This window comes from Marivita lacus (assembly GCF_014637725.1).
In the GTDB taxonomy this organism is placed as follows: Bacteria; Pseudomonadota; Alphaproteobacteria; order Rhodobacterales; family Rhodobacteraceae; genus Marivita; species Marivita lacus.
On sequence record NZ_BMFC01000005.1, the window covers coordinates 1 to 54,306 of the forward strand.

The window sequence follows — 54,306 nt, forward strand, 5'->3', positions numbered from 1 at the left end:
ATCGAGCGCGTTTTCGCGCTGGAACGGGTCGATTCCCTTGAGGCGCAGCAAGTAGACCGCTTCGTAATCGGTGTTCGGATCAAGCCCGTGCTTCTGGGCGATGCGGCGCGCCATGCGCAGCTGACGAGCGGTCAGCCCTTCTTCGCGGATCGCCATCAGCGCCTGTTCCACACCACCATCAGCCGGGCGTGGAATGCGCGGCTGCGGGGCGGGAGCGGCGGGGGCAGAGGATATGGGCGCAGGATGCCCGGCAGCCGCCATCTGGGCGGTGCCGGGACCCGAATCACTGCGGCGGATGCGAAAGCGCTTAGCTGTGGGTTTCGTAGTCATAGAGCTGTTTCGCTTCTTCCAGGCTGTCGAACATGTGCAACTGGCCGTCCCGCAGGACGGCGGCCTTGCTGACAAATCGCGCCAGCGTTTCGGGTTGGTGGGACACGATGACCATCGTGGTGGTGCGCAGCCGCTCGGCCAGGATGTCGCCCGCCTTGCGGTTGAACTCGACATCGGTCGAGGCCGGCATCCCCTCGTCCACGAGATAGATGTCGAAATCCAGCGCCAGCATCAGCGCAAAGGTGAAGCGCGCGCGCATCCCCGAGGAGTAGGTGCCCAGGGGCTGGTCGAAATATTCGCCCAGATCACAAAGCCAGCGGCAATAGGCCTCCACGTAATCGGGGTCGATCCCGTAAAGCCGCGCGATGAAGCGCGAGTTCTCCATCGCGGTGTGGCGGGTGACGACCCCACCCATGAAGCCCAGCGGAAAGGACACCCGGCTGGTCTTGCGGACCTCACCCTCGTCGGGCTTTTCCAGCCCCGCCATCATCTTGACCAGCGTCGTCTTGCCGGTGCCGTTGGGCGCCAGAATCCCCAGCGACTGACCCAGTTCGACACGGAACGACGCCCGGTCCAGGATCACCTTGCGGTGCGATCCCGTCCAGAACGATTTGCTCACGTTGTCGAATTCAAGCATCGAAACCCCAAGTCATCTCCGTACAGGCATTGCACGGGCTGGTTTCCAAAGGGTGTAGATGCCGAGTTTGACTGGATTGTGGCCAATCCACAGCAAAAACCGGGTATTGTTCTCGGAAGCAGGTCTGTCATTCGACACCGGATCCCCACGCGGGTGGGCGAGGCTGATCGTCGACCCACGCATACCGGACCGCAGCCGCAGGTTGTTCAGCGGATCGCCGCCGCCTGCAATTCAATCCGGGAGATACAATCGATGCATAAAGCGTCGCGAATCGCCATCCGCAGATCAAAAGACTCTGGCTTGGTTGAAGTCTCGAATGTGTGTTTCGCATGGAATGGAGCAGACTTGATCAAAACAGTCATAGGCAATCTGCCTGAGTTTCTTTGTTGCGCAGGCGTTTTTCCCGGCTACGCTCTAGTAAACTGCTCAAATGTCCCGCAAACGTCGATACGGGCGCGAAACTTGGGTGACGATGTTGCAATGCGGCACGCAACGCGATTTATTTGATGCAGACAAGCGGAAGAAATCCGCGGAAATAACAGGGAGTTCGTTTTTGCCCGACTCGTCGCATACGGACGCGTTCGTCGAATTTGAGCGAGTGCAAAAGAGCTACGACGGCGTACAGCTTGTCGTGAAAGACCTTAACCTGAGCATGCCGAAGGGCGAGTTTCTCACGATGCTCGGCCCGTCGGGTTCAGGTAAGACCACATGCCTGATGATGCTGGCCGGTTTCGAAACCGCGACCCATGGCGACATCAGGCTTGATGGCAAGCCGATCAACAACATCCCGCCGCACAAGCGCGGGATCGGCATGGTGTTCCAGAACTATGCGTTGTTTCCCCATATGACCGTGGCCGAAAATCTGAGCTTTCCGCTCGAGGTGCGCAAGATCGGCAAGTCCGATCGCGAGGCCAAGGTCAAGCGCGCCCTCGACATGGTGCAGATGGGCAATTTCGGGGGCCGCCGCCCGGCTCAGCTTTCAGGTGGGCAGCAGCAGCGGATCGCACTGGCGCGGGCGCTTGTGTTCGAACCGGAGCTGGTCCTCATGGACGAACCGCTGGGCGCGCTGGACAAACAGCTGCGCGAAACGCTGCAGTTCGAGATCACCAAGCTGGCGCACCGCCTTGGCATCACCGTGGTCTACGTGACCCATGACCAGACCGAGGCGTTGACGATGTCTGACCGGGTTGCGGTGTTCGACAATGGCAAGATCCAGCAGTTGGCCAAGCCGGATGAGCTTTATGAAAAGCCGCAAAACAGCTTCGTGGCGCAGTTCATCGGCGAGAACAACACGCTGGAAGGCACGGTCCGGGAGATCAAGGGTGACACGTGTGTTGTCCAGCTCGATGATGGCGGGCTGATCGACGCGGTCCCTGTGAACGTCACAAAGGTCGGCGAACGCACACGCGTGTCGATCCGGCCGGAACGGGTCGAGATCAACAAGGACCGTTTGCAGGAAGGCGCACATATGCTCAAGGCGGAAGTGCTCGAGTTCGTCTACATGGGCGACATCTTCCGCACGCGGCTCAAGGTTGCGGGCAATGACGAGTTCGTCATCAAGACACGGAACGCACCCGACCAGGTGCGGCTCGAGCCGGGCACGCAGATCGATATCGGGTGGTTGCCCGATGACTGCCGCGCCCTGGATGCGCCCAGCAAGTAAGAATTGCCGCGGGAACGGAAGCACGTTCCCGTGTCACCACAGGCATTGGTTGGTCGGTCCGACAACCATTGCCATATGTCATAACCGGGCCGAAACGGGAGAATATGAATGAAACTGTCTAAAACACTTCTGGCGACCAGCGCATTGACCGTTGCTGCTGCTGCAGGTGCTTATGCGGCCGGTCACGGCATGGCGGACAGCATGACACTTGTCAGCTGGGGCGGTGCCTACCAAGACAGCCAGCACAAGGCTTATGTTGAACCCTATCTCGCCATGAACGAAGGCCTGACCGCGTCTTGGGACGAAAGCTCGAACGAAGCGGTGGCAAAGCTGCGCGCGATGAACGAAGCGGGCAACATCACCTGGGACCTTGTCGACGTGGTTGCCGCTGACGCGATCCGCCTGTGCGATGAAGGTCTGGCGATGGAAATCGACCATGACGAACTGCTTGCTCCGGCACCCGATGGAACTCCGGCCTCCGAGGATTTCGGCGACCTGATCGTGTCCGATTGCTACATCCCGCAGATCGTTTACTCGACGACATTCGGCTATCGCACGGACATGGTGCCGGAAGGCGTGGAAGCGCCGAACGACATCTGCGACGTGTTCGACTTGGAAACCTATCCGGGCAAGCGGTCGCTCGAGCAGCGTCCGATCAACAACATGGAATGGGCCCTGCTGTGTGACGGCGTGGCGAAAGACGAAGTCTACGACGTTCTGGAAACACCCGAAGGTCAGGACCAGGCGCTTGCAAAGCTCGACACGATCAAGGACGAGGTGATCTGGTGGTCTGCCGGTGCTGACACGCCGCAGCTTCTGGCGGATGGCGAGATCTTCATGGGCTCGACCTATAACGGCCGTCTGTTCAGCGTGATCGAAGAGCAGGATCAACCGGTTGCCATGATGTGGGACGCTCAGGTGTTCGACCTTGACGGTTGGATCATTCCGACCGGTCTGCCCGAGGACCGTCTGGCCCGCGTGAAGGACTTTGTCCGTTTCGCGACAGACACGCAGCGTCTTGCGGATCAGGCCGCCTACATCTCGTACGGCCCGGCACGTGAATCGTCTGCCCCGCTGGTATCGACACATGCGGAGCTTGGCATCGAGATGGCACCGCACATGCCGACCGATCCGAACAATGCGGCGAACACTTTCCTCTACAACTACGAGTTCTGGGCTGACTATCGCGACGATATCGACGCGAAGTTCCAGGCGTGGCTGGCGCGCAACTGATACGCCGCTTGTTGTAGGCGTATGAGATTTGCGATGGGCGGATCCCGCCCGTCGCACAGGGATCGAGGTGGGCATGCGTGCCCACCTCAGCAGGAAGGACTGGACCATGCTCAAAGGCTACATCATCGGCCATATCACGGTGAATGACCCCGAAGCCTACAAGGAATACATCGAGCGCGACACGCCGATCCTCGAAAGCTTTGGCGCCAAGTTCATTGTCCGCGGCGGACAGTCCGAAACGATGGAAGGCGCAACCCAGAACCGCCATGTCGTCATCGAATGCGAAGATAACGAAACCGCGAAGCGCGCGTATCACGACCCCGCCTATCAGGAGGTCGCTGAAATCCGTCGCCGCACCGCGACAAGCACAATCATTTTGGTCGAGGGCACCTGAGCCATGACGGACGCAGCTACCGAACCCGACAAGATCACAGGTCCGACACCGGACAACGCGCTGCGCGCTGCCGACAAGGCGGATTCGGGGCCTGTCCTGGCGGCGGATGGTCGACCGCTCAAACAATCGTTGAACCGGGCGCTGCGGGCACAGAAGATCCGGGCGCTGGCGCTGATCGCGCCGCTTCTGCTGTTCGTGCTGGTCAGCTTCATCGCGCCGATCGGGGACATGCTGTTCCGCTCGGTTGAAAACCAGATCGTCGAAGACACGATGCCGCGTACCGTTCAGGTCATCTCGCGCTGGGATCCCGCCACGGACGAAACGCCGGACGAGATGGTCTACCAAGCTGCCTATTTCGACCTGTTCTTTTCCGCCGAGGCCCGTCGCCACACGCGGCTTGGTCAGCGGCTGAACTACGAATCCACCGGCATGTCGTCGATGTTCCGCAGCATTGGCCGTGACCTCGACGAGTTCGGCGAACCCTACCAGGATGCAATCGAGGCTTCCGATCCGCGCTGGGAAGAGGCGGGCTTCTGGTACGACCTGATGTCGGGCGAAGGGGCGAACGACCTGCTCGAAAGTCGCCGCGACTCTTATATGCGCCTCATGGGGCAGAGCCAACGGACGGTATTCGGCGATGTCACGTGCGGCATCGGGAGCGTGTTCGGCAATCCATGTGACATCGCGCTAGAAGACGTGCCGCTTGAATTCTCGCTGTCCAATGACATCACCGAGTTCCTGCCGCTGACCGCCGAAGCGTATTCCGATTTCACCGTGTTCACGGTTCTGGACGAGGGCGATGTCGTTGCCGAGGAAGAGCCGTGGGAAGCGGTCTATACTGCTCTGGGCATCGACCTGAAGGCCAAGTCGCAAGCCGAGATCCAAGCCTACAACGGCACGGGCGCGGATGCCTTGCAGGCCGCATATACCGCCTTGGCCGAGGTCGAGGACATCTCGTTCCGCGACCAGTTCATCGATGCGGATCCGGATTGGGGAATCCAACAACCCTGGCAGGTTCTCCAGACCTATTCGGCTGCCTACACACCGGGATATTTCCTGAACGCCGTGGATATGCAGAAATCACCCCAAGGCTGGGAATTGCGCCCGGAAAACCAGCGCATCTACGGGTTGCTGTTCCAGCGGACGCTGTTCATGAGCCTTGTCATCACGTTCAGCTGCATCCTGCTGGGCTATCCGATTGCCTACCTGCTGTCGAACCTGCCGGCGCGCAAGGCGAACCTGCTGATGATCCTCGTGCTCTTGCCGTTCTGGACATCGCTGCTGGTGCGCACCTCGGCGTGGAAGGTGATGCTGCAGCAACAGGGCGTGATCAACGACGTGCTTGTCTGGCTGGGCTTGGTGGTTGATGACGGGCGGTTGGTGATGATCAACAACCAGTTCGGCACGATCGTCGCCATGACGCATATCCTGCTGCCCTTCATGATCCTGCCCATGTATTCGGTGATGTCGACGATCCCGCAATCCTATGTGCGCGCGGCGAAATCGCTGGGGGCGACCAACTGGACGACCTTCTGGCGGGTCTATTTCCCGCAATCGGTGCCGGGCATCGGTGCGGGTTCGATCCTCGTGTTCATCCTGTCGATCGGCTATTATATCACGCCGGAAATCGTGGGCGGCACATCGGGTATCTTTATCTCGAACCGGATCGCCTATCACATTTCCAGCTCGCTCAACTGGGGCCTTGCCGCCGCATTGGGGACAATCCTGCTGATCGTGGTCCTGGCGCTTTACTGGGCCTACGACCGGATCGTCGGCATCGACAACGTGAAACTGGGGGGCTGAGAAATGTCGGAAGCCATTCTCACACCGATTGAAAAAAAGCCCATCGGGTTCACCATGGGTGTTCTGGCCGCGGCTGGAGCCGTGGTCGGGCTGTTCCTCGGCACTTCGCAAGGCTCGGTGTTGATGGGCATCGTCATTGCAGCCGCGCTGATGGCGGGACTCGCGTTCGTCGCCATGCAGGTGCTCGACGAGCCGATGGAGAAACCGGTGCGCTGGGGACTGATCGGCGTCGGCCTTGTCGCCGGCTTCCTGTTCAATGACGTGCCCGGGCTGGTCATGGGTGGATTGTTCGGCTGGTTCTTCGGCTGGTTCATCTACTGGGTCGGAATGGGCCGCTACAGGGCACATCTGGTGCCGTACCTGACAGGCGGTCAGGTGCTGTGGCACTATTCATTCCGCGTGATCTGCGGGGCAATCTTCATCTTCCTGATCACGCCGATCATCGTGGTGATGCCGCTGTCGTTCAACGCCGAGAACTTCTTTACCTTCACGCCGGGTATGTTGCGATTTGATCCCGAGGCGTATTCGCTGAAGCACTACCGTGACTTCCTGACCAACCCGGAATGGACCAGCGCGGTGAAGAATTCGCTGATGATCGCGCCCGTTGCGACCTTCATCTCGGTTTCCCTTGGCACATTGGCCGCCATCGGCCTGAGCCAGAGCCACGTGCCCGGCAAACGCGCGATCATGGCAATCCTGATTTCGCCGATGATCGTGCCGCTCATCATCTCGGCCACGGGGATGTATTTCTTCTACTCCAAGATTGGCCTGGTCGGCACCTATTGGGGCATCGTTCTGGCGCACGCGGTTCTGGGCATTCCCTTTGTCATCATCACCGTCACGGCGACGCTTGTGGGCTTTGACCGGTCCCTGACGCGGGCGGCGGCGAACATGGGTGCCAACCCGGTGACCACCTTCTTCAAGGTGCAGATGCCGCTGATCCTGCCGGGGGTGATCTCGGGTGGTCTTTTCGCCTTCATCACGTCGTTTGACGAAGTGGTTGTGGTTCTTTTCATCGGTTCAGCCGAATTGCAGACCCTCCCGTGGCAGATGTTCACCGGTCTGCGCGAGCAGATTTCGCCGACGATCCTTGCCGCGGCGACGATCCTTGTGGCGATCTCGATCTGCCTGTTGACGGCGGTGGAAATCCTGCGCCGCCGGTCCGAAAAGCTCCGCGGCATGTCACCGGGATAAGGGTACAAAGCCGCGGCGACGCGGCTTGGGTCCCAACAAAAAAGGCCCTGCACAATGGTGCAGGGCCTTCTCATTTAAAATGGGGCTGGATCAGCTGCGCACGAGTGTTTCGTAGCTTTGCGCGATATCGCGGGTCAGCGCGCCGACTTCGAAATTGTAGTCACCGATCTGGCCAACAGGCGTCACTTCGGCTGCCGTGCCGGTCAGCCAGCACTGCTCGAAGCCTTCAAGCTCTTCCGGCATGATGTGCCGCTCGTGCACCGTGACCCCACGATCCCTGAGCATCCCGATCACGGTCTGACGGGTGAGACCGTTGAGGAAGCAGTCGGGTGTCGGCGTGTGCACTTCGCCGTCCTTGACGAAGAAGATGTTGGCCCCGGTCGCTTCGGCCACGTAGCCGCGATAGTCGAACATCATCGCATCCGAACAGCCCTTGGCCTCGGCCGCGTGTTTGGACATTGTGCAGATCATGTAGAGACCGGCCGCCTTGGCGTGGCACGGGATGGTTTCGGGCGACGGGCGCTTCCACTTGGAGATGTCGAGCTTGGCGCCTTTCATCTTGGCGTCACCGTAATAGGCGCCCCATTCCCAGCTTGCGATCGCCATGCGGACCGGGTTGCGGGCGGATGCGACACCCATATCCTCACCCACGCCGCGCCATGCGATCGCGCGCACATAGGCGTCGGACTTGCCGTTTGCTTCAAGCACGGCTTTCTTGGCCGCTTCAATCTCGTCAACCGTGTAGGGAATTTCGAAGTCGATCATTTCGGCAGACCGCTTGAGCCGTTCCGAATGCTCGCGCGATTTGAAGATCTTGCCATTATACGCGCGCTCGCCTTCGAAGACCGAGCTTGCATAATGCATCGCATGGGTCAGAATGTGGACATTCGCATCGCGCCAGTCGATGAGCTGGCCATCCATCCAGATCTTTCCGTCGCGGTCATCATAACTTCCGGCCATGTCAATTCTCCTCGCCCGGCTTTTCATTAATTGCGCAAATTAGGTCCGATCCGGACATGATATTGCGTCGAAACTGAGATTCGCTACCATTTGAGCCTTGGAATGTCAACAAGACTGACGTATTTTCAAATGCAACAAAAAGACGGATTGGACGGCAGATCATGGCGGAAGGACACTCGCAAAACATATCGAGCGGACAGGCTTTGCTGTACCTCACGGATGAGCAGCTTCGGCAGGGCATAGAGGCGATGTTCTTTGCCTATCGCGGCTTCACCGCCGACCCTGACCGTATCCTCGAAGGGCTGTCTTACGGGCGGGCGCATCACCGGGCGATCCATTTCATTCATTGTGCGCCGGGAACAACGGTCAACAATCTTCTTGCGATCCTCGGGGTCACAAAGCAATCTCTGAACCGTGTGTTGCGGACCCTGATCGAAGATGGTCTGGTCAAAAGCCATGTGGGACGCATCGACAAAAGAGAGCGGCACTTGACCCTGACCGAGGCTGGAGAGGCTCTTGAACAGCAATTGTCCGACGCGCAGCGCGCGCGGATGCGCGATGCCTACCGCAAGGCCGGGCCCGAGGCTGTTGCCGGATTCAAGACCGTATTGGAAGCGATGATGGATGACGAGATGAAACGCGCCTATGTCGCGCTCAGGGACGGGCGCTGACATGGCCGAGCCTGACGCCCACCTTCTGATTGTCGATGATGACGAACGCATCCGCGGGCTGTTGCAGAAGTTCCTGGTCCGCAACGGGTTCCTCGTCAGCGCCGCGCGCGATGCCGCCCATGCGCGGCGTATCCTGTCGGGGCTGGATTTCGACCTGATCGTGCTTGATGTGATGATGCCGGGCGAGGATGGAATCAGCCTCACGCGGGGCATTCGGGAACGGTCCTCGACGCCGATCCTGCTCTTGACCGCGCGGGCCGAAACCGAGGACCGCATCGCCGGTCTGGAGGCAGGCGCGGATGATTACCTCGCCAAGCCGTTCGAGCCGAAAGAGCTGCTCTTGCGGATCAACGCGATCCTGCGCCGGATGCCGGAACAGACCGTCAGTGGCAGCGCGCCGAAATATCTCAACCTCGGACCGATCCGCTATGACACCGAGCGGGCCGAGCTTTGGCGGGGCGAAGACCTTGTGCGCCTGACATCGACCGAGATCCAGTTGATGAAGATCTTTTCGGCCAAGCCGGGTCTGGCGCTGAGTCGCACGCAGCTTGTCGAGGAACTGGGCCGCGACCGGGGCCAGAGCCAGGAGCGTGCCGTGGACGTTCAGATCACCCGTCTGCGCCGCAAGCTCGAGGACAATCCGAAACAGCCGCGCTACCTGCAAACGGTGCGGGGCGCAGGGTATATGCTTGCACCCGATTGACGGGTTTGGTTTTTGCATATTTGAAAAAAGAAGAAGCAAGGGAGCGCGCCCATGGCGACGGCATTGATCACGCATGCGGATTGTCTGGAACATGTGACCCCGGAGGGGCATCCCGAACGTGTGGCGCGGCTGGAACATGTGTTGCACGCGTTGCAGGGTCTGGACCTGCGGCGCGAAAGCGCGCCTTTGGCGGAGATGGCACATCTCGCCTACGTGCATCCACAGGCGCATATCGACGCGATCCTCGCCGCCGAGCCTGCCGAGGGGGTGATCCAGCTTGATGCCGATACGTGGATGTCGCCTGGCAGCGTGAACGCGGCGCTGCGGGCGGCGGGTGCCGTGGTCAAGGCCGTGGACATGGTGCTGGACGACGAGGTCGGCAACGCGTTTTGTGCGATACGTCCGCCCGGGCATCATGCCGAAACCGCGACCCCGATGGGGTTCTGCCTGTTCGGCAATGCCGCCATTGGAGCGAAACATGCGCTCGAAGCGCATGGCTTGAGCCGTGTCGCGGTGGTGGATTTCGACGTGCATCACGGCAATGGCACGCAGGACCTGCTGTGGAACGAGGCGCGCGCGCTGACCATAACCAGCCAGCAGATGCCGCTTTGGCCGGGCACGGGAGAGCAAACGGAACGCGGCGCGCATGACAATGTGCTGAACATCCCGCTTGCGCCGCGCACCGGTGGTGCCGAAATGCGCGCCGCTTACGGGTCCAAGGTCTTCCCGCGCCTGCGAGATTTCAAGCCGGAGTTGATCATCATCTCCGCCGGGTTCGACGCTCATCAGGATGATCCGTTGGCCGAATTGCAGTGGTCGACCGAGGATTTCCGCTGGCTGACGCGCGAGCTGTGCGCTCTTGCGGCAGAGCTGTGCGAGGGGCGGGTCGTCTCGACTCTGGAAGGCGGGTATGATTTGTCTGCCCTCGCAGAGAGTGCGCGCGCGCATGTGGACATATTGATGGAGGCCGCGGCATGAGCCAGACACCCGTGGAAGAGATGAGTTTCGAGGCGGCGATGGCCGAGCTCGAAAAGGTGGTGGGCCAGCTTGAGCGTGGCGACGTGGCGCTGGACGAATCCATCTCGCTTTACGAACGCGGGGCGGCGCTCAAGAAACGCTGCGAGGCCAAGCTGAACGAGGCGCAGGAAAAGGTGGCGGCGATCACGCTGGATGCTGACGGCAAGCCCACGGGCACAGCGCCGTTCGATCCCGAGTAACCCTGCGCGATGTTCTCGGATGCGCTGCGCCGCGATGCTGCCCGGATCGGCGCGCATCTGGACAAGATTCTGTCGGGCGGTCCTGACCTGCCGGTGACCCAGGGCATGCGCTATGCCGTGGCCGGGGGCAAACGCCTGCGCGGGTTTCTTGTTCTGGAAAGCGCGCGGCTGCACGGTGTCGATGAGGCACAGGCGATCTGGCCGGCGGCGGCAATCGAGGCGATCCATGCCTACAGCCTTGTGCATGACGATCTGCCCTGCATGGATGACGACGACCTGCGCCGTGGCCTGCCGACCGTACATCGCAAATGGGATGACGGCACTGCGGTTCTGGTGGGTGACGCGCTCCAGGCACTGGGGTTCGAACTGGTGCTGGACCCGGGGTGTCATTCCGATGCGGCAGTGCGGGCGGATCTGGCGTTGAGCCTTGCGCGCGCCTCGGGGCGGGGTGGAATGGTTCTGGGGCAAGCGCTTGATATGGCGGCGGAAACAGCGGATGTGCCCCTGAGTTTGGACCAGATCACCGAGTTGCAGGCGGGCAAGACCGGCGCGCTGATCATGTGGTCGGCAGAGGCGGGGGCGCGGCTGGGACAGGCCGACCCCAAGCCGCTCACCGATTACGCAATGGCCCTTGGCCTCGCGTTCCAGATCGCGGACGATATTCTGGACGTCGAGGGAGATGAGACTACTGTTGGCAAGGCGGTTGGCAAGGATGCGGACCGGGGCAAGGCCACGTTCGTGTCCCTGTTGGGGCTTGATGGCGCAAAGCGACGGGCGTCCGAGCTTGTTGCGGCCGCCTGTGATGCCTTGTCGCCCTACGGGGCACAGGCGCAAACCTTGAATGAAGCGGCGCAGTTCGTTATCTCGCGCGACACCTGATGCGACCCGGAGGCGCGGCACATGTCCTTTTCCACAGAGACCCCGCTTTTGGACAGCGTATCGTCCCCGGCTGATCTCAAACGATTTTCCGATGCGCAGCTTGAACAGCTGGCCGATGAATTGCGCCGCGACACGATTGCGGCGGTGTCCCGCACCGGCGGGCATCTGGGCGCAGGGCTGGGCGTGATCGAACTGACCGTGGCGTTGCACGCGATTTTCGACGCACCTCGCGACAAGATCATCTGGGACGTGTCGCACCAGTGCTACCCGCACAAGATCCTGACCGGGCGGCGCGACCGCATGGGCACGCTGCGGCAGGAAAACGGGCTTTCGGGTTTCACCAAGCGGTCGGAATCCCCATATGATCCCTTCGGGGCCGCGCACAGTTCGACGTCGATCTCCGCTGCATTGGGCTTTGCAGTGGCACGCGATCTGGGCGGCAATTGCGACACCGGGCATGGCGATGCGATTGCGGTGATCGGCGATGGCGCGATGAGCGCGGGCATGGCCTACGAGGCGATGAACAACGCGGGCCATCTGAAAAAGCGCCTGATCGTCATCCTGAATGACAACGAGATGAGCATTGCACCGCCCGTGGGGGCGATGTCGTCCTACCTTTCGCGGCTTTACGCGGGTGCGCCGTTCCACGACCTCAAGGAGGTCGCCAAGGGCGCGGTGAGCTTCCTGCCGGAACCGTTCCGCGAAGGGGCCAAGCGTGCCAAGGACTTGCTCAAGGGCATGGCGGTTGGCGGCACCCTGTTCGAGGCGTTGGGGTTCTCCTATCTCGGCCCGATCGACGGGCATGACCTTGACCAGCTTTTGCCGGTATTGCGGACAGTCAAGGACCGCGCCGATGGCCCCATCCTGATCCATGTGCTGACCAAGAAGGGCAAGGGCTACGGCCCGGCCGAGGAGTCCGCCGATCGCGGGCACGCGAGGGCCAAGTTCGACGTGATCACCGGTGTTCAGAAGAAATCGCCGTCAAACGCGCCCTCCTATACCAAGGTCTTTGCAGAGGCGCTGATGCAGGAAGCGGCGGATGATCCGATGATCTGTGCCGTGACCGCCGCGATGCCCGATGGCACGGGGCTGGACCTCTTTGCGGAACGCTACCCGTCGCGGACATTCGACGTGGGCATCGCCGAACAGCATGGCGTGACCTTTTGCGCGGGGCTGGCAGCAGGTGGTCTCAAGCCGTTCTGCGCGATGTATTCGACATTCTTGCAACGCGGCTATGATCAGGTGGTGCATGATGTGGCGATCCAGCGCCTTCCGGTGCGTTTTGCCATCGACCGCGCGGGGCTGGTTGGTGCGGATGGTGCGACCCATGCGGGCAGCTATGACGTTGCCTATCTTGCCAACCTGCCGGGCTTTGTCGTGATGGCGGCAGCGGATGAGGCGGAGTTGAAGCACATGGTGGCAACCGCCGCGGCGCATAATGACGGACCCATCGCGTTTCGCTATCCGCGTGGCGAAGGGCGTGGCGTCGAGATGCCCGAGCGCGGCGAGATTCTGCCAATCGGGAAAGGGCGGATGATCCGCGAGGGCAGCAAGGTTGCGATCCTGTCCTTTGGCACAAGGCTTGGCACGGTGTTGACCGCCTGCGAGGCGCTCGAGGCCAAGGGGATCACGCCCACCGTGGCCGACGCCCGGTTTGCCAAGCCGCTTGACCGCGACCTGATCCTGAAACTGGCGGCGGATCACGAGGCGCTGATCACCATCGAGGAAGGTGCGATCGGCGGGTTCGGCAGCCATGTGGCGCAATTGCTCGCCGAAGAAGAGGTGTTCGACCACGGGCTGAAATTCCGCTCCATGGTGCTGCCCGACATCTTCATCGATCAGGCCAGCCCAGAGGCGATGTATGACGTGGCGGGTCTGACTGCAGAGCATATCGAGAAGAAGGTGCTGGATGTTCTGGGCGTCGCCGCCATCGGCAAGCGGGCCTAGAAAATCCCGCTGATCAGGGCGAACACCACCGACAGCGACAGCCCGAGCACCGCGTATCCCGCGATCAGGACATAGCCGTCCCGCACCATGAGGGAAAAGGCGACCAATGCAACGCCCCCCGCGCTGACCGATGTGAACATCGGCAGCAGTTCGAGGAACGGCCAGGTTACCGCGACCATCATCACGGCGAGCACCGCGAGGCGGTCCATCGGCGGGGCCGACAGAAAGCGCAGCCGGTCCCGGCTGTTCCTGTCGAGCCACGCGGCCGGTCCGCGCAGATAGGCGACCGCGCGCTTCAACTGCGCCTCGTTGAGCCGCCGTGTGGCAAGGAACCTGGGCAACCAGAGATGGTCGCGACCAAAAAACGCCTGTGCCGAGATCGTCAGAATGATCAGCCCGCCGATTGTCGGCATCAGGGGGATGATCGACAGGGGTGACACGAGGATCAGCGACGGCACCAACAGGGCCGCCCCGAAGGACCGCGCGCCGACGCGGTCGAGCATGGCCTGAATGGTCAGGCCGTCATGCGCATCCCTGTTGCCGTTGTCGGCGCCGGTCGAGGGGTCGTCGGGATCGAGCGTGTCCAAAAGGCTCGTCAGGGATCGTGGAGCGACCTCTTGGGCTGTCACTGCTTGGCCTGCTCTTCGGCCAGAATGGCGGCCAACCCGGCGCGGTAGTCAGGGTATTTCAGCGCGACGCCAAGGTCGGCCTTGATCCGGTCGTTCCGCACACGCTTGCTTTCGGCATAAAAACTGCGCGCCATCGGAGAGAGTTCTGCAGACTCGAACGGCAGTTCCGGCGGTGCATCGACACCCAGCAGGGTCGCGGCATGCAAGATCACGTCCTGCGGCGGCGCTGGGTCGTCGTCGCACAGGTTGTAGACCATTCCGGGTTTCGGATGGGCCATGGATGCCTCGAGCACCTGCGCGATGTCCTCGACATGGATGCGGCTGAACACCTGTCCGGGTTTGATGATCCGGCGCGCCGTGCCATCTCGGACCTTGGAGAATGGGCCACGTCCCGGGCCGTAGATGCCCGCCAGCCGGAAGATGTGCAGCGGCAGGCCTGGAATGGACGCCCAGGCGGCCTCGGCCCGGACCCGGCGGCGGCCGCGTTCGGTGGCCGGTGTCAGCGGAGCGCTTTCGTCGACCCAATCGCCGTCGGCATCGCCGTAGACACCCGTGGTGGACAGGTAGCCGAGCCAGTCGAGCCGGTTGGCCTGTGCTGCGATATCCGATCTGAGCAGGGCCAGCGTCGGATCGCCGTCTTCGGTCGGACCGGCAGACACAAGCACATGACTGGCATTTTCAAGCCAGGGCAGGATCGCATCCCTGTCCCACAGGAGCGGAGTGATTCCCTGTGCATGAAAGCCCTTGAACTTGTCGGGATCACGCGTCGTGCCCGCGATTTTCCAGCCCTTGGGCAGGAGTTTCCGGGCTAGAAAGGCCGCACTGTACCCGTGGCCAAGAGAAAGCAATGTGTGTTTCATGAGACGGAGTTGGTGCTACAAAATTCAAAACCAAGTGGTCCGGAGGCGGACCCACAAATTTGTTAACGTTCAGGCAGCGTAATCGGATCCCTCCGAATCCAGAATTTTTTTCAATTCGGACAGATGGCGCGCATCTTGTTCGGGGTAGCCTTCAAGCTCCTGCGCGGTTTTTTCCGCAATCTCGTCCGACAGGACCCGGAGCGGCTGTCCGGTCTGCAAGGCGCGGATATAGGTCTCGGCCGCGCGTTCGAAATAATAGAGCCTGTTGAACGTATCGGCCACACTGTCCCCGATCACCATGACGCCATGGTTGCCCATGATCATCACTTTCTGTTTCGGATTTGTGAAAAGCTGCGCGCAGCGTTCGCTTTCTTCCTCGAAGGCCAGCCCGCCGTAGTGGCTGTCGACGACATAGCGGTTGAAGAACGTCGCACAGTTCTGGTCGATCGGGGGCAGGCGCGGATCCTGCAGGCAGGCCAGAACGGTGGCGTGAATCGAATGGACATGCATCGCGCAGCGCGCATGCGGGCAATGCCTGTGCAACCCGCCATGCAGACCCCATGCAGTCGGGTCCGGTGCGTTCGGACCGCTGAGGGTTTCGGGATCGTTGGCATCGACGAGGATCAGGTCGCTCGCTTTGATGCGCGAGAAATGTACCTGGTTGGGGTTCATCAGGAACCGTGTGCCATCGTCATTGATCGACAGGCTGAAATGATTGGCCACGCCTTCGTGCATGTTCAGCCGCGCGGTCCAGCGAAAGGCCGCCGCCAGATCAACGCGTTCCTGCCAATGTTCCATGTTGGGAGCCAGTTGCGTGACGGACATGGGTGCCTCCTGTGGTTTACGTAAAAGCAAGTGTTTCCGCGCGCAAAGTCAAGCCGCGTCGGATTTCAGAAGGCTCAGAAGCTGCGCCTCGGTGCGGCGGTTCCGCCCTATAACGGGCGCGACGGCACCCAGGCGTATCCGTCGCTGCACAGAAGGGTGCATTCGCGCAGCCCGTGGGGCTTGTCCGTCGGTACCTGCAATATGGTGAAACCTTGGCCTTCGGCCAGGGCAAAGGCTTTGTCCGGGTCGGTATCGTAAAGACGGATTTCCAACCCTGCACCGCGCGGCGGGGTTTCGGGTATGAGGCCCAGCAGGGGGTTTTGGGAATAGGTGCCATCGGCATGCAGCTGAAACACCTGATCGCCGTAAGCCATGATCGCGAAATCGTCCGAAAGGCGATGTGCCCGCATGCCGAACACAAGGTCAAGCTGCCTTGCCATGCGCCGGACATCGCGGGTCAGCAAATTGAGACCGATGCCGCGCAGGCTTGCCCCGAAATCCTTGGGCGACACGGTTTCGTAATCCATAACGGCACAAACACTCCGGGCGATTGCGGTCAGCTTGATCCCGTGCCATTGACCTGTCAACCTGCGGAAGAGGCAGGCTGCACGCAGGAAGGCAAGGAATGCAGAACCGTTCCATCAATCTCGATGTCGTCTCGCCGGAGACCCCGGTCCCCGAGCGGTTCGACGATGCGTCAGCGGCGGTCGACAGGCTCTGTGCTCTCTATGATCTGTCCACGCGCTTCCTGTGCGACAATTTCCAGGCCGCGATGCGGCAGGGCCATCCCGGTGTGCGGTACCGCGCGTTCTACCCCGAGGTGCGGATCACCACGACCAGTTTTGCCAAGGTGGACAGTCGCCTGAGTTTCGGTCACGTGGCGCATCCCGGCACCCATGCGGCGACGATCACGCGGCCCGACTTGTTCCGGCACTACCTTGAGCAGCAGCTGTCGCTCTTGATGGAAAACCACGGCGTTCCGGTCGAGGTCGGGGTTTCGGATACGCCGATGCCGGTGCATTTCGCCGTTGCCAATGACGCCACGATCACGGTGCCACAGGAAGGCGCCGCCGATTTCATCCTGCGTGACGTGTTCGATGTGCCGGATCTTGCGACCACGAACGACGACATCGTCAACGGCGTGGCCAAGCCCGCACCGGACGGAACCGAACCGCTGGCGCCGTTCACGGCGCAGCGCGTGGATTATTCGCTGGCGCGCCTGTCGCACTATACCGCGACCGATGCGCATCATTTCCAGAACCACGTCTTGTTCACCAACTACCAGTTCTACGTGGCCGAGTTCGAAGCCTATGCCCGTGCGCAGCTTGCCAACCCCGAGAGCGGCTACACCAGCTTTGTCAGCACCGGCAATGCCGAGATTTTCGAGGCGGACGCGTCGCTGCCGCTGATCGAAAAGTTGCCGCAGATGCCGACCTACCACCTCAAGCGCAAGGGTGGGTCCGGGATCACTCTGGTCAATATCGGGGTGGGGCCGTCGAATGCAAAAACGGCAACCGACCACATCGCGGTTCTGCGCCCGCATGCGTGGCTGATGGTGGGGCACTGCGCCGGTCTGCGCAATTCGCAGAGCCTGGGGGATTTCGTGCTGGCCCATGCCTATCTGCGCGAAGACCGCGTGCTGGACGATGACCTGCCCGTCTGGGTGCCGATCCCGGCCCTGGCCGAGATCCAGATCGCGCTGGAACGCGCGGTGGCGGCGGAAACGCAGCTCGAAGGTTATGATCTCAAGCGGATCATGCGAACGGGAACCGTGGCCAGCGTCGACAACCGCAACTGGGAATTGCGCGACCAGCGCGGCCCGGTGCAGCGCCTCAGCCAGAGCCGCGCGATTGCGCTGGACATGGAAAGCGCGACCATCGCCGCCAATGGGTTCCGGTTCCGGGTGCCGTACGGCACGCTGCTTTGCGTCAGCGACAAGCCCCTGCATGGCGAATTGAAGTTGCCGGGCATGGCGTCGGATTTCTACAAGACGCAGGTCGCGCGGCACCTGATGATCGGCATTCACGCGATGGAACACCTGCGCGAGATGCCGCTTGAACGCATCCACAGCCGCAAGCTGCGCAGTTTCGAGGAAACCGCGTTCCTGTAGGCGATTCTGTCATTTTGCCGGGGATTCGCGATTCTGCGCAGAGACATTTGTGACAAACCTGTGGAAATCGGCTGAAAAACGCTAAAAACGCGAGGGAAGCGCCTACCAACCGTTGTGTTTCCCCGCAATATACGGTTAGTTTTTCCGCACGAGGCCCAAGATCGGGCAGATAAGGAGACCACGAAATGGCGAAACCAATGACCAAGACCCAGCTTGTGGCCGCTCTGGCCGAAGAAATGGGCAGCGACAAGAAAACCGCCGGAGCAGCGCTGGACGCAGTGACCAACATCATCACCAAGGAAGTGTCCGAAGGTGGCGCAGTGACCCTGCCGGGCGTCGGCAAGATCTATTGCCGCGAGCGCCCCGAGCGCATGGTGCGCAACCCGGCCACCGGCGAGCAGTTCAAGAAGGAAGCCGACAAGGTGGTCAAGATGACCATTGCGAAGGCCCTCAAGGACAGCGTCAACGGCTGATCTAGACCCCTCGACTTACCTGAAAGGCCGCTCGATCGAGCGGCCTTTTGCGTTCAGGACTTGTTGCTGACCTGCGGAACGTCGTGTTCCTCCATCAGCTTTTGTTCCACCTCGTTTTGCGGCACGTCTTCGTGTTTCCACAAGGGCACGCCCGTGGATACGACCGACCGGCCCATCATGTGTGCGCCGATGGGTGCCGTCAGCAGGATGAACAGCATGATCGCCACCGCCCGGATGACGATGTCAGGGCTGGCAAAGACCACGGCACATCCGGCAAGGATGAGGCCGGTCGACAGGGTGCCGATCTTGGTCGAGGCGTGCATCCGGATCAGCACGTCTGGCATTCTGAGAAGGCCCAATCCCCCGATCACGGCGAACACACCGCCCAGGATGATCAGCCCGCCTGCAATGATCTCACTCATCACGGCTCTCCTTTCTGTTGCGCACGGTGCTGCGTTCGGCAAAGCGCGCCAGCGCGACGGTGGCCAGAAAGCCGACCAGGGCCAGCACCAGCCCCACGTCAAGAAACGCCGGCGTTGCGTAGCGGACAGCAGCCAACCCACAGAAGGCCACGATGGCGACCGTCATGAAATCGAGCGCGACAACCCTGTCCTGAAGGCTTGGTCCTTTGACCAGCCGCACAAAGGCCAGAACGACCGATCCGACGACACACAGAAAGCCGATCTCGAGGCTGAGTCCCAGAAATCCGTCCATCATGAACCCTCCACGGCGTCGATCACCCAGCGCTCCATCCCGTCCTTCAGGCTCTTGCGCAGGGCGTCGGGATCATCGGCAAACATCGCATGCACCAGCAGAGTCTTGCGATCCTCGCTCACGTCGATGCTGAGCGTGCCCGGCGTCAGCGAAATGAGGTTGGTCACCAGCAGGATGCCCGTGTCCGTCTTCACATCAAGCGGTACCTCGATGAGCGCAGGACGCGCGCGGTGGCGCGGTGTCAGGATGTCGAAGGCAACCTCGAGGCTGGAGACGATCAGCTCGTAGTGGAACATGATGATCAGCTTGATCCACGCCGTCACCCGCCGGAAATAGCTGCTGGTGCCGATCAACGGCTGAATGAGCCACAGCGCGCCATAGCCGATGACAAAGCCCGAGATGAGGCCTGTCAAGGAGACGCTGCCGGTGAAGCCGACCCAGGCGACGGCGAGAATGATGTTCAATCCGAACGCGTTCATGGCTGATCCCCCAGCACGGCGGCGATATAGGCGGACGGATCAAGAAGCTGTTCCGCAGACGCACGGGCGAATTCCACGAAGGGGTCGGGCATCACGCCGATGAAGACGGTCAACGCGGCCAGACCCGCAATCGGCACCAGCATCGCGGCGCGGTCGCGGCTGGACAGGGTCGACAGCGTCGGCTCCACCCCGTCAGGGTGAGGTTCCCAGAACGCCTGCGCCCATATCTTGGTCATGGAGTAGATCGTCAGAAGACCAACCGCGAGCGCGATCCCGGCGATGATCCATCCCTGATCGTCCAGCGCCGCCTTGACCAGCAGGAATTTGGCCCAGAACCCCGACAGCGGTGGGAACCCGGCCAGCGAGAAGGCGGGAACGAGGAACAGGATCGCCAGAAACGGCGCGGATTTGTACAGCCCGCCGATACGCGCCAGTTCGGTGCTTCCCGCGATCCGTTGCGCGACGCCCGCGATCAGGAACAGGTTCGCCTTAACGATGATATGGTGCACGAGATAGAACACGGCGCCAAGGATGGCGAGCGGGGTCAGAAGTGCAAGACCCAGGATCATGTAGCCGATCTGGCTGACGATGTGGAACGACAGGATCTTGCGCATGTCGGTCTGTGCCGCGGCCCCCAGAACGCCGACCACCATGGTCAGCCCCGCAACCCACAGAAGGATCGTATGGGTGAACGCGGTGTCGTGGTCGAAGATCAGCGTGAAGGTCCGCAACAGCGCGTAGACCCCGACCTTGGTCAGCAACCCGGCAAAGACCGCAGAGACCGCGAAGGCGGGAGTGTGATACGAGGCCGGCAGCCAGAAGAACAGCGGGAACACCGCCGCCTTGACCCCGAAGGCAATCATGAAGAGCACCGCAATGACCGTCAGCAACCGCTGGTCCGCAGTGTCCACGGCGCTGGCGAGATCGGCCATGTTGAGCGTGCCGGTCATGCCGTACAGCAGCCCGATCCCGGTCAGAAACATGATCGTCGACACAAGGTTCAACGCCACGTATTTCACGCCGCCGTCGATCTGCTCGGGGCGTCCGCCCAGAACCAGCAGGCCGAAGGACGCGATCAGCATGACTTCGAACCACACATAGAGGTTGAACAGGTCGCCTGTGATGAACGCACCGACCACACCCGCGATCAGCATGTTGAAGAGCGCGTGATAGCCCAGCCGCTCCATCCCCTCATCCACATCCGCGATGGCGTAGATCGACACGGCGACAGCGACGATTGCGGTGATCAGCACCATGACTGCAGACAGCAGGTCCGCGACCAGCGTGATGCCGAAGGGCGCGGGCCACTGGCCCATCTGCCCGGCGATCACACCCTCGCGCAGAACCGCGTTCATCAGGACGATGGAGGCCACCAGCAGAACGGTTGACCCGCCCACGGACACCCAGCGCCCCAGTGGGCTTTGCCGCGTCAGGAAGGCAAAGACGGCCGTCAGGAACGGGATGACGACAGGAAGTGCAAGGAGCCAGCTCACTTATGCGCCTCTTCAGGTTCGGCCAGGCGCATGTCGTCCGGCGTCAGGGAATTCAGGCTGGTCCAGGCACGAAACACCAGCACGATGGCAAAGGCGAAAAGGCCAAAGCCGATCACGATGGCGGTCAGCACCAGCGCCTGCGGAAGCGCGTTGGCGATGTCTCCCAACGGAGCATCCGCACCTTCGGGGATCAGCGGCGGCGCGCCATCGGTCAGGCGACCGGCGACAAAGATCGTCAGGTTGGCCGCGTTCGAGATCAGGACCAGCCCGAAGATGAACCGCAACAGGTGGTTGGACAGCATCAGGTAGACCGACGATGCGACCAGAACGCCGATGGTGATGGCAAAGAGGAACTCCATCAGATTTCCTCCTCCATCGCGAAGACAAGGGTGAGGATGGACCCGAACACCACGAGATAGACACCGATGTCGAAAACCAGCACCGAAGACAGGGGTAGGCCCTTGTCGTCCTCGGTGGCCCCGATGAACAGCCATTGACCGGTGAAGAGCGCGTCACCGAACAGGGCGGCGAAAAGCCCCGCGGCAAGTGCGATGCCCAGCCCCCAGATCGCGATGGTCTGCGGCAGGACACGCAGGGCCGCGCGGGCATCCTGGGTGCCGCAGGCGATGGCATAAAGGACAAACCCCGTCGCCCCGGTCAGCCCGCCGATAAAGCCGCCACCCGGTTCGTTGTGACCGCGCAGCGTCATGTAGATCGAGAACACAAGCAGAAGCCCGGCAAGATAGCGCGTGCCGGCCCGCAGGATGATCGAGTTCATGACTGGCCCCCTTTGCGTGTCGTCCGCAGCAGCGCATAGGCGGACAGGGCCGCGATGACGACGACGGCGATCTCTCCGAACGTATCCAACGCGCGGAAATCCACGAGGATCACGTTGACGATGTTGCGCCCGTAGGCCTCGGGCCAGCTTGTCGCCTCGAAATAGTCGGTCAGGCGCAGCTCAAGCGGGCTGGAGACCACAGCGATCAGGGTCAGCGACACCGCGACACCCATGGCGACCGACAAAGCCGCGTGGCCCAGCCGGAACTCCGCCTTGGGCAGCGACGGCAGGCGCAGCATGACGACCGACACCAGAACGACGATCAGCGTCTCGACCAAAAGCTGCGTGATTGCCACGTCGGGCGCGCTGAACACGATGAAGATCAGCGCGATGCCGATGCCGACCACGCCAAGCGCTGCGATCCCGGCAATCCGTGAATTGGTGAACAGCGCAAGGATCGCCCCCGAGATGGTCAGAAGCGCGATGGACGCGTGTTTCCATTCCACATCCGACAGGTCCACATCGATGAAAGGCATGCCTGTATAGACCAGCGTCAGCAGGATCCCCGCCGCAATCGTGAGGAAGGTGGCGAAGAGGTAGCTGGAGAGTTTGCCGTTTTGCACAAACGCGGTTTGCAGTTTTGCAAAGTTCTTGAACCCGTCAAGAAAGCCGTCCCAGCCATTGTCGAGGTTCGGCAGCGCCGCAAAGACCCGCGCCAGCAGAGCGCGCAACTGGACATGGCGCGCATAGATCAGCAGGCCCAGAACGAAGGTCGCGATGCTGAGGATCAGCGGGATGTTGAACCCGGCCCAGAGCTTGAGCTCTTTGGCCTCTTCCACCTCGCCGGTGAGGGAAATCACCGTCGGATTGATCAGCGTCGTCTGCAAAAGGTCGGGATAGATGCCGAAGAGCGCGCCAAGGCTGGCAAGGATGATCGGACCGGCCCACATCTGCCAGGGAGCCTCGCGCGGGGACTGTCCCGAAGGCACCGTTCCGCGCCAGAACGGGCGGAAGGCAACGACGCCCGCAACAGCCAGCATCAGGGAATTCGACAGTAGTGCCGCGCCTGCAACGAGGACCGGCTCGGACGCGACGGCAAGGGCGCCGGCGTATTTCAGTTCTTTGCCGATGAAGCCAAGGAAAGGCGGAAACCCTGCCATGGACAGGGCGGCAAGGGCGGCGGCAACTGCGGTTATCGGCATGAGCCGACCCAGTCCAGCCAGCTGATCTGTTTCGCGGGTGCCGGTGGACAGGTCGATGCAGCCGACCACAAGGAACAACGACGCCTTGTAGAGCGAATGCACGACGAGGAAGGTTGCAAAGGCAGTCATCGCGTAGCCAGACTCCTGCCCGAGAAACAGCGTCAGCGTTCCCAGCGCCATCAGCGTGGTATACGCCAGCGCCTGCTTGAGGTCGGTCTGCCGCAGCGCCAGAAGGCTCGCAAAGATTGCCGTGACCGCGCCGAAGATCGTCAGCGTCCAGAGCCAGACATCGGTGCCCGACATCGCCGGGTGCATCCGGGCCATGACGTAGATGCCCGCCTTGACCATCGTGGCAGAGTGCAGGAACGCGCTGACCGGGGTGGGGGCTGCCATGGCGTTCGGAAGCCAGAAATGGAACGGAGCCTGCGCCGATTTGGTGAACGTGCCCGCCAGCAACAGGATCAGGATCGGCAGGTACATCGCGTGTTCCTTGAGCGCGTCACCCTGTGCGATGATGCCCGAGATGCTGGTTGTGCCCGAAACGGCCGCGAGCAGGATCAGGCCTGCCAGAAACGCGAGGCCACCTGCGCCGGTGACGAACAGCGCCTGCAACGCGTTGCGGCGGCTTTTCTTGGACTCGTGCGAGAACCCGATCAGCATGTACGACGTGATCGTCGTCAGCTCCCAGAACACGAAGAGCAGGATCAGGTCATCCGCCAGCACAAGGCCTAGCATCGACACCATGAAGGCGGTCAGGAACAGCGCGAACCGCGCATATTGCGGATGCCCGGCGAGGTAGGTGTTGGAATAAAGCAACACCAACGTGCCGATGCCCGAGATCAGCAGCGAAAACGTCAGACTGAGCCCGTCCACGAGAAAGGCGAACTCGATCCCCAATGACGGAACCCACGGGATCGACACCCGGATGATGTCGGTGGCCGCGATGGTGGGGACCATCGACACGAAATAGGCGAACAGGGCTGCCGCGAACAGGATCGGGACCGTCCCGGTCAGGCCGTTGCCGCGCGTCTCGGTGGGAAATCCGCCTGCCATCAGTTGATACCTCCTGCGGGTGCAGCGCCGATCGGGGTCACGAAGCCGGGCGCTTTCGCGGTCAGGACCGAGCAACTGACATGGTTGAGAATGGTCTCGGCGGTATCGCCTATGAACAGGCCTGCGACACCCGTGCGGGTCAGCGTTCCCATGATCAGGGTGTCGATCCCCTCGGCCATGACGTGTTCAGGGATGACATCACCCGGAACACCCTTGATGTGAAGAACCCGCATGATGTCGTCGAACTCCGAAAAACCGGACACGAGGTCCTGCAACCGTGACTTGCTGTCGTTTTGTGCCTTGGCGACAAGACGGTCGATATCCGCCTCGGGGATGTTCGCCAGACCGTGCCGCAAGGTGGCCTCTTCCTGAAGCCGCCAGACATGCATCACATCCAGCTTTGCCCCATCATTACGTGCCAGCGATGTGGCGAGTTCCATGATCGTGCGATTGAGGCTGTTGCGGCTGGGATCGTTCGCATCTGGATCAACGGCGACCAGAATCCGCTGTGATCTGGGTTCGGCCGCTGAATTCAGCACCCAGATCGGACAGGGACATTTCCGCAACAGGTGCATATCGGCACCGGGAAAGAACCGGCGCCCGGCAGTGCGATGGGCGCCCTTGATCACGATGTCATGGCCACCCTGCAACACCTGGCGGATGATCTCGATGAAGGGTGTGCCGACAAGCAGCTTGGTTTCGACCGGGATGCCCCTGTCGCGGAGCGGCTGCGCGCGGTCGTTCAGCTTTGCGCGGTGCACGGCGATCACCGTTTCGCCGATCTCTTCGCTGCCAAGTCCGGGGATCATGGAAAACAGGCTCGACACGTCCTGCGCGCCTCCGCTGTCGATGGTGGTCACCATCGTGACGCGCGCTCTGTTGGCGCTGGCAAGCCAGATCACGCGCTCAAGCGCCAGTTCGAATGCGCTTTGCTCGTCGCATACGAAAAGAATGTTCCCGAACCGTTGCACGCGACATGCTCCTCCGCCTTCGGCCTAAGATAAGGTGGAACCTCCATTGACCAAATCGAAAATAATCGCAAACTTGATAGAAGTGATCTATCAGAGGCGGTCGAGTGCCAAGCCTGCAACAACTTCGATACCTTGTCGCCGTCGCGGATCAGTTGCATTTCCGGCGTGCGGCAGAGCTGTGCAACGTGACGCAACCAACCCTCAGTGCGCAGATCAAGGAACTGGAACTGCGGCTGGGCACCAGCCTTGTCGAGCGTGGTCGCTCCAAGGTGATGATGACCCCGACGGGCAAGGAGATCGCAGAGCGCGGGCGGCGCATTCTGCGCGAGGTTGCCGAAATTCACACCATCGCCAAGGCGGGGCAAAGCGTGCTGAGTTCGGTCATCCGGATCGGGGTGGTGCAGACGGTGGGGTCATATTTCCTGCCACTCGTGATCCCCGATCTGCACCGGCAATATCCCAAGCTGGGTCTTTATATTCGCGAGGCGTTGCCGGACCTGTTGCTGCGCAGCCTCGAAGAGGGTGCGTTGGACCTGCTGTTCTTTCCCTTGCCGGTCAACCGCGTCGAGCTGGAGTCGCAGTCGCTGTTTCGTGAGCCCATTCACGTGGTGATGCCCGCCGATCATCGGCTTGCGTCAGAGCCCGAAATCGACCCGGTGATGCTGCGGGGCGAGACCATTCTGTCGCTGGAGCCGGGGCACAGGCTGCACGAACTGGTGCGCAAGATCTCCGAGGATTACGGGGTGGAACTGTCGCATGATTACGAAGGCACCAGCCTTGATACGCTGCGACAGATGGTGGCCACGGGGATGGGCCTGTCGCTGATGCCCGCGCTTTACGTGAAATCCGAGGTGGCGCATCAGGACATCGTCGTGGCGCGCCCGTTTCGTGGAACGGCACCATCGCGCACCATCGGGATGGTCTGGCGCAAAGGCACTTCCCGCGAAGCGGAGTTCCGGCTGTTGTCGACGCTGATCTGCGGATCCCTGAGCGCACGCGCGACGGAGATCACCGTGCTGGGGGATGTGTCACGCTAGATGTGGCGCGCAGCCCGACGTGACCAAGGCACCGGGTGAGTGGACCGTACCGGTCCAACTGCAATTTGCGAATTCCGGGAATTTTGGTGGAGCCTAGGGGGATCGAACCCCTGACCTCTTGCATGCCATGCAAGCGCTCTCCCAGCTGAGCTAAGGCCCCGTTAGTGCGCGTTCAATTACGCAAAGCCGGGGGCGGGATCAAGCGTGATTCCGCCCCTTTCGTAGAAATTAATCTTCGTCGTCGCCTGCAACGTCCGCGATGTCGTCCAGTGAGACGTTGTCGTCGTCATCGTCTTCCAGAACGTCATCGTCTTCGAGATCGACATCGACATCATCATCTTCCAGAACATCCGCTTCGTCCGAATCGTCAACCTTGGCCTTGCTCTGGCGGTCTTCGGCGTCTGCCGCGATCATGCGGGTCTTGCCTGTTTCAATCACGACCACTTCGCCGGTATACGGGCTGATGATCGGATTGGCGTTCAGGTCATAAAAGCGCTTGCCGGTGGTCGGGCAAACGCGTTTGACGCCCCATTCTTCCTTGGACATGGGTCATCCCCTTTATTGCGTGGTCATATCGACAATCTGCGCCAACTGCCATAACACCGACCTCGTGTCAAAGGCTTTAGGGCGCAGATCTCAACGAGCGGCATATGGGCGTCAGAACCTTTCCCGGCAACCCCGAAATTCCGTTGAAACTGCGGAAAAACGCGCGTGCCCGCCGCATGACGCTGCGTATCTCGCGTGTCGACGGGGCGGTGACCCTGACGGTGCCGCGCGGCGTGTCCGAACGCGAGGCGCTGGACTTCGCGGCGGAAAAGAGCGCCTGGGTCATCGGGCACCTGTCACAGCAGGCCAAACCCGAGCGGGTTGGGCCGGGGCACAGTCTGGACGTCGGAGGCCGATCATTCCGGATCTTGCAGGGCGAAGCCAAGCGTCTTCTGGTTCAGGACGGCCAGGTCCTGCTGCCCGCGCCCGAGGAAAAAGGCCGCGTCCATCTGCTTGCCTGGCTCAAGGAGCAGGCCCGGATCGAATTGACCTGCGCGTCCGATCTTTATGCGGAACGGCTGGGGCGGCGGTATGCGCGGCTGAGCCTGCGGGACACGCGGTCGCGGTGGGGGTCGTGTTCGTCAGCCGGCGCGCTGATGTATTCGTGGCGGTTGATTCTCGCGCCGAAACCCGTGCTCGACTACGTCGCAGCGCATGAGGTCGCGCATTTGCAGGAGATGAATCATTCCGTCGATTTCTGGCGCGTTGTGAATCGGCTTTACGGACCACACGAAGAAGCCCGCGCGTGGCTGCGGCACGAAGGCCCGAAGCTGCATCGTTTTCGGTTTGATGCTTGACCCGTCCTTCGGGTGTGATCACAATTCAGCATGAGTGCCCTGACCCGCCCCACCGAACCGACCCTTTCCGCGCATGACCGTGTCTATCGCGGTTTGCGCAACCGGATCATGTTCGGCCAGATGTCCCCCGGACACCAGCTGACATTGCGCGGGGTTGCGCGGGAATTCGATGTGTCGATGACACCCGCCCGCGAGGCGTTTCAGCGGTTGGTCGCGGAAGGTGCGTTGTCCATGTCGGCGTCTGGGCGCGTCTCGACACCCGAGCTGTCGAACGACCGGATCGAGGAGTTGGCCGCGTTGCGCGCGCTGATCGAGGTGGAACTGGCCAGCCGTGCCCTGCCGCGTGCGCATCTGGCGCTGATCGACCGTCTGCAGATGATCAACGGCACCATCGCCGACGCGATCTCTAACCGGGATGCGGTCGGGTATATCCGTACGAACCTTGATTTTCACCGGACCTTGTATCTGCGCGCTCAGGCGCCTGCGATGCTGGCCATGGCCGAAACCGTCTGGTTGCAGCTGGGCCCGACCATGGGTGCATTATACGGGCGGCTGCGGCGGACAGAAGCGCCGCAATTTCACCGCCTGATCATCGCTGCGCTGAAGGCCGGGGATGAACCCGGCCTTCGGTTGGCTGTCCGGTCCGACGTGACCCAAGGCTTGCGCCTGCTCACCGGATGACGCGCACTGGCTGCGTCAATGCGCCATGAACACCGGCACTTCGCAGGTTTCGAGCATGTTGCGGGTCGCCCCGCCAAGGATCGCCTCACGGAAACGCGAGTGACCATAAGCGCCCATCACGACCATGTCGGCATTGATGTCGGTGACATGGCGGCGCATCACGTCGGACACGCGCGGCATTGTCTTGGCCAGCACGTCAATCTCGACCTTCACGCCATGCCGGGCAAGGTATTGCGACAATTGCCCTCCGGGATCGGAGCGTGTCGGGCCGTGCTTGGGTGGGTCGATCACCACGATATGAGCAGATTGCGCCGTGCTGAGAAAGGGCAGGGCGCTGCGCACGGCGCGCAGGGCCTCGGCGCTTTCGTTCCATCCAATGGCGATTTTTCCGGGCAGTTTCAGTTCTGGCCCCGCGTCGGGCAGCACGATCACCGGGGACTGTCCTTCGAACAGCGCACCTTCGACCACAGGTTCCAGTTCGATCCCCCGGCCCTCGCCATAGGGGCGCGGCACGATCGCCAGATCCGCAAACCGGGAATGAGACGCGACGAACCGCGACACGTCAGCCAATTGGCAGACCGCCTCGGTCACACCCCAGCGCACGCCGGAATTTTCAAGCTGGCTCTTGGCGGCTGACGCAAGTTCAGATGCGTCCTCGCGCGCGTGATGTATGGTTTCCTGAAGCACGGCAGCGTTCATGCCGGCATAATAATAACCGGTCTGTGTGCGATCGACACCGATGCAGAGCACGTCAAGATGGGCATCGAGCGCGCTGGCCATGGCGACGGCCTGCGTGACTGTATCGGTCAATTGGGCCTGATCAGTTGTGACGGCCAGTATCGTTTTGAAAGACATGGTTGGCTCCCTTCGGTTGTATTTCCATTGGTCTCACCATCGTCCGAAGTCGCCCGACGCGCTTTGACACCCGTCAAACAAGTCCTGCAATTTAATTGATGCAGATCAAGGATAGGTTTGGCCAGTTCTCGCATTAAGGGCCCAGTCTGAAAACCGCCCGCGCGGCAGCCGAATCGCGCAGGAAAGACGAAGGGACAAAAAATGTTGAACTATATCAAGCTGATCGCGCTTGGTTTGATCACGCTCTTTGCGATGATCGCTGCAAGCTATGCGCGCGATTTGGCCTATCAGGTTCATGCCATTCTTATCATGGCGATATCTGCTGGGCTTTTCCTGTGGACTCTGCGGAACACCGATGAACCGGTGCCGGCGGCTGTTCTCGAAACGAGCTACATGGACGGGGTGATCCGCTACGGCGTGGTTGCGACGGCCTTCTGGGGTGTGGTCGGGTTCCTTGCCGGAACCTTCATCGCGTTCCAGCTGGCATTTCCGGGGCTCAATTTCGACTGGTCGGAGGGCTATGCGAATTTCGGGCGGCTGCGGCCGCTGCACACGTCCGCGGTGATCTTCGCCTTCGGCGGCAACGCCTTGATCGCGACATCCTTCTACGTGGTGCAACGCACAAGTGCCGCGCGCCTCTGGGGTGGCAACACCGCGTGGTTCGTCTTCTGGGGCTACAACCTGTTCATCGTGCTGGCCGCGACCGGTTACCTGCTGGGGGCGACCCAGTCCAAGGAATACGCCGAACCTGAATGGTATATCGACCTGTGGCTCACCGTTGTCTGGCTGGCCTATCTCGCGGTTTTCCTCGGCACGATCATCAAGCGTAAAGAGCCGCATATCTATGTGGCCAACTGGTTCTTCCTGTCCTTTATCGTCACCGTCGCGATGCTGCATGTGTTCAACAACCTGAGCATCCCCGTTTCGATCTTCGGTTCAAAGTCTGTTCAGGTCTTTGCAGGTGTGCAGGATGCGATGGTGCAGTGGTGGTACGGCCACAATGCGGTTGGTTTCTTCCTGACGGCAGGCTTCCTCGGCATGATGTACTACTTCATTCCCAAGCAGGCGGAACGTCCGGTTTTCAGCTACAAACTGTCGATCATCCACTTCTGGGCGCTGATCTTCCTGTATATCTGGGCCGGTCCGCACCACTTGCATTACACCGCTCTGCCGGATTGGGCCTCGACCCTGGGCATGGTGTTCTCGATCGTGCTGTGGATGCCCAGCTGGGGCGGCATGATCAACGGTCTGATGACGCTGTCGGGTGCATGGGACAAGCTGCGCACCGATCCGGTGATCCGGATGATGGTGATCTCGCTTGGCTTCTACGGCATGTCGACCTTTGAAGGTCCGATGATGTCGATCCGCGCTGTGAACTCGCTGTCGCACTACACCGACTGGACCATCGGTCACGTTCATTCCGGCGCCCTTGGCTGGAACGGCATGATCACCTTCGGGGCGCTCTACTTCCTGGTGCCCAAGCTCTGGAACCGTCAGCGGCTCTACAGCCTGAGCATGGTCAGCTGGCACTTCTGGCTCGCCACCATCGGCATCATTCTCTACGCGGCCTCGATGTGGGTCACAGGGATCATGGAAGGCCTGATGTGGCGCGAAGTCGATGCAAACGGGTTCCTCGTGAACAGCTTTGCCGACACCGTGAGTGCGAAGTTCCCGATGTATGTCGTGCGTGCCCTTGGCGGCGTGATGTATCTCGCTGGTGCCCTCATCATGTGCTACAACCTTTGGATGACTGTGAAGCGCAGCCCGGCGAAAGACGCCGTGGCCAGCTCTGCAGCTGTCGCAGCCGAATAAGGAGGCTTGGACAATGGGTATTCTTGACAAGCACAAGGTCATCGAAACCAACGCGACGCTGTTGCTGGTTCTCAGCTTCCTTGTCGTGACCATCGGCGGGCTGGTGCAGATCGTGCCGCTCTTCTACCTCGAAAACACCATCGAAGAGGTGGACGGGATGCGCCCCTACACACCGCTCGAACTGGCGGGACGGGACATCTACGTGCGCGAAGGCTGCTATGTCTGCCACAGCCAGATGATCCGCCCGATGCGGGACGAGGTCGAACGCTACGGCCACTATTCACTGGCGGCGGAGTCGATGTACGACCATCCGTTCCAGTGGGGTTCCAAGCGGACGGGCCCCGACCTTGCCCGTGTCGGTGGCCGCTATTCGGACGATTGGCATGTCGACCACTTGCGGGACCCGCAATCTGTGGTGCCGGAATCGGTGATGCCGAAATATGACTACCTCGAACGGAAGCTGCTCGATGGCCAGCACATCGGCGATCTGTTGGCGACCCATGCCTTTGTCGGCGTGCCCTACACCGAAGAGATGATCGACGCGGCGCGGTCGGATTTCCGGGCGCAGGCCGATCCGGACAGCGATGTCGACGGGCTGTTCGAGCGCTACGGCGAAAACGTCAACATCCGCAACTTCGACGGGCAACCGGGCGTTTCCGAAGCAGATGCCTTGATCGCCTACCTGCAAATGCTGGGCACGCTGGTCGATTTCTCGACCTTCACACCTGACGCAAGCCGCTGAGGAGGGAAACCGATGGAAACCTATACATTTCTCCGGGCATTCGCCGACAGCTGGATGCTGCTTGTCCTGTTCCTGTTCTTCGTCGGGGTGGTCTTCTGGGCCTTCCGACCTGGCAGCAAGAGCACGCATGACGATACTGCCAACATCCCGTTTCGGCACGAAGACAAACCCGCCACATCCAAGGAGGCGAGGCAATGAGCAAGAAGCAAGACGACGATCTTGATTATGAAACCACCGGCCACGAATGGGACGGGATCAAGGAATACAACAAGCCTCTGCCGCGCTGGTGGCTGTGGACCTTCTACGCGACGATCGTCTGGGCTGTCCTTTACACTATCGCCTATCCCGCATGGCCGGGCATAAGGGAAGCGACACCCGGATTGCTTGGTTACTCGACACGGGGCGAGGTGGCCGAGGAGATCGCCCGGTTCGAGCAAGCCAACGAGGCGATCAGCGTCCAGTTGGCTTCGGTCGAGCTGACCGAGATCGCGCAGGATCCGGACCTGAACCAGTACGCCCAGAACGCGGGCGCTGCGGTGTTCCGCACATGGTGTGCGCAGTGCCACGGATCGGGTGCCGCCGGTGTTCAGGCGGCAGGCTATCCGAACCTGCTGGACGATGACTGGCTCTGGGGCGGCGATATCGAAGCGATCCATGCAACCATCGCGCATGGCATCCGCAACGAGGAAGACCCGGATGCCCGTTGGTCGCAGATGCCCGCTTTCGGTGAAATGCTTGAAGCCGAGGAAATCAGCCAGGTGGTCAACTACGTGATGTCCCTGTCCGAAGAGCCGAATGACGCCTCCAAGGTGGCGGCTGGCGAGACCGTGTATCTCGACAATTGCGCGGCGTGTCACATGGATGACGGCACCGGAGACCGTTGGCAGGGCGCGCCGAACCTGACGGATGCGATCTGGCTCTATGGTGGGGATTACGAGACCCTGACCGAGACAGTGACCTATTCGCGCTTTGGCGTGATGCCGTCTTGGACGAACCGTCTGAGCGAGTCTCAAATTCGTGCCGTTGCGGCTTATGTGCACGGTCTTGGCGGGGGTGAAGCTCCGCCCGAGTGACCGCTGATCCAAGACACCTTGTGGCCCTTGAGCCACAAGGCGGGGCGCCGGTGCTTCTTTCTGTTCGCGCGTTTCGAAGCACCGGCGCCAATTTCAGGTTAAAGCCCTCTCCGACCGCGCTGCGCCCAACGTGCAGCGCGGTCGTTTTGTGTCGACCCAAGCCAAATGCGGGGCGACAGGGTGACGATGGGATCGATCATTTCCAATCTTCCCAGCGCTTGGGCGTCGTGGCGGTGCGCAGGTCTTCGCGGTACCACGAATGCGGAGTGTCTTTCTGGTGCCGGGTCGGGGAAACGCCGCTGGCGCGGAAGAAACTTTGTGCAAGTACAGTGAACATATCCATCTCCTTGGATCGCCGTGTGATGGAGCCATACTTGCTTTTTTGGCCGCTAAATGCGACTCAGGGATAAATTCACTATGTAAGCTGAGATTACATGATTGATTGGGGTCGCCTGCCGTCGCTGTCCGCCTTGCGGGCGTTTTGCGCCTTTGTGCAAAGGGGGTCCGTCACCGAGGCGGGTGTCGCGCTGAATGTCAGCCACGCGGCCATCTCGCAACAATTGCGCAGTCTTGAGGCGCATCTGGGCACGCCGCTTTTCGACCGGACCAGCCGGGCGCTTGAACTCACCGCGGACGGGCGCGACCTCGCCCGCGCGCTGGAGGATGGATTCGGTCGTATCGCCAACGGGATCGAAGCGTTGGCGCAGGCCGACACGCAACGCCCGCTGAACGTGGCCTGCACGCCCACATTCGCAAGCGCGTGGCTCATGCCGCGGCTGGCTGCGTTTCAGGTCGAATTTCCGGGCATCGACATGATCGTCACACCCAGCCCCGCGCTGACCGACCCGTCACCCGGCGCCATCGACGTGGCAATCCGCTATGGCAATGGCGGCTGGGCGGGATTGGAGAGCGAGCCGCTGATGGCCTCGCCGCTGGTCGTTGTGGGCGCGCCGTCCCTGTTCAAAGGCCAGATTCCCGAGAATCCCAAAGAGCTGATCGAGTATCCGTGGCTGGAAGAGCTGGGCACAACGGAATCAACCTCGTGGCTGGCGACACGGGGGCTGGTCAACGCGCGCCTCAAGTCGCGTACCGAGGTGCCGGGCAACCTGATGCTGGACGGGGCGCGCAACGGGCAGGGGGTCGCGGTATCTACCCGAATCGCGGTGGCCGAGGATCTGGCGTCGGGGCGTTTGATCGCCGTGTTCGAGGACAGGCTTGATGCGGGCTATCACCTTGTGACCCGACCGGGGGTGCACCGCGCACCGCTCAAGGCGTTCATGCGGTGGATCCGGCAGGCTGCCGCAAAAACCTGAATTAAAGATACAGTATTTGATGCAAGTCAAAGCCCGACTCCGCACAGCCTGAGAAAAGACGATCAAGCCAATCCGTCTTTGGGAGCCAATTCTCTCGTGTCTCAAGCAGAAAACACCACGCCACCGAAGCTATATGCTCCGCGCGAACCGATCTTCCCCAAGCGCGTCAAAGGGAACTTCCGCAGCTTCAAGTGGATCATCATGATCGTCACGCTGGGCATCTATTATGTCACGCCGTGGATCCGCTGGGACCGGGGGCCGCAATTGCCCGATCAGGCCGTGCTGATCGACCTTGCCAACCGGCGCTTCTTTTTCTTCTGGATCGAGATCTGGCCGCATGAATTCTATTTCGTCGCCGGTCTTCTGATCATGGCGGGGCTCGGCCTGTTCCTGTTCACGTCGGCGCTGGGCCGGGTGTGGTGCGGCTATGCCTGTCCGCAGACCGTCTGGACGGACCTGTTCATCCTGGTGGAACGCTGGATCGAAGGGGACCGCAACGCGCGGCTGCGTTTGCACCGGCAGGAAAAGATGGACCTCCGAAAGGCGCGTCTGCGGGTGACCAAATGGGTGACGTGGTTCTTTATCGGTCTCGCGACCGGCGGCGCATGGGTGTTCTATTTCGCCGATGCGCCGACACTGATGCGCGACCTGGTGACGGGGCAGGCGCATCCGGTGGCCTACACCACCATGCTGATCCTGACCGCGACGACCTTTTTCTTTGGCGGGTTCGCCCGCGAACAGATCTGCAACTACGCCTGCCCCTGGCCGCGCATTCAGGCCGCCATGATGGACGAGGACACTTTGACCGTCGCTTACCGCGAATGGCGGGGCGAGCCGCGCGGCAAGCATCGCAAGGCCGAAGGGTCCGAACAGCTGGGTGATTGCATCGACTGCATGGCCTGCGTCAACGTCTGTCCGGCGGGCATCGACATCCGAGATGGCCAACAGATGGAGTGCATCACCTGCGGGCTGTGCATCGATGCCTGCGACGAGATCATGGAGAAAGTCGGCAAGCCGCGCGGCCTGATCGACTATCTTGCCCTGTCGGACGAACCGCGCGAACGCGCCGGTGAAGCGGCCCGGTCGCCCTGGTTCCACATCTTCCGCATCCGCACGATGCTGTACACGGCCCTCTGGGCGCTTGTCGGCATTGGCCTTGTCTTCGCCCTGTTCATCCGCCCGGAAATCGACATGACCGTGGCCCCGGTGCGCAACCCGACCTTTGTCACCCTGTCCGACGGATCGATCCGCAACACCTATGACGTGCGCCTGCTGAACAAGCACGGCGAGGATCGCCCCTTCCGCGTCTCTGTGACCGGCCACCCGGCGCTGCGCGTGCAGCTTGAGGGCACACCTTACGAAACCGTCAATGTGCCTGCGAACCAGACCTATCTGCAGCGGGTCTACGTCGTGGCAGCCCCCGGGTCGGACCCTGCACAGGACGAACGCAGCGAGATCCGGTTCTGGGTCGAAGACCTCACCAATGGCGACCGCGCCTATAGCGACACCATCTTCAACGGGAGAAGCAACTGATGACACGTGAACGCACATTCACCGGCTGGCACATGCTGGCCATATTCGGCGGCTGTTTTGCCGTGATCATTTCGGTCAACCTGGCCCTTGCCTATTCGGCGGTGAAAACCTTTCCCGGACTTGAGACCAAGAACTCCTACGTCGCGTCGCAGAGCTTTGACGCGCGGCGGGCCGAGCAGCAATCGCTTGGCTGGGAGGTCTATGCAGAAGCGCGGGGCGGTTTGCTGATCCTGAGCATCAAGGACAGCGAAGGCCGGCCGGTTCAGGCCGGATCGCTGGACGCCGTGCTGGGTCGGGCGACCCATGTTCAGGACGACCGCAGCCCGGAGTTTTCCTTTGATGGCCGGGCCTATGTCGCGCGCGAAACGCTGGCGCCGGGCAACTGGAACATCCGGATGAAGGCCACATCGCTTGATGGCGTGGCCTTTGAACAGCGCGTCGTTCTGCACGTCGAAAGCTGATCGATGACCCTCGCCATGCGCCCTCCTGCCTCGGCTTGCCCTGCCTGTTCTGCCGCACCTGCGGCTGAGGCGCTGGCCGAGGCGGCCTTGCCTCGGGACGTCAATATCGTCCTGTCGCTGCCGTCGATCCATTGCGCCGCGTGCATTTCCGGGGTGGAGCGCATTCTTGCAGCCACCGACGGGGTCAAGGGTGCGCGGGTGAACCTGACGCTGAAGCGGGCGCAGATCGAGGCATCGTCTGATCTGACAGCTGACGATCTTGTCCGGGTGCTGGAAAAGGCCGGATACGAGGCGCACGAGCTGGACACCACTGCGCTGCGGGCGACGGATACGGACAAGGCGGGGCGCGACCTGCTGATGCGGCTGGCCGTGTCGGGTTTTGCCGCGATGAACGTCATGCTGTTGTCGGTGGCGGTCTGGTCGGGTGCTGACGGCCCGACGCGCGACATGTTCCACTGGATTTCCGCCGCCATCGCGCTGCCGACCATCGCGTTCTCGGCGCAGCCGTTCTTCAAACATGCCTGGACCGCGCTCAGGGCAGGGCGGCTCAACATGGATGTGCCGATCTCGCTGGCCATTGCGCTGGCTGTGGCGACATCGCTTTGGGAAACCTCGCTTTCCGGCAAACACGCCTATTTCGACGCGGCGATCACGCTCACGTTCTTCCTGCTGGCGGGGCGCTACCTGGACCACCGGACCCGCGCCGCCGCACGATCCGCCGCCGAGGAACTGGCCGCGCTCGAAGTGCCGCGTGTGTGGCGGGTGACCGAAACGGGCGAGGAACAGGTCGCCATGTCCGAACTGGCCGTGGGTGACCTGATCCGTGTGCGCCCCGGTGGGCGCATGCCGGTGGACGGAGAGATCATCGAGGGCCAGTCTGAACTGGACCGGTCGCTGCTGACGGGCGAAACCCGCCCGATTTATGCTGGCCCCGGTGCCAGTGTCAGCGCGGGCGAGGTCAACCTGACCGGTCCCCTGACCATCCGCGCCAGTACCGTGGGACGCGAAACCTCGCTGCACCGCATGGCCGATCTGGTGGCGATCGCCGAATCCGGGCGGTCACGTTACACGTCACTGGCAGACAAGGCGGCCAAGCTTTACGCGCCGGGGGTCCATATCCTGTCGGCTTTCGCGTTCCTAGGTTGGTACCTTTACACGTTTGATCTGCGCACGGCGCTGAACATCGCGGCGGCGGTTCTGATCATCACCTGTCCCTGTGCGCTGGGACTTGCCGTGCCTGCCGTGACCACGGCGGCTTCCGGCAAGCTGTTCCGCAAGGGGCTGCTGATCAAGGACGCAACCGCGCTCGAACGCATGGCGCAGGTCGACACGGTTGTGTTCGACAAGACCGGGACCCTGACCGCAGGCACGCCGGAGGTAGTGAACCTTGGCGACCATTCGCGCCGCGATCTGGGTATCACCCTTGCGCTTGCGGACGGGTCATCGCACCCGCTGTCGCAATCGCTGGCCAAGGCCATTCGTGACGCAGGCATCCCCTCGGCCAAGGTCACGGACATCACCGAGAGTCCCGGCCATGGCACGGAAGGGTCTTGGATGGGGCAGACGGTGCGCCTCGGTCGGGCAAGCTGGGTCGGCGGCGGTGAAAGCACCGAGACCTGCGCGTGGCTGCGGGTGGGCGATACCGTCGCCGATCCGTTCCGCTTTGCCGATCAGATTCGCGACGGGGCCGAAGCGCTGGTCGCGAAACTCGGTTCAGCGGGCTACGAGGTGATCCTGATGTCCGGTGACACCACCCCGGCGGTCGAGGCCTTTGCGGCCCGCATGGGCATTGCCAAATGGATCGCCGAGGCCCTGCCCGAGGACAAGGCAGCCAAGATCTCGGAGCTGACCGACGAGGGCAAACACGTGCTCATGGTGGGCGACGGTCTGAACGACACGGCTGCACTGGCCGGTGCCCATGCCTCGATTTCCCCGGCAAGCGCGCTGGACGCTGCGCGGGTGGCGTCGGATGTGGTTCTGCTGGGCAAATCGCTCGAACCGATTGCCGATGCGCTGGCGACATCGCGGATCGCAACAAAGCGCATCCGCCAGAATTTCACCATCGCCACCTGGTACAACATCATCGCTGTACCGCTTGCAGTGGCGGGTCTGTGCTCGCCGCTGATCGCCGCCTTGGCGATGTCCAGCTCTTCGATTACTGTGTCCCTGAACGCCCTGCGTCTGAGATAACCCGGAGGTTTCGATGAACGTTCTGGCCTACCTCATCCCCGTGTCACTGATCCTAGGCGGGATCGGGCTTGTTGCCTTCGTGTTCACCGTGAAGTCACGGCAATACGAAGACCCAGACGGGGCGGCGCAGCGTATCCTGTCGGATGATTACGACGACCATCCGAAGCCCTGATCCCTGAGGGTCAGCTTGGCCCGATCATGAAGCAGGTGACCTGACGGGCTTGCAGCCTGCGGCAGGCCAGATCGGCGGCCTCGCGGCTCAGACCCGTGAAATTCGCATCGAACCCGCGCGACCCGTTGACCACCTTGCGCAACGATCCGTCGAGTGTTGCCATCTCGGCCAGAGCCGTTGTCAGCAGCGCCTTTTCGGCCGCGTGGCGGCTCGAGAAACGTCCGACATTGATGCCCCAGTGACGCCCGCCCGAGGTTGAGATCCGCGTGACGACTTCGGCCTCGCGCGGCTCAACCGGTTGTGGGGTTGCTTCGCGCGGGGTTGTTGCCGAGGCCAGAACCAATGTCCTTGGGCGAACTACGGGTTTGACGGACGCGCTGGGGGCGATCTGATCTTCGGAGGTCGCCGCTTCGACGACAGCCTCCGGGACTGCAGCAGCCACAGCGACCCGCGCCGAGGTTTCCGCAATCTGCTGGATCTCGGTGGTCTGGACCTGTTCGAGGACCGACTGGATGTCCTGCTGCAATTCCGCGACCAGCGCATCCGGCAAGGCGGGTTCTGCCACGGGGCGGGCCACCGGGCGCAAGCTCGCCTTTACAGCCGCGGGCACAACGCGAATGGACTTGGCGCGCGTGCTGGTCGCCGGGACCTGGCTTTGGGCGATGACCGTTTCTGTAGAGGCCGTAGTGTCCGACCCGAGATAGGGCGGTCTGCTGGGTTTCCGCAGCGCGACCCGGCTGGGGGCCTTGCTGAACCCGAGGTCCATCAATTTGGCCACTTGCGCATTGCGTGACGCGGTCGAATTGCCGCCGAACACCGTCACGATGATCCGCTCGCCGCCGCGTTCGGCGGATGCGGTCAGGTTGAAGCCTGCAGCACGCGTGTAGCCCGTCTTGATCCCGTCGGCACCGGAATAGCTGTCGAGAAAACGCCTGTTGGTATGAGCAACCTGGGCGATGCCGGCGCTGTCGCTGCGGCGCGAGAAGAGGTTGTAGTATTGCGGATAGTCGTAAAGCACGTGACGTCCGAGAAGAGTCATGTCGCGGGCCGTGGACATGTGACCGCTCTCGGTCAAGCCGTGCGCATTCTTGAAGTTGGTGCGGGTCATGCCCAGCGCTTTGGCGGTGCGGTTCATCCGGCGCGCAAACGCCGCTTCCGATCCAGAGATTGCTTCGGCCAGAGCGGTGGCCGCGTCATTTGCCGATTTGATCGCCGCCGCGCGCACAAGATACCGCAGCTGGATTGTCGATCCTGCGCGCAGCCCAAGCTTCGACGGGGGTTCGGACGCGGCTTTCTGTGAAATCCGGACTTGGGTGTCCATGCTGATTTCACCGTTCTGCACGGCTTCGAACACGACATAGAGCGTCATCATCTTGGTGAGCGATGCCGGATGCAGCGGTGTGTCTGCATTGTCCGCATGGATCACCTCGCCATTGCGAGCGTCCATCACCATCGCCGCATAAGGGGCCGCCATGGCGCTGATCGGCAGCAGGACCGCCAACCATATTGCAGTGATCACGTACAGGCCTACACGGCCCGGCATTTTACGCCGTCCTGTCACGATATCCGCCTTCTCTGCCTCGAGCCGCCGAATTCTTCCGGTCGGCATTTTTGTTATATATAGCTTAACATACGAGAAATGACCGATAAAGCCTTAAATCCAGTATCTTTTTTCCAATTTTGGCAGGGTTTCGCCCAAGATGTTGGGGGTATTTCGATAACGCTTACTAGGTCAGCCATTGTGGCAGGAATGTGGCGCGGGCGTTCAGCCGATATCCGTCACCAGCGCGGGCAAATAACCCAGATCCTCAATCGCATGATAGCGGGGGTTCTGGGGGGCGTCGGCCTTTTCCAGATCCCATTCCAGGTCGTGCGGAACAAACACGCCCCACGCCCCGGCCTCGACGGCGGGCACAACGTCCGAGCGCATGGAATTGCCCACCATCATGGCGGCTTCGGACCCACCCGGAAGCGGATCAAAGATGGACCGATAAGTTGTCACCGTCTTGTCGGACACGATGGACACGTCGTCGAACAGTTCGCCAAGCCCGGATTGCGCCAGTTTGCGTTCCTGGTGCAGCAGGTCCCCCTTGGTGATCAGGACAAGCCGGTGGCTTTGGGCCAGAGTTTCGACCGCCATCCGGGCATGCGGCAGCAATTCGATCGGATGTGCGAGCATGTCCTGTCCGGCATCGAGGATCTTGCGGATGACATGACCGGGCACAGCGCCATCCGTGACGTCGATCGCGGTTTCGATCATCGACAGCACAAAGCCTTTCACACCGAACCCGTAATGGCCGATATTGCGTTTTTCCGCTTCGATCAGCCTGTCATGCAGCTGCGATGCGTCGGAATAGTCGGACAGCAAGTCCTCGAACCTGTCCTGGGTGAGTTTGAAGAAACGCTCGTTGTGCCAAAGCGTGTCGTCGGCATCGAACCCGATTGTTTGCAGCTTTCGCGTCATGGCAGGGCTTGCCCCTCTTTTCTCGCAGTCAGGACAGGTTATATAGAGCCATCAAGGATATGGAACCCGAGGTACCTACCCAAGCATGAGACACCTGTCGGCCAACACAGCTTCGTCCCGCCCCGCGGGAGGACCACCGTCGAACGATGACAACGATACCGGTGTCGTCGTCGAGACGCGTGCCAAGACGAAACGTCCGCCGCTCTACAAGGTTATGCTGTTGAACGACGACTACACCCCGATGGAATTCGTGGTGCATGTGCTTGAACGGTTCTTCGGCATGACCCACGCCCAAGCCTTTGAAATCATGCTGACCGTTCACAAGAAGGGCGTCGCGGTCGTGGGTGTGTTCAGCCATGAAATCGCGGAAACCAAGGTCGGGCAGGTGATGGATTTCGCCCGTCGCCACCAGCATCCGCTGCAATGCACCATGGAAAAGGAATAACCGGGGCGCTGTCCCGAGACTCCCATGACGTTAGCCAGATTAGCCCACGCGCTCGAGACAGGCGCCCTGACCCTGTCCGAACACGCGCGTCTCGTTCTGCTTGAACCGAATCCCGAGGCGGATCTCGGCGTTCTTGACGAGCACGACATCACCGTGCAGCAGAATTTCAAACCCGCCTTCGACCTTTTTCAGGCCATGGGCATCGAAGTCACGACCGAAGCGGCCGGGCCCGCAGATGTCGTGCATGTCACGCTGCCCCGCAGCCGGGATCTGGCGCGCGGTCTTGTGGCACAGGCCGAAGCGATTGCTGCCGGTGGTCTCGTGATCGTCGATGGCGCCAAGACTGACGGGATCGACCCGATACTGAAGTCAGTCAGGGACAAGGTTGCGATCGACGGCCAGGTGTCCAAGGCGCATGGCAAGATTTTCTGGTTCGACGCGGGTACGGCGTTTCAGGATTGGGCCCTGCCTGACCCAGCCCCTCTCGCGTCGGGCTGGATCACGCAGCCGGGTGTGTTTTCAGCGGATGGGCCCGATGCAGGGTCCGAGGCTCTTGTCACCGCGCTGCCCAAAACACTCAAGGGGCGCGGGGCGGATCTTGGTGGCGGCTGGGGCTTCCTGACCCGACACCTGCTGGCACTGCCCGGCGTCACCCATGTCGATCTGGTCGAGGCGGATCGGCGCGCGCTGACTTGCGCCGAACAGAACCTTTCTGACGACCGCCTTGCCCTGCATTGGGCCGATGCGACAACCTGGGGCAGCCCTGCCAGCCTTGATTGGGTTGTCATGAACCCGCCGTTCCATACCAGCCGGACACCCGATGCGGCGCTTGGTCAGGCGTTCATTCGATCTGCTGCGCGGCTGCTCAGACCCAAGGGCACGCTTGTCATGGTTGCGAACCGGCACTTGCCCTACGAGACAACGCTGGCCAATTCATTCGTCGAGATACAGGAACTGGACGGAGACACCCGCTTCAAGATATTGCAGGCGGGCCATCCAAGAGCCTCCGACAAACCCGGCCGCGCGAAACGACGCTGAGGGGGAAACGCAATGTCATTCTCTATCGAAGGCAAGACCGCCATTGTCACCGGAGCGGCGAATGGCGTCGGACTTGCCATTGCCCGACATTTTGTCGATCAGGGCGCAAATGTCATGTTCGCCGATATCGACGAGGCGCGGCTTGCGCATGAATGCGGTGCGATCACCGAAGACAGCGGGAATATCCGCTACTTTGCGGGCGATCTGCGCGAAAGGCTGACGCTCGCGAACCTGTTGTCCGCGACCATCGACTCCTTCGACCGGGTGGACATTCTGGTCAATGCCAGTCGACAGGTGCTGCCCTCCGATCCGCTGGACCTCGACGACACCACGCTCGAAGCCTTGGTTCTGCAGAACGTGACCAACACGTTCCGCCTGTCGCAGATGGTCGCCAAGCGCATGATCAAGCAATCCGCCGACAAGAAGGAGGGTCAGGCCGGTGCGATCGTGAACCTCTCCTCGATCGCGGCGCGCGTGACGCAGCCAGAATTGCTGGGCTTCTCGGTGTCGATGGCGGCGCTTGACCAGTTGACCCGCTCCTTGGCCGTATCCTTGGCCGAGTACCGCATCCGGGTGAATTCCGTCGCACTGGGCTCGGTCATGTCGGCCAGCCTCAAACAGGCGCTCAAGGATCATGACGGCTACCGTGAAGAGATCGAAGAAAACACGCCCTTGGCGCGAATCGCCAGCCCCGCAGAGCTTGCGCAGGCGGCGCAATTCCTCGCCTCGGAAAGCGCGGGATTCATCACCGGGCAGATCATGACCATTGATGGCGGGCGAACGCTTCTCGATCCGGTGAACGCCCCCGCCCACTAGGCGCTTTCATCGCGCAACCAAGCCCTTGGAGCGGCTTGTGATTCCCGCGTCGCGTTGTACTGTCCTGCCAGAAATATGGGACAGTGACATGACGGAAGAATTTGACATCGAAAAAGCCCGCGCCTCGGCATGGTTCCGCGACTTGCGCGACCAGATCGTTGCAGCGTTCGAAGGGCTCGAAGACAGCCACGACAGCGGACCATTGCGCGACGCAACCCCCGGCCGTTTCGAAGTGACCGAGACCAGACGCAGTTCCGAAGACGGATCGGACGCGGGTGGTGGCCTGATGAGCGTGATGCGCGGTGGGCGCGTGTTCGAAAAGATCGGCGTCAATGTCTCGACCGTTTACGGCACCTTGGGCGAACGCGCGCAAAACGCGATGGCCGCGCGCAAGGGCATTCCAGGCATGAAGGCCGATCCGCGGTTCTGGGCCTCCGGCATAAGCCTTGTCGCGCATATGCAGAACCCGCATTGCCCGGCGGTCCATATGAACACCCGCATGTTCTGGACACCGCATGCCTGGTGGTTCGGCGGCGGGTCCGACCTTAACCCCTGCATTGAATATGCCGAAGACACCCAGCATTTCCACGACACGCAGAAGCAGCATCTCGATCCGCATAGCGAGGCCCATTATCCGCGGCTCAAGGAATGGGCGGATGAATATTTCTACATCCCGCACCGGGGCCGGGCGCGGGGCGTCGGCGGGATTTTCATGGACGACCACAACACCGGCGACTGGGAGCAGGACTTTTCCCTGACGCAGGATATCGGCCGTGCCTTCCTGCCCGCCTTTGTGCCGCTGGTCGAAAAGCGTCGCGCGCAGGACTGGTCGGATGCCGACAAGGACACGCAGCTTGTGCATCGCGGACTCTATGCCGAATACAACCTCGTCTATGACCGGGGCACCAAGTTCGGGCTGGAGACGGGGCATGACGCCAATGCCGTTCTGATGAGCCTGCCACCCCTGGCCAAGTGGGTGTGACGCCTAGGCGTCCCGCCATGTTCCGGGGGCGATCCCGTCTAGTGACCATTCGCCCACGGACCACCGTACCAGCCGCAGGCAGGGCAGGTCGACATGGGCGGTCATCCGGCGCACCTGCCTGTTGCGGCCTTCGGTGATCGTCAGCCGCAGCCACGCATCCGGCACCGTCTTGCGGAACCGCACAGGAGGATCGCGCGGCCAAAGGTCAGGTGGCGCGATCTCTTCGACTGTGGCGGGGCGGGTTGGACCGTCTTTCAAAATCACTCCGCGCCGCAACTGGTCCAGCTGCGTATCGGTCGGGGTGCCTTCGACCAGCGCGAGATAGGTCTTGGGAGAGCGAAATTTCGGATCGCTGATCTTGGCCTGCAATTTCCCGTTGTCGGTCAGCACCATCAGCCCTTCGCTGTCGCGGTCCAGTCGCCCGGCGGGGTATACACCGGGCACGTCGATGAATTCGGACAGGGTGCGCCGCGCCGTGCCCTCGGTGCCGCTGTCGGTGAACTGCGACAACACGTCGAAGGGCTTGTTGAACAGGATCACTCGCGTCATGAGTTCTCTCCCCGTTTGGCGGCAAAGAAATCGACCAGAAGCTGCTCCGCCTCGGCTGCGCTGACGCCGTCGTAGACCTCGGGCACGTGATGGCATTGCGGATGTGCGAACACCCGCGCACCATGGGCGACGCCACCGGATTTGGCATCCCGCGCGCCAAAATAAAGCCGCCGGATGCGGGCATTCGCAATCGCGCCCGCGCACATCGGGCAGGGCTCCAGGGTCACGTAAAGATCGTGCTGGGTCAGGCGTTCAACGCCAAGAATCGCGCAGGCATCCCGAATCGCGAGGATCTCGGCATGGGCGGTCGGGTCGTTCAGTTCCCGTGTCCGGTTGCCCGCCGCGGCCACGACCGTGCCGTCCGCAGACACCACGACCGCGCCCACCGGCACCTCGCCGCGCGCGGCGGCTTCGCGCGCTTCGTCCAGCGCAAGGGACATATTCGAACGGAACACCATGCGCCCGTCATAGACCGCGCAATCGGCTTTCCCAAGGGGCTGAATTGGACTAAGCCCCTCGACATGACACAGAACCCGCCCCCCGGTGATCGCATCGCCAAAGTCATCGCCCGTGCCGGGCTTGCCAGCCGCCGCGACGCCGAGCAGCTGATCCTGCAAGGCCGCGTGTCCGTCAACGGCAAAACCATCGACAGCCCGGCGTTGAACGTCACTCCAACGGACAAGGTCGTGGTCAACGGCAAGCTTGTCGGCACCCCGGATGAGCCGCGCCTGTGGCTTTATCACAAGCCGGTGGGCCTTGTGACGACCACGAAGGATGAACAGGGGCGCGCGACCATCTTCGACAAGCTTCCCGAGGAGATGCCCCGCGTGATGAGCGTGGGGCGGCTTGACCTCAATTCCGAGGGCTTGCTGTTGCTGACCAACGATGGCGGGATCAAGCGCAAGCTCGAACTGCCCTCCACTGGCTGGCTGCGGAAGTACCGTGTGCGGGTCAAGGGACAGCCCAAGGACGAGAGTCTCGATCCGTTGCGCAAGGGCATGGTCATCGACGGAGAGCGGTTCCAACCGATGATCGTGACGCTGGATCGCCAGCAGGGGGCAAATGCGTGGCTGACGATCGGCCTGCGCGAAGGCAAGAATCGGGAGATTCGCCGCGCCCTCGCAGATGTCGGTTTGACGGTGAATCGCCTGATCCGGGTGTCCTACGGTCCGTTCCAGTTGGGCGACCTCAAGGCGGGTGCGGTGGAAGAGCTGCGACGCAAGGTCGTCAGGGACCAGTTGGGCCTTGAGGCACCCGTCGAGCAAAAGCCTGCCAAGCCTTTGAAAAAGAAAAGAAATGTGGTCGAGCGGAAACCGCGTCCGAACCGTCCGGGAAAGACTCCCTGAACTTTCCCTTTTAACGCCCATTTTCCGCCCGTTTTGGTGACGACAGTCACCTCATGCTGATCACGTTTTTCACCTCTGCTGTGCTTGTGACTTCGGTGCTTCTGGTTCTGTCGAACCTCGGCACGGTGGCCGATGACACATCCAAGGCCCTCCGGGGTGCGGTGCAGCGCATCCGCACGCATGGCGCGATGGCCTCGTGGGTGGCGTTCGCGATCCTTTGGCTCACCATTTTCGCACTCGGGTTCCTGTGATGCGGCGTTTGCTCACAAACTTGCTGGACAGCCGTCGCAGCGCGGCGCTCGGCAAGGCGGCCCCGGTCGAGGACGTGCCAGTCGGCTTCATGGTTCTTGCGACCTGTCCGTTGATCCTGTGGCTGCTGGACGGCACGGTTGCGGGCTTTGCGTCTGCCATCCTGATCATCGCGCTGTTCGGAGTGGGGCTTTTGTGCCTTTCCATCGGGCAAAAGGCGCATATCGCCTATGACGCACAAGAAATAGCCGCGCGGCCGAAAATCCCGTTCAAGATGATCGGCAGCACCATCGTTGCCTTGGTTGTCGGTCTTCTGGCCACCACGAAAATCGCGGCGCCTGCCGTGCCCGTGGTCATTGCGATGTCGACCTTCATTCTGTGCCTGATCTCGTTCGGCCTCGATCCGATGCGCGACAAGGGCATGGACAACCCGGTCACCAAGCTGCGCATCTTGAACACCCATCTGTACCAGGATTTTGATGATCGCTGCGAAGAGATGCTTTTGACACTGGCGCGTCTGCAGGACGATGACCTGTACGAACGCACACGGGTGACGGTGAACACCGTGATGGGGCTGTTGAGCACAATCGACGTGACGACATCCACCCTGCAGCGGATCGCGCCATCGGTCACAAAGCTGATCAACAAGATGCAGGCCGAGGTCACAGCGTTGGTCGAAGCACCAAGAGGCAGCGTGACTCCGTTCCAGCGGCGCAAGTTTCTCATCAAGATCCAGACTCTTGTCGATACGTTCGAATCCCGCGCCCGCAAAAGCGGCATCGGAAAGGGACGGGACAATTTCGAACTTCAGACAGACCTTCTGTTCAACCGCATGCAGCGGTATCACGCGGCATGAACCGACTTCCGGCGACTTCCCCCTAGTAAGCCCTAGGCACATAACTTAAGTTTTGTGCAACACTTGGGAAAGGGGGTCTCATGACCGGTGCCGGCCTGCAAAAAGTCAGCTACGCGCTGCTGCTTGTCCTGCTGTTCGGGATAGCCAGCGGCTGGCTCGGGGGGCTTTAGGCATGGCCCAACGCTTTGGTGGCAAATTCAGCCCGGATGGAACGACATCGCAGTCGACAAAAAGCGCTGCATCCAGCTCTTTCAAGGGCGCGACAGTGGATCCGGTCGGCGCACGCTCCAACATGCTGTTCGTCCCGCCGATCATTCTGGCCTTCACCTCGATCAATGAAGGTGCCATCGGCATGGGCCTTGGGCTGGTTGGTGCGGGTACGCTGCTGCTTGGCGCGTGGCTGCTGCGCGGCGGGCTGACGGCAGAAGCGGCGTACAACGCCCGCAAGGTGTCCCGTCGCCCCGCCTTTCCCCGCAAGATCGCTGCGGCTTTGTTGGCGGGCATTGGTGTCGGAATCGCCGCCTTCGCCAATGAACCCGGCCTGATCGCGCCTGTCATCTACGGTGTGGCTGCGGCTGTCTTGCATGTCGGCGCGTTCGGTCTTGATCCGCTGAGCGACAAGGGCATGGAGGGCATCGACACGTTCCAGCAGGACCGCGTCGCCCGCGCCATCGACGAGGCAGAAGCCCATCTTGCCGCGATGCGTGACGCCATCCGGCGGTCCGGTGACCGCAGCATGATCGCCCGCGTCGAACGGTTTGAAACAACCGCCAAGGACCTGTTTCGCACCGTCGAGGAAGACCCGAGGGATCTGACCTCGGCGCGCAAGTATCTTGGCGTCTACCTGATGGGTGCGCGGGACGCGACGATCAAGTTCTCGGATGTCTTTGCCCGAACCAATGACCCGCAGGCGCGCTCCGATTACGAGGCGCTTCTGGATGATCTTGAACAGAATTTTGCGGCCCGCACCCGCAAGATGCTTTTGGACGACCGATCCGACCTGACAGTCGAGATCGACGTGCTCCGTGAGCGCTTGCAGCGCGAAGGTGTGCGAATTGATCGTGATGTGAAATAGAGTAGAAATGTTTTGTAGAGGAAACCTCGATGTCTGAAACAATCCGCGCCAAAGCCCAGGACACGCTTGCCTTGGTGGAAGAAGTGAACGCCGTCATCCTGCCCGAACCCAAGGCGGCGGACGCCATCATCCCGCTGGGGCAGGCCGATCCCGCCCTCAGCGAGGAAATCAGATCCCGCATGGCCGAGATCGACATGACCGACACCCAGTCCATCGTGTCGTTCGGCTCCAACGCGCAGGCCGAATTGCAGGAAATCTCGCAGGCGATGCTGGCGGATGTCCGCAACAAGGATGTCGGCCCCGCCGGCGACAGCCTGCGTGGCATCGTCAGCACGATCCGGGGCTTTTCGGTTTCCGAACTGGATGTGCGCCGCGAGCGCAGCTGGTGGGAAAAGCTGCTGGGCCGCACCGCGCCCTTTGCCAAGTTCACGGCGCAATTCGAAAAGGTCCAGTCGCAGATTGACAAGATCACGGATGATCTTCTCAAGCACGAGCATACGCTGCTCAAGGACATCAAGTCGCTTGATCTGCTGTATGACAAGACCTTGCAATTCTATGATGAACTGGCGCTCTACATCGCCGCCGGTGAGGAAAAGCTGCAGTCGATCGACAGCACCGACATTCCGGCCAAGGAGGCCGAGGTTCAGGCCGCGGCCGAAAACGATCAGGTGATGAAGGCGCAGGAACTGCGGGATCTGCGCGCCGCCCGCGACGATCTGGAACGCCGGGTGCACGACCTCAAACTGACTCGTCAGGTGACGATGCAGTCGCTGCCGTCCATCCGTCTTGTGCAGGAAAACGACAAGTCGCTGGTCACCAAGATCAATTCGACGCTCGTCAACACGGTGCCGCTTTGGGAAACCCAACTGGCGCAGGCTGTGACCATCCAGCGGTCTGCCGAAGCGGCGGCTGCGGTGCGCGATGCCAATGACCTGACCAACGAACTGCTGACTTCGAACGCCAAGAACCTGCGCGACAGCAACAAGCTGATCCGCGAGGAAATGGAACGCGGCGTGTTCGATATCGAAGCGGTCAAGCAGGCCAATGCCGACCTGATCGGCACGATCCAGGAAAGCCTCCAGATCGCGGATGAAGGCAAGGCCAAGCGCGCCGCTGCCGAAGCCGAGCTCAAGAAGATGGAAGCCGAACTGCGCGACACCCTTGCCTCGGCAAAGGCGCGCAAGGATGGGATTGGCTCGACCACGGCCGCCTCCATGCCGGACGAGTAAGCGCGTGCTGAGGCGCGGGTTTCATATCTTTTGGTCCTGCGCCGCTCTCGCGGCTCTTTCGGCATGCGATGCGCTCATGATGGACAACCCGCCTGCGGACACCAAACCGCAGGCGCGCCCCGAACGTCCTGTCGAGGTCACACCGCCCGCGCCGCGCATGCCATCGGAGCAGTCACTTGAACTGCGCCGCTACTATGCGCGGGTCGAGGAAGACCTGTTGGGGCGGGGTTTGTTGCGGTTGGATGGCGGCGGTGTGGACACGCCCTATACCGACGAGATGCTCATCCGCAATTTCGAACGCATCGCCTTGGCCGAAGAATACGCACGCGGTGCCGGTCTGCAGCCCTCCAGCGGTGATTTGGGCGAGATCAAGAAATGGACGATCCCGGTGCGCGTCGGCGTCACATTCGGAGAGAGTCATTCAGCCGAGGATCAGGCGACGGACCGCGAAATCCTGTCCCGCTACACCCGTCGCCTGTCCGATGTGTCCGGCCACCCGATTTCGCTTGTGACCATGCAGCCCAATTTTCATGTTCTGTTCATGGGCGAAGACGACAAGACGCAATTGCGTGAAACGCTGGATCGCATCGCGCCGGGGATGGATGCATCGAGCCGCGCGATTTTCCTGAACCTGCCGCGCTCCATTCATTGCCTGGTCGTGGCCTTTGCCGACAGCCGGTCGAGCAGCGCGTACCGGCAGGCCGTGGCTCTGGTGCGGACCGAACATCCCGACCTGTCCCGCCGCGCCTGCATCCATGAAGAACTGGCGCAGGGGCTTGGCCTTGCCAATGACGACCCGAACGCACGCCCCTCGATCTTCAATGACGACGAGGAATTTGCGCTGCTGACCCGCCATGACGAGCTGTTGCTGAAAATCCTCTACGACCCCAGGTTGACCCCGGGCATGTCCGCCGACGAGGCTCGCCCGATCGTGCGCACCATCGCTCGGGAACTGACCGGCGGCGGACCCAGCTGATTTAACGGAGACCCATATGCCCATTTTCGATTTCCTGAGCGGCCAGTTCATTGATGTCATCCAGTGGACGGACAACACCCGCGACACGCTGGTCTGGCGCTTTGAACGCGAGGGCCACGAGATCAAGTACGGCGCCAAGCTGACCGTGCGCGAAGGTCAAGCGGCGGTGTTCATACACGAAGGCCAGTTGGCCGACGTGTACACGCCCGGTCTCTACATGCTCGAGACCAACAACATGCCGATCATGACATCGCTGCAGCACTGGGACCATGGCTTCAAGTCACCCTTCAAGTCAGAGATCTACTACGTCAACACGACCCGGTTCCAGGATCTGAAATGGGGAACCAAGAACCCGATCATCTGCCGTGATCCCGAATTCGGCCCTGTGCGTCTGCGGGCATTCGGTACCTATTCGGTGCGTGTGACGGACCCCGCGAAATTCCTGATCGAAATCGTCGGCACCGATGGTGAATTCACCATGGACGAGATCAGCTTTCAGATCCGCAACATCATCGTGCAGGAGTTTTCCCGCACCATCGCACGCGCGGGCATCCCCGTGCTCGACATGGCGGCCAACACCCGCGAGTTGGGCAAGCTGCTGGCCAAGGAAATCGCGCCGCCGCTGGCGGAATACGGTCTCGAACTGCCCGAGCTTTACATCGAGAACATCTCGCTGCCCCCTGCCGTCGAAGCCGTTTTGGACAAGCGGTCGTCGATGGGCGTGATTGGAAACCTGAACGAATACATGCAATTCCAGGCCGCCGAGGCGCTCGGCAATGACGGCGCAGGCGCTGCCGCCATTCAGGCAGGTCTTGGAGCCGGCCTGGGCATGCAGATCGGGCAGGCAGCCGCGCAGGCCGGTCCGTGGGGTGCCGCTCCGCAACAGTTGCAGGGTGCCGCACCCGTGTCGCGCCAGATGCCGCCACCGCCGCCCGTCGAGCATGTGTGGCACGTGGCAGAGAACGGCGAAACCAAGGGGCCGTTTTCCAAGGCGTCCATGGGACGGATGGCCAGCGATGGTGCCTTGACCCGCGACAGCTATGTCTGGACCGCAGGTCAGGACGGCTGGAAAAAGGCGGAAGAGGTGATGGAACTGGCGCAGCTATTCACCGTCCTGCCGCCACCCCCTCCCGGATCGTAACTGTCTGATACTCAGAGGATATTTTGAACCTTCAACAAACAGGCGCAGCTCCCTTGTCAGAAGACACGCTTACCGCACCCATGCAAGAACACCGGTTCCCCTGCGACCAATGCGGCGCGGACTTTCGCTTCGATCCGGAGAGCGGGCAACTGCTGTGCGATCACTGCGGCAACAGAAACGAGATCGCGGGGGCCGGTCCCTGGGCAAGCGGCGCCATTCGGGAGGTCGACTTTCAGTCCGCGATCAATGATCGCTTGCCGTCGCAGGAGATGGAAGAGACACGGGTTTCGAAATGTCCGAATTGTGCAGCGCAGGTCGAGTTCGATCCGGGTGTGCACGCAGCCGAATGCCCGTTCTGCGCCACCCCGGTCGTCACCGACACCGGCAGCAACCGGCATATCAAGCCCAAGGGCCTGCTTCCGTTTTCGCTTGACGAGACAGCGGCGCGCACCGCCATGACCGCATGGCTGGGTGGTCTTTGGTTCGCGCCCAACGGCTTGCAGGACTATGCGCGCAAGGGCCGCAAGATGACCGGGATCTACGTGCCCTACTGGACCTTCGATGCCGATACCCAGTCTTCGTATCAGGGTGAACACGGCACCGTCTACTACGAGACCCGCCGCGTCGTGCGGAACGGCAAATCAGAAACCGTGCGCGTGGCCAAGGTGCGCTGGCGCCCTGCATCGGGCCGCGTGTCGCGCTTCTTTGACGATGTGCTTGTCCTGGCCTCGCGATCCCTGCCAAAGCGCTACACCGACGCGCTGGAGCCGTGGGATCTGTCAGGCCTCGAGCCGTATCATCCGGAATATCTCGCTGGCTTCCGCGCAGAGGCGTACGGGGTAGAGCTTCAGGACGGGTATACCGAAGCGCGGCATCACATGGACCGTATCATCATGCGGGATGTGAAGTTCGACATCGGCGGAGACCGCCAGCGCGTGCATGACATCGACACGCGCATCTCGTCTGTGACGTTCAAGCATATCCTGCTGCCGGTTTGGCTGGCCGCCTATAAATACCGGGGAAAAAGCTACCGCTTTGTCGTCAACGGGCGGACTGGGGCGGTGCAGGGTGAACGGCCTTGGTCTGCATGGAAGATCACGTTTGCGGTGATTCTCGGGCTGATCCTTGCGGCGGGCGTCGGATATGTCGCGGCGCTGAACCAGTAGGCGTCAGACCAGCATCCCGCCATCTGTGTCGTCACCGGCCTCTTCGAGAAGCAGGGTCATGTCCGGCACCGTGACATGCCGCTTGCCTTCAAGCGTGATGATCCCGTCCTTCTTCAACGCCGACACCTGCCGCGACACGGTCTCGAGCGTCAGGCCAAGGTAATCCGCCATTGCCTCGCGGGTCAGGGGCAGGTCGAACGTCACCGGGCCATCGAGCCGTCCCATGTTCAGAGTCGCGTCGCGCCGTGCAATGATCGACAGCAGCGACGCAATCTTCTCGCGCGCAGTCTTGCGCCCCAGAACCAGCATCCATTCGCGCGCGGCATCCAGCTCATCCAGCGTCATCTGCAACAGGCGTTGGGCGATATGCGGCGTGCGCTCCATCAGGTCTTCGAAAGGGGCCTTGCGGAAACAGCACATCACCACGTCGGTGGTTGCGACCACGTCATAGGCTGCAGTTGAACGTCCCGGCCGTCCCACGAAATCACTGGGCAGCAAAAGACCCACCATCTGCGTGCGCCCGTCTTCCATGGTCTGGGTCAGTGTTGCGATTCCCGACACGACCGACCCCACGAAATCCATGCGGTCACCAGACCAGATCACCGTCTGTCCTGCCTCGAAGCGGCGATAATACTTGATGTCCTCAAGACGCTCCAACTCGTCCGTTTCGCACCGGGCGCAGACGGCGCGGTGACGGATCGGGCAGTCGTTGCAATCCTGCGTGACGGAGAGATGATCTTCTTTCAACATGGTTCCGGTCTTGATCTGTATCAAAGATGATTTTGGTTCTGTGATTTAATGGTATGCGCATGATAGCGAGAACACAACTTTCCCGTTTGGGACTATTCGACGCGAAGGTACCTCGGTATACGAGCTACCCGACCTCCCCTCATTTCAAAAACGACGTGAAACCGGGGGATTTCTCCCGCTGGATTGAGGCGATCCCGGAAAACTCGGACATATCGCTTTATCTGCATGTGCCGTTTTGTCGCCGCCTGTGCTGGTTTTGTGCCTGCCGAACGCAAGGCACCGCGAGCGGAGAGCCGGTTGCGGCCTATGTCGAAACGCTCAAGGATGAGTTGAAGCTGCTCAAACGGCATCTGCCGCGCGGCGTTCACCTGTCGCGGTTGCATTGGGGGGGCGGTACGCCAACATTGTTGTCGCCCGATCACATGCGGGATCTGTCCGCAGCTGTGCGCGACGTTGCCGATTTTGCGGAAAATTACGAATTTTCGGTCGAGATCGACCCGAACGAGATCGACGCGGCGCGTCTTGATGCCCTGTTCGACAGCGGGATGAACCGCGCATCCATCGGTGTGCAGGATTTCGACCCCGAGATTCAAAAGACGATTGGCCGTGAACAAAGCTTCGACACCACGAAACACGCCGTCGACATGATCCGCCACCGCGGCATCCAGAGCCTGAACGCCGATATCCTCTATGGCCTGCCGGACCAGACCCGCAGCAAAATCGTCGATTCGGTGCAGAAACTGCTGTCGCTCTCACCCGACCGGGTGGCGCTCTATGGCTACGCCCATGTGCCG

At 61.5% G+C, this 54,306-nt stretch carries 61 protein-coding genes, 1 tRNA gene and 1 pseudogene (1 of these 63 only partly in view); 38 read left to right on the plus strand and 25 right to left on the minus strand.

All coding sequences use genetic code 11. The features are described 5' to 3' along the window. The 3 genes and pseudogenes from IEV82_RS11380 to IEV82_RS11390 all read right to left on the minus strand — a co-directional run. Positions 1–330: pseudogene (locus IEV82_RS11380) on the minus strand (capsule biosynthesis protein); the annotation flags it as partial. Then, entirely contained in the window at positions 308–967 is a 660-nt protein-coding gene (locus IEV82_RS11385; protein ID WP_188482160.1) for an ABC transporter ATP-binding protein, read from the minus strand. The gene IEV82_RS11385 and the pseudogene IEV82_RS11380, both read right to left, overlap by 23 nt. A gap of 206 nt (positions 968–1,173) precedes the next feature. After that, complete coding sequence (locus IEV82_RS11390; protein ID WP_188482161.1) at positions 1,174–1,329, minus strand: hypothetical protein; 156 nt, start codon at positions 1,327–1,329, stop codon at positions 1,174–1,176. 236 nt (positions 1,330–1,565) lie between these two features. On the opposite strand from IEV82_RS11390, the gene IEV82_RS11395 reads away from it, so the two are divergent. The 5 genes from IEV82_RS11395 (at position 1,566) to IEV82_RS11415 (ending at position 7,254) form a co-directional block, all read left to right on the plus strand. Continuing rightward, positions 1,566–2,630, plus strand: coding sequence for an ABC transporter ATP-binding protein (locus IEV82_RS11395; protein ID WP_373285208.1), 1,065 nt, complete (start codon positions 1,566–1,568; stop codon positions 2,628–2,630). Between the two features lie 108 nt (positions 2,631–2,738). Continuing rightward, positions 2,739–3,863, plus strand: coding sequence for an extracellular solute-binding protein (locus IEV82_RS11400; RefSeq protein WP_188482163.1), 1,125 nt, complete (start codon positions 2,739–2,741; stop codon positions 3,861–3,863). Positions 3,864–3,969: 106 nt separating this feature from the next. Further along, positions 3,970–4,257, plus strand: coding sequence for a DUF1330 domain-containing protein (locus IEV82_RS11405; RefSeq protein ID WP_188482362.1), 288 nt, complete (start codon positions 3,970–3,972; stop codon positions 4,255–4,257). A gap of 3 nt (positions 4,258–4,260) precedes the next feature. Continuing rightward, positions 4,261–6,060 (plus strand): ABC transporter permease, encoded by a 1,800-nt coding sequence (locus IEV82_RS11410; RefSeq protein WP_188482164.1) that lies wholly within the window; start codon positions 4,261–4,263, stop codon positions 6,058–6,060. Between the two features lie 3 nt (positions 6,061–6,063). Then, the gene (locus IEV82_RS11415) at positions 6,064–7,254 is read left to right on the plus strand and encodes an ABC transporter permease (RefSeq protein WP_188482165.1); all 1,191 of its coding nucleotides are present in this window, start codon (positions 6,064–6,066) and stop codon (positions 7,252–7,254) included. A 90-nt stretch (positions 7,255–7,344) separates the two neighbouring features. On the opposite strand, the gene IEV82_RS11420 is transcribed toward IEV82_RS11415, so the two are convergent. After that, positions 7,345–8,214: a branched-chain amino acid aminotransferase gene (locus IEV82_RS11420; protein WP_188482166.1), complete on the minus strand. Its 870-nt coding sequence runs from the start codon at positions 8,212–8,214 to the stop codon at positions 7,345–7,347. Between the two features lie 161 nt (positions 8,215–8,375). Here IEV82_RS11420 and IEV82_RS11425 point away from each other — a divergent pair, with 161 nt between their 5' ends. Genes IEV82_RS11425 through dxs form a run of 6 tightly spaced genes read left to right on the plus strand, consistent with a single transcriptional unit; the run spans position 8,376 to position 13,631 of the window. After that, on the plus strand, positions 8,376–8,885 hold the full coding sequence (locus IEV82_RS11425; RefSeq protein WP_188482167.1) for a MarR family winged helix-turn-helix transcriptional regulator: 510 nt from the start codon (positions 8,376–8,378) through the stop codon (positions 8,883–8,885). Between the two features lies 1 nt (position 8,886). Then, positions 8,887–9,588, plus strand: a complete 702-nt coding sequence (locus IEV82_RS11430; RefSeq protein ID WP_188482168.1) for a response regulator — start codon at positions 8,887–8,889, stop codon at positions 9,586–9,588. A 51-nt stretch (positions 9,589–9,639) separates the two neighbouring features. Then, positions 9,640–10,566, plus strand: coding sequence for a histone deacetylase family protein (locus IEV82_RS11435; RefSeq protein WP_188482169.1), 927 nt, complete (start codon positions 9,640–9,642; stop codon positions 10,564–10,566). Next, entirely contained in the window at positions 10,563–10,805 is a 243-nt protein-coding gene (locus IEV82_RS11440) for an exodeoxyribonuclease VII small subunit (RefSeq protein ID WP_188482170.1), read from the plus strand. Before IEV82_RS11435 ends, IEV82_RS11440 begins: the two co-directional genes overlap by 4 nt. Positions 10,806–10,814: 9 nt before the next feature. Beyond that, positions 10,815–11,684, plus strand: coding sequence for a polyprenyl synthetase family protein (locus tag IEV82_RS11445; protein ID WP_188482171.1), 870 nt, complete (start codon positions 10,815–10,817; stop codon positions 11,682–11,684). A 21-nt stretch (positions 11,685–11,705) separates the two neighbouring features. Beyond that, positions 11,706–13,631, plus strand: coding sequence for a 1-deoxy-D-xylulose-5-phosphate synthase (gene dxs / locus IEV82_RS11450; protein ID WP_188482172.1), 1,926 nt, complete (start codon positions 11,706–11,708; stop codon positions 13,629–13,631). On the opposite strand, the gene IEV82_RS11455 is transcribed toward dxs, so the two are convergent. The 4 genes from IEV82_RS11455 to IEV82_RS11470 form a co-directional block, all read right to left on the minus strand. Beyond that, entirely contained in the window at positions 13,628–14,260 is a 633-nt protein-coding gene (locus IEV82_RS11455) for an exopolysaccharide biosynthesis protein (protein WP_188482173.1), read from the minus strand. The two genes, dxs and IEV82_RS11455, sit on opposite strands and share 4 nt — an antisense overlap. Beyond that, positions 14,257–15,120: an SDR family oxidoreductase gene (locus IEV82_RS11460; RefSeq protein ID WP_188482174.1), complete on the minus strand. Its 864-nt coding sequence runs from the start codon at positions 15,118–15,120 to the stop codon at positions 14,257–14,259. Before IEV82_RS11460 ends, IEV82_RS11455 begins: the two co-directional genes overlap by 4 nt. A 69-nt stretch (positions 15,121–15,189) precedes the next feature. Continuing rightward, positions 15,190–15,945: a class II aldolase and adducin N-terminal domain-containing protein gene (locus tag IEV82_RS11465; RefSeq protein WP_188482175.1), complete on the minus strand. Its 756-nt coding sequence runs from the start codon at positions 15,943–15,945 to the stop codon at positions 15,190–15,192. A gap of 107 nt (positions 15,946–16,052) precedes the next feature. Then, a complete protein-coding gene (locus IEV82_RS11470; RefSeq protein ID WP_188482176.1) occupies positions 16,053–16,472 on the minus strand; it encodes a VOC family protein in 420 nt (139 codons plus the stop codon). A 98-nt stretch (positions 16,473–16,570) separates the two neighbouring features. On the opposite strand from IEV82_RS11470, the gene IEV82_RS11475 reads away from it, so the two are divergent. Both IEV82_RS11475 and IEV82_RS11480 read left to right on the plus strand, forming a co-directional pair. Continuing rightward, positions 16,571–18,055 (plus strand): AMP nucleosidase, encoded by a 1,485-nt coding sequence (locus tag IEV82_RS11475; RefSeq protein WP_188482177.1) that lies wholly within the window; start codon positions 16,571–16,573, stop codon positions 18,053–18,055. 185 nt (positions 18,056–18,240) lie between these two features. After that, positions 18,241–18,528, plus strand: a complete 288-nt coding sequence (locus tag IEV82_RS11480; protein WP_188482178.1) for an HU family DNA-binding protein — start codon at positions 18,241–18,243, stop codon at positions 18,526–18,528. A gap of 53 nt (positions 18,529–18,581) precedes the next feature. On the opposite strand, the gene mnhG is transcribed toward IEV82_RS11480, so the two are convergent. Genes mnhG through IEV82_RS11520 form a run of 8 tightly spaced genes read right to left on the minus strand, consistent with a single transcriptional unit; the run spans position 18,582 to position 25,218 of the window. Then, complete coding sequence (gene mnhG, locus IEV82_RS11485; protein WP_229747764.1) at positions 18,582–18,950, minus strand: monovalent cation/H(+) antiporter subunit G; 369 nt, start codon at positions 18,948–18,950, stop codon at positions 18,582–18,584. Beyond that, positions 18,943–19,245, minus strand: coding sequence for an MrpF/PhaF family protein (locus IEV82_RS11490; protein WP_188482180.1), 303 nt, complete (start codon positions 19,243–19,245; stop codon positions 18,943–18,945). Before IEV82_RS11490 ends, mnhG begins: the two co-directional genes overlap by 8 nt. Next, positions 19,242–19,721 carry a Na+/H+ antiporter subunit E gene (locus IEV82_RS11495; protein WP_188482181.1) on the minus strand — a complete coding sequence of 160 codons (480 nt, stop codon included), beginning with the start codon at positions 19,719–19,721 and terminating at the stop codon, positions 19,242–19,244. Before IEV82_RS11495 ends, IEV82_RS11490 begins: the two co-directional genes overlap by 4 nt. Next, entirely contained in the window at positions 19,718–21,214 is a 1,497-nt protein-coding gene (locus IEV82_RS11500) for a Na+/H+ antiporter subunit D (protein WP_188482182.1), read from the minus strand. The genes IEV82_RS11495 and IEV82_RS11500 overlap by 4 nt, the downstream gene beginning before the upstream one ends. Next, on the minus strand, positions 21,211–21,573 hold the full coding sequence (locus tag IEV82_RS11505) for a Na+/H+ antiporter subunit C (RefSeq protein WP_188482183.1): 363 nt from the start codon (positions 21,571–21,573) through the stop codon (positions 21,211–21,213). Before IEV82_RS11505 ends, IEV82_RS11500 begins: the two co-directional genes overlap by 4 nt. Next, positions 21,573–21,992 (minus strand): MnhB domain-containing protein, encoded by a 420-nt coding sequence (locus IEV82_RS11510; RefSeq protein ID WP_188482184.1) that lies wholly within the window; start codon positions 21,990–21,992, stop codon positions 21,573–21,575. Before IEV82_RS11510 ends, IEV82_RS11505 begins: the two co-directional genes overlap by 1 nt. Next, positions 21,989–24,247 carry a putative monovalent cation/H+ antiporter subunit A gene (locus IEV82_RS11515; RefSeq protein WP_229747765.1) on the minus strand — a complete coding sequence of 753 codons (2,259 nt, stop codon included), beginning with the start codon at positions 24,245–24,247 and terminating at the stop codon, positions 21,989–21,991. The genes IEV82_RS11510 and IEV82_RS11515 overlap by 4 nt, the downstream gene beginning before the upstream one ends. After that, positions 24,247–25,218: a universal stress protein gene (locus IEV82_RS11520; protein WP_188482185.1), complete on the minus strand. Its 972-nt coding sequence runs from the start codon at positions 25,216–25,218 to the stop codon at positions 24,247–24,249. Before IEV82_RS11520 ends, IEV82_RS11515 begins: the two co-directional genes overlap by 1 nt. A 104-nt stretch (positions 25,219–25,322) precedes the next feature. Here IEV82_RS11520 and IEV82_RS11525 point away from each other — a divergent pair, with 104 nt between their 5' ends. Beyond that, positions 25,323–26,255, plus strand: coding sequence for a hydrogen peroxide-inducible genes activator (locus IEV82_RS11525; RefSeq protein ID WP_188482186.1), 933 nt, complete (start codon positions 25,323–25,325; stop codon positions 26,253–26,255). A gap of 84 nt (positions 26,256–26,339) precedes the next feature. On the opposite strand, the gene IEV82_RS11530 is transcribed toward IEV82_RS11525, so the two are convergent. After that, a tRNA-Ala gene (locus IEV82_RS11530) sits at positions 26,340–26,415 on the minus strand. Between the two features lie 68 nt (positions 26,416–26,483). Continuing rightward, entirely contained in the window at positions 26,484–26,801 is a 318-nt protein-coding gene (locus IEV82_RS11535) for a TIGR02300 family protein (protein WP_188482187.1), read from the minus strand. 104 nt (positions 26,802–26,905) lie between these two features. Here IEV82_RS11535 and IEV82_RS11540 point away from each other — a divergent pair, with 104 nt between their 5' ends. Together IEV82_RS11540 and IEV82_RS11545 are read left to right on the plus strand one after the other, a co-directional pair. Next, complete coding sequence (locus IEV82_RS11540; RefSeq protein ID WP_188482188.1) at positions 26,906–27,598, plus strand: M48 family metallopeptidase; 693 nt, start codon at positions 26,906–26,908, stop codon at positions 27,596–27,598. 30 nt (positions 27,599–27,628) lie between these two features. Further along, entirely contained in the window at positions 27,629–28,279 is a 651-nt protein-coding gene (locus IEV82_RS11545) for a GntR family transcriptional regulator (RefSeq protein WP_188482189.1), read from the plus strand. A gap of 15 nt (positions 28,280–28,294) precedes the next feature. On the opposite strand, the gene IEV82_RS11550 is transcribed toward IEV82_RS11545, so the two are convergent. Beyond that, complete coding sequence (locus tag IEV82_RS11550) at positions 28,295–29,134, minus strand: universal stress protein (RefSeq protein WP_188482190.1); 840 nt, start codon at positions 29,132–29,134, stop codon at positions 28,295–28,297. 201 nt (positions 29,135–29,335) lie between these two features. Here IEV82_RS11550 and ccoN point away from each other — a divergent pair, with 201 nt between their 5' ends. The 4 genes from ccoN to ccoP are packed head-to-tail and all read left to right on the plus strand — an operon-like array spanning position 29,336 to position 32,761. Further along, complete coding sequence (ccoN, locus tag IEV82_RS11555; RefSeq protein ID WP_188482191.1) at positions 29,336–30,946, plus strand: cytochrome-c oxidase, cbb3-type subunit I; 1,611 nt, start codon at positions 29,336–29,338, stop codon at positions 30,944–30,946. Between the two features lie 13 nt (positions 30,947–30,959). After that, positions 30,960–31,688 carry a cytochrome-c oxidase, cbb3-type subunit II gene (ccoO, locus tag IEV82_RS11560; protein ID WP_188482192.1) on the plus strand — a complete coding sequence of 243 codons (729 nt, stop codon included), beginning with the start codon at positions 30,960–30,962 and terminating at the stop codon, positions 31,686–31,688. A 12-nt stretch (positions 31,689–31,700) separates the two neighbouring features. After that, entirely contained in the window at positions 31,701–31,886 is a 186-nt protein-coding gene (locus tag IEV82_RS11565; RefSeq protein ID WP_188482193.1) for a cbb3-type cytochrome c oxidase subunit 3, read from the plus strand. Next, positions 31,883–32,761, plus strand: coding sequence for a cytochrome-c oxidase, cbb3-type subunit III (ccoP, locus tag IEV82_RS11570; protein WP_188482194.1), 879 nt, complete (start codon positions 31,883–31,885; stop codon positions 32,759–32,761). The genes IEV82_RS11565 and ccoP overlap by 4 nt, the downstream gene beginning before the upstream one ends. Before the next feature lie 196 nt (positions 32,762–32,957). On the opposite strand, the gene IEV82_RS11575 is transcribed toward ccoP, so the two are convergent. Next, positions 32,958–33,098 (minus strand): hypothetical protein, encoded by a 141-nt coding sequence (locus IEV82_RS11575; RefSeq protein ID WP_188482195.1) that lies wholly within the window; start codon positions 33,096–33,098, stop codon positions 32,958–32,960. 97 nt (positions 33,099–33,195) lie between these two features. Here IEV82_RS11575 and IEV82_RS11580 point away from each other — a divergent pair, with 97 nt between their 5' ends. The 5 genes from IEV82_RS11580 (at position 33,196) to ccoS (ending at position 38,430) form a co-directional block, all read left to right on the plus strand. Further along, positions 33,196–34,074 carry a LysR family transcriptional regulator gene (locus IEV82_RS11580; RefSeq protein ID WP_308420428.1) on the plus strand — a complete coding sequence of 293 codons (879 nt, stop codon included), beginning with the start codon at positions 33,196–33,198 and terminating at the stop codon, positions 34,072–34,074. 96 nt (positions 34,075–34,170) lie between these two features. Further along, a complete protein-coding gene (gene ccoG / locus IEV82_RS11585; RefSeq protein WP_188482196.1) occupies positions 34,171–35,607 on the plus strand; it encodes a cytochrome c oxidase accessory protein CcoG in 1,437 nt (478 codons plus the stop codon). Continuing rightward, on the plus strand, positions 35,607–36,068 hold the full coding sequence (locus IEV82_RS11590; protein ID WP_188482197.1) for a FixH family protein: 462 nt from the start codon (positions 35,607–35,609) through the stop codon (positions 36,066–36,068). Before ccoG ends, IEV82_RS11590 begins: the two co-directional genes overlap by 1 nt. Before the next feature lie 3 nt (positions 36,069–36,071). Next, positions 36,072–38,258 (plus strand): heavy metal translocating P-type ATPase, encoded by a 2,187-nt coding sequence (locus tag IEV82_RS11595; protein WP_188482198.1) that lies wholly within the window; start codon positions 36,072–36,074, stop codon positions 38,256–38,258. 13 nt (positions 38,259–38,271) lie between these two features. After that, positions 38,272–38,430, plus strand: a complete 159-nt coding sequence (gene ccoS, locus IEV82_RS11600) for a cbb3-type cytochrome oxidase assembly protein CcoS (protein WP_188482199.1) — start codon at positions 38,272–38,274, stop codon at positions 38,428–38,430. Between the two features lie 10 nt (positions 38,431–38,440). Here ccoS and IEV82_RS11605 read toward each other — a convergent pair whose 3' ends face one another. Then, on the minus strand, positions 38,441–39,973 hold the full coding sequence (locus IEV82_RS11605) for a D-alanyl-D-alanine carboxypeptidase family protein (protein ID WP_188482200.1): 1,533 nt from the start codon (positions 39,971–39,973) through the stop codon (positions 38,441–38,443). A 222-nt stretch (positions 39,974–40,195) separates the two neighbouring features. Continuing rightward, complete coding sequence (locus IEV82_RS11610; RefSeq protein WP_188482201.1) at positions 40,196–40,894, minus strand: HAD family hydrolase; 699 nt, start codon at positions 40,892–40,894, stop codon at positions 40,196–40,198. A gap of 85 nt (positions 40,895–40,979) precedes the next feature. Here IEV82_RS11610 and clpS point away from each other — a divergent pair, with 85 nt between their 5' ends. The 4 genes from clpS (at position 40,980) to hemF (ending at position 44,175) form a co-directional block, all read left to right on the plus strand. Then, on the plus strand, positions 40,980–41,339 hold the full coding sequence (gene clpS / locus IEV82_RS11615) for an ATP-dependent Clp protease adapter ClpS (RefSeq protein ID WP_188482202.1): 360 nt from the start codon (positions 40,980–40,982) through the stop codon (positions 41,337–41,339). 24 nt (positions 41,340–41,363) lie between these two features. Then, on the plus strand, positions 41,364–42,377 hold the full coding sequence (locus tag IEV82_RS11620) for a class I SAM-dependent methyltransferase (protein WP_188482203.1): 1,014 nt from the start codon (positions 41,364–41,366) through the stop codon (positions 42,375–42,377). A gap of 12 nt (positions 42,378–42,389) precedes the next feature. Beyond that, the gene (locus tag IEV82_RS11625; protein ID WP_188482204.1) at positions 42,390–43,193 is read left to right on the plus strand and encodes an SDR family NAD(P)-dependent oxidoreductase; all 804 of its coding nucleotides are present in this window, start codon (positions 42,390–42,392) and stop codon (positions 43,191–43,193) included. An 88-nt stretch (positions 43,194–43,281) separates the two neighbouring features. After that, positions 43,282–44,175 (plus strand): oxygen-dependent coproporphyrinogen oxidase, encoded by an 894-nt coding sequence (gene hemF / locus IEV82_RS11630; RefSeq protein WP_188482205.1) that lies wholly within the window; start codon positions 43,282–43,284, stop codon positions 44,173–44,175. A 3-nt stretch (positions 44,176–44,178) separates the two neighbouring features. Here hemF and IEV82_RS11635 read toward each other — a convergent pair whose 3' ends face one another. Then, positions 44,179–44,724, minus strand: a complete 546-nt coding sequence (locus tag IEV82_RS11635; RefSeq protein ID WP_188482206.1) for a pseudouridine synthase — start codon at positions 44,722–44,724, stop codon at positions 44,179–44,181. Continuing rightward, on the minus strand, positions 44,721–45,182 hold the full coding sequence (locus tag IEV82_RS11640; protein WP_188482207.1) for a nucleoside deaminase: 462 nt from the start codon (positions 45,180–45,182) through the stop codon (positions 44,721–44,723). The genes IEV82_RS11635 and IEV82_RS11640 overlap by 4 nt, the downstream gene beginning before the upstream one ends. A gap of 63 nt (positions 45,183–45,245) precedes the next feature. Between IEV82_RS11640 and IEV82_RS11645 the strand changes: the two genes are divergently transcribed. From IEV82_RS11645 to IEV82_RS11680, 8 genes are all read left to right on the plus strand, one after another. Continuing rightward, entirely contained in the window at positions 45,246–46,070 is an 825-nt protein-coding gene (locus tag IEV82_RS11645; protein WP_188482208.1) for a pseudouridine synthase, read from the plus strand. 53 nt (positions 46,071–46,123) lie between these two features. Next, the gene (locus tag IEV82_RS11650; RefSeq protein WP_188482209.1) at positions 46,124–46,321 is read left to right on the plus strand and encodes a hypothetical protein; all 198 of its coding nucleotides are present in this window, start codon (positions 46,124–46,126) and stop codon (positions 46,319–46,321) included. Continuing rightward, positions 46,321–47,175 carry a hypothetical protein gene (locus IEV82_RS11655; protein WP_188482210.1) on the plus strand — a complete coding sequence of 285 codons (855 nt, stop codon included), beginning with the start codon at positions 46,321–46,323 and terminating at the stop codon, positions 47,173–47,175. Before IEV82_RS11650 ends, IEV82_RS11655 begins: the two co-directional genes overlap by 1 nt. Positions 47,176–47,347: 172 nt before the next feature. Next, entirely contained in the window at positions 47,348–48,250 is a 903-nt protein-coding gene (locus IEV82_RS11660; RefSeq protein ID WP_188482211.1) for a 5-bromo-4-chloroindolyl phosphate hydrolysis family protein, read from the plus strand. Positions 48,251–48,279: 29 nt separating this feature from the next. Beyond that, positions 48,280–49,479: a toxic anion resistance protein gene (locus IEV82_RS11665; RefSeq protein ID WP_188482212.1), complete on the plus strand. Its 1,200-nt coding sequence runs from the start codon at positions 48,280–48,282 to the stop codon at positions 49,477–49,479. A 76-nt stretch (positions 49,480–49,555) separates the two neighbouring features. Continuing rightward, entirely contained in the window at positions 49,556–50,455 is a 900-nt protein-coding gene (locus IEV82_RS11670; protein ID WP_229747766.1) for a DUF2927 domain-containing protein, read from the plus strand. 16 nt (positions 50,456–50,471) lie between these two features. Beyond that, on the plus strand, positions 50,472–51,596 hold the full coding sequence (locus tag IEV82_RS11675; RefSeq protein ID WP_188482214.1) for an SPFH domain-containing protein: 1,125 nt from the start codon (positions 50,472–50,474) through the stop codon (positions 51,594–51,596). 80 nt (positions 51,597–51,676) lie between these two features. After that, on the plus strand, positions 51,677–52,762 hold the full coding sequence (locus tag IEV82_RS11680) for a TFIIB-type zinc finger domain-containing protein (RefSeq protein WP_188482215.1): 1,086 nt from the start codon (positions 51,677–51,679) through the stop codon (positions 52,760–52,762). Between the two features lie 3 nt (positions 52,763–52,765). Here the strand turns inward: IEV82_RS11680 and fnrL are convergent, their stop codons facing one another. Beyond that, the gene (gene fnrL, locus IEV82_RS11685) at positions 52,766–53,512 is read right to left on the minus strand and encodes a transcriptional regulator FnrL (RefSeq protein ID WP_188482216.1); all 747 of its coding nucleotides are present in this window, start codon (positions 53,510–53,512) and stop codon (positions 52,766–52,768) included. Positions 53,513–53,571: 59 nt separating this feature from the next. On the opposite strand from fnrL, the gene hemN reads away from it, so the two are divergent. Continuing rightward, positions 53,572–54,306, plus strand: the 5' portion of a protein-coding gene (gene hemN, locus IEV82_RS11690) for an oxygen-independent coproporphyrinogen III oxidase (protein WP_188482217.1). It continues 621 nt past the right edge of the window; only the first 735 of its 1,356 coding nucleotides appear in the window; its start codon is at positions 53,572–53,574; the stop codon falls past the right edge of the window.

Excerpts from the sequence above, each read along its gene's own strand:
- IEV82_RS11565 (WP_188482193.1), top strand. The coding sequence starts at position 31,701 with ATGGAAACCTATACATTTCTCCGGGCATTCGCCGACAGCTGGATGCTG.
- fnrL (WP_188482216.1), bottom strand. The coding sequence starts at position 53,512 with ATGTTGAAAGAAGATCATCTCTCCGTCACGCAGGATTGCAACGACTGC.
- IEV82_RS11540 (WP_188482188.1), top strand. The coding sequence starts at position 26,906 with ATGGGCGTCAGAACCTTTCCCGGCAACCCCGAAATTCCGTTGAAACTG.
- IEV82_RS11655 (WP_188482210.1), top strand. The coding sequence starts at position 46,321 with ATGCGGCGTTTGCTCACAAACTTGCTGGACAGCCGTCGCAGCGCGGCG.
- IEV82_RS11410 (WP_188482164.1), top strand. The coding sequence starts at position 4,261 with ATGACGGACGCAGCTACCGAACCCGACAAGATCACAGGTCCGACACCG.
- hemF (WP_188482205.1), top strand. The coding sequence starts at position 43,282 with ATGACGGAAGAATTTGACATCGAAAAAGCCCGCGCCTCGGCATGGTTC.
- IEV82_RS11405 (WP_188482362.1), top strand. The coding sequence starts at position 3,970 with ATGCTCAAAGGCTACATCATCGGCCATATCACGGTGAATGACCCCGAA.
- IEV82_RS11445 (WP_188482171.1), top strand. The coding sequence starts at position 10,815 with ATGTTCTCGGATGCGCTGCGCCGCGATGCTGCCCGGATCGGCGCGCAT.
- IEV82_RS11660 (WP_188482211.1), top strand. The coding sequence starts at position 47,348 with ATGGCCCAACGCTTTGGTGGCAAATTCAGCCCGGATGGAACGACATCG.
- ccoO (WP_188482192.1), top strand. The coding sequence starts at position 30,960 with ATGGGTATTCTTGACAAGCACAAGGTCATCGAAACCAACGCGACGCTG.
- IEV82_RS11535 (WP_188482187.1), bottom strand. The coding sequence starts at position 26,801 with ATGTCCAAGGAAGAATGGGGCGTCAAACGCGTTTGCCCGACCACCGGC.
- IEV82_RS11605 (WP_188482200.1), bottom strand. The coding sequence starts at position 39,973 with ATGCCGGGCCGTGTAGGCCTGTACGTGATCACTGCAATATGGTTGGCG.
- mnhG (WP_229747764.1), bottom strand. The coding sequence starts at position 18,950 with ATGAGTGAGATCATTGCAGGCGGGCTGATCATCCTGGGCGGTGTGTTC.
- IEV82_RS11440 (WP_188482170.1), top strand. The coding sequence starts at position 10,563 with ATGAGCCAGACACCCGTGGAAGAGATGAGTTTCGAGGCGGCGATGGCC.
- clpS (WP_188482202.1), top strand. The coding sequence starts at position 40,980 with ATGAGACACCTGTCGGCCAACACAGCTTCGTCCCGCCCCGCGGGAGGA.
- dxs (WP_188482172.1), top strand. The coding sequence starts at position 11,706 with ATGTCCTTTTCCACAGAGACCCCGCTTTTGGACAGCGTATCGTCCCCG.
- IEV82_RS11595 (WP_188482198.1), top strand. The coding sequence starts at position 36,072 with ATGACCCTCGCCATGCGCCCTCCTGCCTCGGCTTGCCCTGCCTGTTCT.
- IEV82_RS11545 (WP_188482189.1), top strand. The coding sequence starts at position 27,629 with ATGAGTGCCCTGACCCGCCCCACCGAACCGACCCTTTCCGCGCATGAC.
- IEV82_RS11675 (WP_188482214.1), top strand. The coding sequence starts at position 50,472 with ATGCCCATTTTCGATTTCCTGAGCGGCCAGTTCATTGATGTCATCCAG.
- IEV82_RS11460 (WP_188482174.1), bottom strand. The coding sequence starts at position 15,120 with ATGAAACACACATTGCTTTCTCTTGGCCACGGGTACAGTGCGGCCTTT.
- IEV82_RS11640 (WP_188482207.1), bottom strand. The coding sequence starts at position 45,182 with ATGGTGTTCCGTTCGAATATGTCCCTTGCGCTGGACGAAGCGCGCGAA.
- IEV82_RS11680 (WP_188482215.1), top strand. The coding sequence starts at position 51,677 with ATGCAAGAACACCGGTTCCCCTGCGACCAATGCGGCGCGGACTTTCGC.
- IEV82_RS11390 (WP_188482161.1), bottom strand. The coding sequence starts at position 1,329 with ATGACTGTTTTGATCAAGTCTGCTCCATTCCATGCGAAACACACATTC.
- IEV82_RS11580 (WP_308420428.1), top strand. The coding sequence starts at position 33,196 with ATGATTGATTGGGGTCGCCTGCCGTCGCTGTCCGCCTTGCGGGCGTTT.
- ccoP (WP_188482194.1), top strand. The coding sequence starts at position 31,883 with ATGAGCAAGAAGCAAGACGACGATCTTGATTATGAAACCACCGGCCAC.
- IEV82_RS11635 (WP_188482206.1), bottom strand. The coding sequence starts at position 44,724 with ATGACGCGAGTGATCCTGTTCAACAAGCCCTTCGACGTGTTGTCGCAG.
- IEV82_RS11385 (WP_188482160.1), bottom strand. The coding sequence starts at position 967 with ATGCTTGAATTCGACAACGTGAGCAAATCGTTCTGGACGGGATCGCAC.
- IEV82_RS11575 (WP_188482195.1), bottom strand. The coding sequence starts at position 33,098 with ATGTTCACTGTACTTGCACAAAGTTTCTTCCGCGCCAGCGGCGTTTCC.
- IEV82_RS11430 (WP_188482168.1), top strand. The coding sequence starts at position 8,887 with ATGGCCGAGCCTGACGCCCACCTTCTGATTGTCGATGATGACGAACGC.
- IEV82_RS11480 (WP_188482178.1), top strand. The coding sequence starts at position 18,241 with ATGGCGAAACCAATGACCAAGACCCAGCTTGTGGCCGCTCTGGCCGAA.
- IEV82_RS11645 (WP_188482208.1), top strand. The coding sequence starts at position 45,246 with ATGACACAGAACCCGCCCCCCGGTGATCGCATCGCCAAAGTCATCGCC.
- IEV82_RS11670 (WP_229747766.1), top strand. The coding sequence starts at position 49,556 with ATGATGGACAACCCGCCTGCGGACACCAAACCGCAGGCGCGCCCCGAA.
- IEV82_RS11435 (WP_188482169.1), top strand. The coding sequence starts at position 9,640 with ATGGCGACGGCATTGATCACGCATGCGGATTGTCTGGAACATGTGACC.
- ccoS (WP_188482199.1), top strand. The coding sequence starts at position 38,272 with ATGAACGTTCTGGCCTACCTCATCCCCGTGTCACTGATCCTAGGCGGG.
- IEV82_RS11625 (WP_188482204.1), top strand. The coding sequence starts at position 42,390 with ATGTCATTCTCTATCGAAGGCAAGACCGCCATTGTCACCGGAGCGGCG.
- IEV82_RS11505 (WP_188482183.1), bottom strand. The coding sequence starts at position 21,573 with ATGGAGTTCCTCTTTGCCATCACCATCGGCGTTCTGGTCGCATCGTCG.
- IEV82_RS11495 (WP_188482181.1), bottom strand. The coding sequence starts at position 19,721 with ATGAACGCGTTCGGATTGAACATCATTCTCGCCGTCGCCTGGGTCGGC.
- ccoN (WP_188482191.1), top strand. The coding sequence starts at position 29,336 with ATGTTGAACTATATCAAGCTGATCGCGCTTGGTTTGATCACGCTCTTT.
- IEV82_RS11550 (WP_188482190.1), bottom strand. The coding sequence starts at position 29,134 with ATGTCTTTCAAAACGATACTGGCCGTCACAACTGATCAGGCCCAATTG.
- IEV82_RS11590 (WP_188482197.1), top strand. The coding sequence starts at position 35,607 with ATGACACGTGAACGCACATTCACCGGCTGGCACATGCTGGCCATATTC.
- IEV82_RS11490 (WP_188482180.1), bottom strand. The coding sequence starts at position 19,245 with ATGATGGACGGATTTCTGGGACTCAGCCTCGAGATCGGCTTTCTGTGT.
- IEV82_RS11610 (WP_188482201.1), bottom strand. The coding sequence starts at position 40,894 with ATGACGCGAAAGCTGCAAACAATCGGGTTCGATGCCGACGACACGCTT.
- IEV82_RS11510 (WP_188482184.1), bottom strand. The coding sequence starts at position 21,992 with ATGAACTCGATCATCCTGCGGGCCGGCACGCGCTATCTTGCCGGGCTT.
- IEV82_RS11620 (WP_188482203.1), top strand. The coding sequence starts at position 41,364 with ATGACGTTAGCCAGATTAGCCCACGCGCTCGAGACAGGCGCCCTGACC.
- IEV82_RS11475 (WP_188482177.1), top strand. The coding sequence starts at position 16,571 with ATGCAGAACCGTTCCATCAATCTCGATGTCGTCTCGCCGGAGACCCCG.
- IEV82_RS11515 (WP_229747765.1), bottom strand. The coding sequence starts at position 24,247 with ATGGCAGGCGGATTTCCCACCGAGACGCGCGGCAACGGCCTGACCGGG.
- IEV82_RS11665 (WP_188482212.1), top strand. The coding sequence starts at position 48,280 with ATGTCTGAAACAATCCGCGCCAAAGCCCAGGACACGCTTGCCTTGGTG.
- IEV82_RS11420 (WP_188482166.1), bottom strand. The coding sequence starts at position 8,214 with ATGGCCGGAAGTTATGATGACCGCGACGGAAAGATCTGGATGGATGGC.
- IEV82_RS11465 (WP_188482175.1), bottom strand. The coding sequence starts at position 15,945 with ATGTCCGTCACGCAACTGGCTCCCAACATGGAACATTGGCAGGAACGC.
- IEV82_RS11470 (WP_188482176.1), bottom strand. The coding sequence starts at position 16,472 with ATGGATTACGAAACCGTGTCGCCCAAGGATTTCGGGGCAAGCCTGCGC.
- IEV82_RS11425 (WP_188482167.1), top strand. The coding sequence starts at position 8,376 with ATGGCGGAAGGACACTCGCAAAACATATCGAGCGGACAGGCTTTGCTG.
- IEV82_RS11400 (WP_188482163.1), top strand. The coding sequence starts at position 2,739 with ATGAAACTGTCTAAAACACTTCTGGCGACCAGCGCATTGACCGTTGCT.
- IEV82_RS11650 (WP_188482209.1), top strand. The coding sequence starts at position 46,124 with ATGCTGATCACGTTTTTCACCTCTGCTGTGCTTGTGACTTCGGTGCTT.
- IEV82_RS11415 (WP_188482165.1), top strand. The coding sequence starts at position 6,064 with ATGTCGGAAGCCATTCTCACACCGATTGAAAAAAAGCCCATCGGGTTC.